56 protein-coding genes, 2 tRNA genes and 1 pseudogene (1 of these 59 cut by a window edge) are annotated in these 56,590 nt (G+C 67.6%); 32 read left to right on the top strand and 27 right to left on the bottom strand.

Translation table 11 applies throughout. The features are described 5' to 3' along the window. The 3 genes from rsmA to H7I57_RS01865 all read left to right on the top strand — a co-directional run. A protein-coding gene (gene rsmA, locus H7I57_RS01875; protein ID WP_308204301.1) for a 16S rRNA (adenine(1518)-N(6)/adenine(1519)-N(6))-dimethyltransferase RsmA crosses the window boundary here: on the top strand, positions 1-870 show its 3' portion. The gene continues 81 nt to the left of window position 1, outside the view; the window shows 870 of its 951 coding nt (coding positions 82-951); the start codon falls outside the window, past its left edge; the stop codon is at positions 868-870. Between the two features lie 78 nt (positions 871-948). Beyond that, the gene (locus H7I57_RS01870; RefSeq protein ID WP_264021562.1) at positions 949-1,917 is read left to right on the top strand and encodes a 4-(cytidine 5'-diphospho)-2-C-methyl-D-erythritol kinase; all 969 of its coding nucleotides are present in this window, start codon (positions 949-951) and stop codon (positions 1,915-1,917) included. A 333-nt stretch (positions 1,918-2,250) separates the two neighbouring features. After that, positions 2,251-3,885: a fatty acyl-AMP ligase gene (locus H7I57_RS01865; RefSeq protein WP_264021561.1), complete on the top strand. Its 1,635-nt coding sequence runs from the start codon at positions 2,251-2,253 to the stop codon at positions 3,883-3,885. Between the two features lie 79 nt (positions 3,886-3,964). On the opposite strand, the gene H7I57_RS01860 is transcribed toward H7I57_RS01865, so the two are convergent. After that, the gene (locus H7I57_RS01860) at positions 3,965-5,419 is read right to left on the bottom strand and encodes a lipase maturation factor family protein (protein WP_264021560.1); all 1,455 of its coding nucleotides are present in this window, start codon (positions 5,417-5,419) and stop codon (positions 3,965-3,967) included. 83 nt (positions 5,420-5,502) lie between these two features. On the opposite strand from H7I57_RS01860, the gene H7I57_RS01855 reads away from it, so the two are divergent. From H7I57_RS01855 to H7I57_RS01845, 3 genes are all read left to right on the top strand, one after another. Further along, positions 5,503-6,459 (top strand): efflux ABC transporter ATPase subunit, DrrA-related, encoded by a 957-nt coding sequence (locus tag H7I57_RS01855; protein ID WP_264021558.1) that lies wholly within the window; start codon positions 5,503-5,505, stop codon positions 6,457-6,459. Continuing rightward, positions 6,456-7,310, top strand: coding sequence for an ABC transporter permease (locus tag H7I57_RS01850; RefSeq protein ID WP_264021557.1), 855 nt, complete (start codon positions 6,456-6,458; stop codon positions 7,308-7,310). The genes H7I57_RS01855 and H7I57_RS01850 overlap by 4 nt, the downstream gene beginning before the upstream one ends. Before the next feature lie 65 nt (positions 7,311-7,375). Continuing rightward, entirely contained in the window at positions 7,376-8,407 is a 1,032-nt protein-coding gene (locus H7I57_RS01845) for a 4Fe-4S binding protein (protein WP_264021556.1), read from the top strand. Between the two features lie 26 nt (positions 8,408-8,433). On the opposite strand, the gene pth is transcribed toward H7I57_RS01845, so the two are convergent. From pth to H7I57_RS01805, 8 genes are all read right to left on the bottom strand, one after another. Further along, a complete protein-coding gene (gene pth / locus H7I57_RS01840) occupies positions 8,434-9,036 on the bottom strand; it encodes an aminoacyl-tRNA hydrolase (RefSeq protein ID WP_264021554.1) in 603 nt (200 codons plus the stop codon). A 23-nt stretch (positions 9,037-9,059) separates the two neighbouring features. Beyond that, a complete protein-coding gene (locus H7I57_RS01835; RefSeq protein ID WP_264021552.1) occupies positions 9,060-9,734 on the bottom strand; it encodes a 50S ribosomal protein L25/general stress protein Ctc in 675 nt (224 codons plus the stop codon). Positions 9,735-9,920: 186 nt separating this feature from the next. Next, positions 9,921-10,790 carry an oxidoreductase gene (locus H7I57_RS01830; protein WP_264021551.1) on the bottom strand — a complete coding sequence of 290 codons (870 nt, stop codon included), beginning with the start codon at positions 10,788-10,790 and terminating at the stop codon, positions 9,921-9,923. Positions 10,791-10,895: 105 nt separating this feature from the next. Next, complete coding sequence (locus tag H7I57_RS01825) at positions 10,896-11,570, bottom strand: LpqN/LpqT family lipoprotein (RefSeq protein ID WP_264021550.1); 675 nt, start codon at positions 11,568-11,570, stop codon at positions 10,896-10,898. Then, positions 11,567-11,920, bottom strand: coding sequence for an arsenate reductase (glutaredoxin) (gene arsC, locus H7I57_RS01820; RefSeq protein WP_264021549.1), 354 nt, complete (start codon positions 11,918-11,920; stop codon positions 11,567-11,569). The genes H7I57_RS01825 and arsC overlap by 4 nt, the downstream gene beginning before the upstream one ends. A gap of 1 nt (position 11,921) precedes the next feature. Beyond that, positions 11,922-12,902 (bottom strand): ribose-phosphate diphosphokinase, encoded by a 981-nt coding sequence (locus H7I57_RS01815; protein ID WP_264021548.1) that lies wholly within the window; start codon positions 12,900-12,902, stop codon positions 11,922-11,924. A gap of 103 nt (positions 12,903-13,005) precedes the next feature. After that, the gene (gene glmU, locus H7I57_RS01810; protein WP_264021547.1) at positions 13,006-14,484 is read right to left on the bottom strand and encodes a bifunctional UDP-N-acetylglucosamine diphosphorylase/glucosamine-1-phosphate N-acetyltransferase GlmU; all 1,479 of its coding nucleotides are present in this window, start codon (positions 14,482-14,484) and stop codon (positions 13,006-13,008) included. Positions 14,485-14,501: 17 nt separating this feature from the next. Beyond that, a tRNA-Gln gene (locus H7I57_RS01805) sits at positions 14,502-14,573 on the bottom strand. A 95-nt stretch (positions 14,574-14,668) separates the two neighbouring features. On the opposite strand from H7I57_RS01805, the gene H7I57_RS01800 reads away from it, so the two are divergent. From H7I57_RS01800 to H7I57_RS01790, 3 genes are all read left to right on the top strand, one after another. After that, complete coding sequence (locus H7I57_RS01800) at positions 14,669-15,262, top strand: TetR/AcrR family transcriptional regulator (RefSeq protein ID WP_264021645.1); 594 nt, start codon at positions 14,669-14,671, stop codon at positions 15,260-15,262. 84 nt (positions 15,263-15,346) lie between these two features. Then, positions 15,347-19,009: a transcription-repair coupling factor gene (gene mfd, locus H7I57_RS01795; protein ID WP_264021546.1), complete on the top strand. Its 3,663-nt coding sequence runs from the start codon at positions 15,347-15,349 to the stop codon at positions 19,007-19,009. 30 nt (positions 19,010-19,039) lie between these two features. After that, positions 19,040-20,032: a nucleoside triphosphate pyrophosphohydrolase gene (locus tag H7I57_RS01790; RefSeq protein ID WP_264021545.1), complete on the top strand. Its 993-nt coding sequence runs from the start codon at positions 19,040-19,042 to the stop codon at positions 20,030-20,032. Between the two features lie 89 nt (positions 20,033-20,121). Here the strand turns inward: H7I57_RS01790 and efeB are convergent, their stop codons facing one another. From efeB to efeU, 3 genes are read right to left on the bottom strand one after another with little or no spacing between them, the layout of a single operon-like run. Next, complete coding sequence (efeB, locus tag H7I57_RS01785; protein WP_264021544.1) at positions 20,122-21,447, bottom strand: iron uptake transporter deferrochelatase/peroxidase subunit; 1,326 nt, start codon at positions 21,445-21,447, stop codon at positions 20,122-20,124. After that, positions 21,428-22,588, bottom strand: a complete 1,161-nt coding sequence (efeO, locus tag H7I57_RS01780) for an iron uptake system protein EfeO (RefSeq protein ID WP_264021543.1) — start codon at positions 22,586-22,588, stop codon at positions 21,428-21,430. Before efeO ends, efeB begins: the two co-directional genes overlap by 20 nt. Beyond that, the gene (gene efeU / locus H7I57_RS01775; RefSeq protein ID WP_264021542.1) at positions 22,585-23,502 is read right to left on the bottom strand and encodes an iron uptake transporter permease EfeU; all 918 of its coding nucleotides are present in this window, start codon (positions 23,500-23,502) and stop codon (positions 22,585-22,587) included. Before efeU ends, efeO begins: the two co-directional genes overlap by 4 nt. 176 nt (positions 23,503-23,678) lie before the next feature. Here efeU and H7I57_RS01770 point away from each other — a divergent pair, with 176 nt between their 5' ends. The 5 genes from H7I57_RS01770 (at position 23,679) to H7I57_RS01750 (ending at position 28,007) form a co-directional block, all read left to right on the top strand. Beyond that, the gene (locus tag H7I57_RS01770) at positions 23,679-24,428 is read left to right on the top strand and encodes a lytic transglycosylase domain-containing protein (protein ID WP_264021541.1); all 750 of its coding nucleotides are present in this window, start codon (positions 23,679-23,681) and stop codon (positions 24,426-24,428) included. 96 nt (positions 24,429-24,524) lie between these two features. Further along, entirely contained in the window at positions 24,525-25,814 is a 1,290-nt protein-coding gene (gene eno, locus H7I57_RS01765; RefSeq protein WP_264021539.1) for a phosphopyruvate hydratase, read from the top strand. A 3-nt stretch (positions 25,815-25,817) separates the two neighbouring features. Further along, positions 25,818-26,564: an FtsB family cell division protein gene (locus H7I57_RS01760; protein ID WP_264021538.1), complete on the top strand. Its 747-nt coding sequence runs from the start codon at positions 25,818-25,820 to the stop codon at positions 26,562-26,564. Next, the gene (locus H7I57_RS01755; RefSeq protein WP_264021537.1) at positions 26,557-27,048 is read left to right on the top strand and encodes a DUF501 domain-containing protein; all 492 of its coding nucleotides are present in this window, start codon (positions 26,557-26,559) and stop codon (positions 27,046-27,048) included. Before H7I57_RS01760 ends, H7I57_RS01755 begins: the two co-directional genes overlap by 8 nt. Positions 27,049-27,059: 11 nt before the next feature. Further along, entirely contained in the window at positions 27,060-28,007 is a 948-nt protein-coding gene (locus tag H7I57_RS01750) for a Ppx/GppA phosphatase family protein (RefSeq protein WP_264021644.1), read from the top strand. Here the strand turns inward: H7I57_RS01750 and H7I57_RS01745 are convergent. Together H7I57_RS01745 and H7I57_RS01740 are read right to left on the bottom strand one after the other, a co-directional pair. Continuing rightward, positions 28,004-28,483, bottom strand: coding sequence for a DUF4383 domain-containing protein (locus tag H7I57_RS01745; RefSeq protein WP_264021536.1), 480 nt, complete (start codon positions 28,481-28,483; stop codon positions 28,004-28,006). The genes H7I57_RS01750 and H7I57_RS01745 overlap by 4 nt on opposite strands. A 77-nt stretch (positions 28,484-28,560) precedes the next feature. Next, the gene (locus H7I57_RS01740; RefSeq protein ID WP_264021535.1) at positions 28,561-30,432 is read right to left on the bottom strand and encodes a propionyl-CoA synthetase; all 1,872 of its coding nucleotides are present in this window, start codon (positions 30,430-30,432) and stop codon (positions 28,561-28,563) included. 37 nt (positions 30,433-30,469) lie between these two features. Between H7I57_RS01740 and H7I57_RS01735 the strand changes: the two genes are divergently transcribed. Then, entirely contained in the window at positions 30,470-31,336 is an 867-nt protein-coding gene (locus H7I57_RS01735) for an alpha/beta fold hydrolase (RefSeq protein ID WP_264021533.1), read from the top strand. Between the two features lie 12 nt (positions 31,337-31,348). Here the strand turns inward: H7I57_RS01735 and H7I57_RS01730 are convergent, their stop codons facing one another. From H7I57_RS01730 to H7I57_RS01695, 7 genes are all read right to left on the bottom strand, one after another. Beyond that, on the bottom strand, positions 31,349-32,047 hold the full coding sequence (locus H7I57_RS01730) for a response regulator (RefSeq protein WP_308204300.1): 699 nt from the start codon (positions 32,045-32,047) through the stop codon (positions 31,349-31,351). Further along, positions 32,044-34,650, bottom strand: a complete 2,607-nt coding sequence (locus H7I57_RS01725; RefSeq protein WP_264021532.1) for a sensor histidine kinase — start codon at positions 34,648-34,650, stop codon at positions 32,044-32,046. The genes H7I57_RS01730 and H7I57_RS01725 overlap by 4 nt, the downstream gene beginning before the upstream one ends. After that, the gene (locus tag H7I57_RS01720) at positions 34,613-35,500 is read right to left on the bottom strand and encodes a potassium-transporting ATPase subunit C (protein WP_264021530.1); all 888 of its coding nucleotides are present in this window, start codon (positions 35,498-35,500) and stop codon (positions 34,613-34,615) included. The genes H7I57_RS01725 and H7I57_RS01720 overlap by 38 nt, the downstream gene beginning before the upstream one ends. Positions 35,501-35,503: 3 nt before the next feature. After that, positions 35,504-37,648, bottom strand: a complete 2,145-nt coding sequence (gene kdpB / locus H7I57_RS01715; protein ID WP_264021529.1) for a potassium-transporting ATPase subunit KdpB — start codon at positions 37,646-37,648, stop codon at positions 35,504-35,506. Then, entirely contained in the window at positions 37,648-39,339 is a 1,692-nt protein-coding gene (gene kdpA / locus H7I57_RS01710; protein ID WP_264021528.1) for a potassium-transporting ATPase subunit KdpA, read from the bottom strand. The genes kdpB and kdpA overlap by 1 nt, the downstream gene beginning before the upstream one ends. Further along, the gene (locus H7I57_RS01705) at positions 39,339-39,440 is read right to left on the bottom strand and encodes a potassium-transporting ATPase subunit F (RefSeq protein ID WP_264021527.1); all 102 of its coding nucleotides are present in this window, start codon (positions 39,438-39,440) and stop codon (positions 39,339-39,341) included. The genes kdpA and H7I57_RS01705 overlap by 1 nt, the downstream gene beginning before the upstream one ends. Before the next feature lie 235 nt (positions 39,441-39,675). Continuing rightward, positions 39,676-39,927, bottom strand: a complete 252-nt coding sequence (locus H7I57_RS01695; RefSeq protein ID WP_264021525.1) for a hypothetical protein — start codon at positions 39,925-39,927, stop codon at positions 39,676-39,678. Between the two features lie 108 nt (positions 39,928-40,035). On the opposite strand from H7I57_RS01695, the gene H7I57_RS01690 reads away from it, so the two are divergent. Beyond that, complete coding sequence (locus H7I57_RS01690) at positions 40,036-40,539, top strand: DUF6328 family protein (protein ID WP_372510100.1); 504 nt, start codon at positions 40,036-40,038, stop codon at positions 40,537-40,539. Here H7I57_RS01690 and H7I57_RS01685 read toward each other — a convergent pair. Both H7I57_RS01685 and H7I57_RS01680 read right to left on the bottom strand, forming a co-directional pair. After that, positions 40,521-41,252, bottom strand: coding sequence for a pyrimidine reductase family protein (locus H7I57_RS01685; RefSeq protein WP_372510090.1), 732 nt, complete (start codon positions 41,250-41,252; stop codon positions 40,521-40,523). The two genes, H7I57_RS01690 and H7I57_RS01685, sit on opposite strands and share 19 nt — an antisense overlap. Beyond that, positions 41,249-41,755: a flavin reductase family protein gene (locus H7I57_RS01680; protein ID WP_264021523.1), complete on the bottom strand. Its 507-nt coding sequence runs from the start codon at positions 41,753-41,755 to the stop codon at positions 41,249-41,251. The genes H7I57_RS01685 and H7I57_RS01680 overlap by 4 nt, the downstream gene beginning before the upstream one ends. A gap of 259 nt (positions 41,756-42,014) precedes the next feature. Between H7I57_RS01680 and H7I57_RS01675 the strand changes: the two genes are divergently transcribed. Both H7I57_RS01675 and H7I57_RS01670 read left to right on the top strand, forming a co-directional pair. Further along, positions 42,015-42,245 (top strand): Rho termination factor N-terminal domain-containing protein, encoded by a 231-nt coding sequence (locus H7I57_RS01675; protein WP_264021522.1) that lies wholly within the window; start codon positions 42,015-42,017, stop codon positions 42,243-42,245. A 17-nt stretch (positions 42,246-42,262) separates the two neighbouring features. After that, on the top strand, positions 42,263-42,631 hold the full coding sequence (locus H7I57_RS01670) for a hypothetical protein (protein WP_264021521.1): 369 nt from the start codon (positions 42,263-42,265) through the stop codon (positions 42,629-42,631). Positions 42,632-42,633: 2 nt separating this feature from the next. Here H7I57_RS01670 and H7I57_RS01665 read toward each other — a convergent pair whose 3' ends face one another. Next, complete coding sequence (locus H7I57_RS01665) at positions 42,634-42,804, bottom strand: hypothetical protein (RefSeq protein ID WP_264021520.1); 171 nt, start codon at positions 42,802-42,804, stop codon at positions 42,634-42,636. A gap of 149 nt (positions 42,805-42,953) precedes the next feature. Between H7I57_RS01665 and H7I57_RS01660 the strand changes: the two genes are divergently transcribed. From H7I57_RS01660 to H7I57_RS01625, 9 genes and pseudogenes are all read left to right on the top strand, one after another. Next, positions 42,954-43,577 carry a flavodoxin family protein gene (locus H7I57_RS01660; RefSeq protein WP_264021518.1) on the top strand — a complete coding sequence of 208 codons (624 nt, stop codon included), beginning with the start codon at positions 42,954-42,956 and terminating at the stop codon, positions 43,575-43,577. 17 nt (positions 43,578-43,594) lie between these two features. After that, positions 43,595-43,906, top strand: a complete 312-nt coding sequence (locus H7I57_RS01655; RefSeq protein WP_264021517.1) for a DUF2157 domain-containing protein — start codon at positions 43,595-43,597, stop codon at positions 43,904-43,906. An 84-nt stretch (positions 43,907-43,990) separates the two neighbouring features. Continuing rightward, positions 43,991-44,064, top strand: a tRNA-Leu gene (locus tag H7I57_RS01650). 58 nt (positions 44,065-44,122) lie between these two features. Further along, the gene (locus H7I57_RS33405) at positions 44,123-44,803 is read left to right on the top strand and encodes a metalloregulator ArsR/SmtB family transcription factor (protein WP_264021516.1); all 681 of its coding nucleotides are present in this window, start codon (positions 44,123-44,125) and stop codon (positions 44,801-44,803) included. Between the two features lie 26 nt (positions 44,804-44,829). Then, positions 44,830-45,600 carry a methanethiol S-methyltransferase gene (gene mddA / locus H7I57_RS01640; protein ID WP_264021515.1) on the top strand — a complete coding sequence of 257 codons (771 nt, stop codon included), beginning with the start codon at positions 44,830-44,832 and terminating at the stop codon, positions 45,598-45,600. A 17-nt stretch (positions 45,601-45,617) separates the two neighbouring features. Further along, positions 45,618-46,109 carry a DUF4395 family protein gene (locus H7I57_RS01635; protein WP_264021511.1) on the top strand — a complete coding sequence of 164 codons (492 nt, stop codon included), beginning with the start codon at positions 45,618-45,620 and terminating at the stop codon, positions 46,107-46,109. A 2-nt stretch (positions 46,110-46,111) separates the two neighbouring features. Next, positions 46,112-46,299, top strand: a pseudogene (locus H7I57_RS33400) (MBL fold metallo-hydrolase); the annotation flags it as partial. Positions 46,300-46,626: 327 nt separating this feature from the next. Then, the gene (locus H7I57_RS01630) at positions 46,627-47,817 is read left to right on the top strand and encodes a lycopene cyclase family protein (RefSeq protein ID WP_264021510.1); all 1,191 of its coding nucleotides are present in this window, start codon (positions 46,627-46,629) and stop codon (positions 47,815-47,817) included. 63 nt (positions 47,818-47,880) lie between these two features. Then, a complete protein-coding gene (locus H7I57_RS01625; RefSeq protein ID WP_264021509.1) occupies positions 47,881-48,633 on the top strand; it encodes a hypothetical protein in 753 nt (250 codons plus the stop codon). A gap of 74 nt (positions 48,634-48,707) precedes the next feature. On the opposite strand, the gene H7I57_RS01620 is transcribed toward H7I57_RS01625, so the two are convergent. Then, positions 48,708-49,205, bottom strand: coding sequence for a peroxynitrite isomerase (locus H7I57_RS01620; RefSeq protein ID WP_264021508.1), 498 nt, complete (start codon positions 49,203-49,205; stop codon positions 48,708-48,710). Positions 49,206-49,395: 190 nt separating this feature from the next. Between H7I57_RS01620 and H7I57_RS01615 the strand changes: the two genes are divergently transcribed. The 4 genes from H7I57_RS01615 (at position 49,396) to H7I57_RS01600 (ending at position 54,727) form a co-directional block, all read left to right on the top strand. Next, positions 49,396-51,231, top strand: coding sequence for a hypothetical protein (locus tag H7I57_RS01615; RefSeq protein WP_264021507.1), 1,836 nt, complete (start codon positions 49,396-49,398; stop codon positions 51,229-51,231). Between the two features lie 116 nt (positions 51,232-51,347). Next, on the top strand, positions 51,348-52,019 hold the full coding sequence (locus H7I57_RS01610) for a TetR/AcrR family transcriptional regulator (RefSeq protein WP_264021506.1): 672 nt from the start codon (positions 51,348-51,350) through the stop codon (positions 52,017-52,019). Positions 52,020-52,031: 12 nt separating this feature from the next. Continuing rightward, positions 52,032-52,970 (top strand): R2-like ligand-binding oxidase, encoded by a 939-nt coding sequence (locus H7I57_RS01605; RefSeq protein WP_264021505.1) that lies wholly within the window; start codon positions 52,032-52,034, stop codon positions 52,968-52,970. A gap of 209 nt (positions 52,971-53,179) precedes the next feature. Then, positions 53,180-54,727: a PE-PPE domain-containing protein gene (locus H7I57_RS01600; RefSeq protein ID WP_264021504.1), complete on the top strand. Its 1,548-nt coding sequence runs from the start codon at positions 53,180-53,182 to the stop codon at positions 54,725-54,727. Between the two features lie 29 nt (positions 54,728-54,756). Here the strand turns inward: H7I57_RS01600 and H7I57_RS01595 are convergent, their stop codons facing one another. Beyond that, complete coding sequence (locus H7I57_RS01595) at positions 54,757-55,506, bottom strand: hypothetical protein (RefSeq protein WP_264021503.1); 750 nt, start codon at positions 55,504-55,506, stop codon at positions 54,757-54,759. Between the two features lie 347 nt (positions 55,507-55,853). Here H7I57_RS01595 and H7I57_RS01590 point away from each other — a divergent pair, with 347 nt between their 5' ends. Further along, positions 55,854-56,273 (top strand): ChaB family protein, encoded by a 420-nt coding sequence (locus H7I57_RS01590; RefSeq protein ID WP_264021639.1) that lies wholly within the window; start codon positions 55,854-55,856, stop codon positions 56,271-56,273. 5 nt (positions 56,274-56,278) lie between these two features. On the opposite strand, the gene H7I57_RS01585 is transcribed toward H7I57_RS01590, so the two are convergent. Further along, on the bottom strand, positions 56,279-56,590 hold a 312-nt coding region (locus H7I57_RS01585; protein ID WP_264021502.1), incomplete at its 5' end, for a YhjD/YihY/BrkB family envelope integrity protein.

Below are 56,590 nucleotides of genomic sequence, written 5' to 3'. Positions count from 1 at the left end.
CAGAACTTCGTCCACGACGCCAACACGGTGCGCCGCATCGTGTCGGCCTCCGGGGTGAACCGTTCCGACCACGTGCTCGAGGTCGGACCCGGCCTGGGTTCGCTGACGTTGGCGCTGCTCGACCGTGGCGCCAAGGTGACCGCCGTCGAGATCGATCCGGTGCTCGCCCGCCAGCTGCCGACGACCATTGCCGATCATTCGCACAGCGAGATCAACCGGTTGCATGTGCTCAACCGCGACATCCTGACGTTCAAGCGCTCCGATCTCGACGAGATGCCGACGGCGCTGGTCGCGAACCTGCCGTACAACGTCGCCGTCCCGGCGCTGCTGCACCTGCTCGCCGAGTTCCCGTCGATCCGCACCGTCATGGTGATGGTGCAGGCGGAGGTCGCCGAGCGCCTCGCCGCCGAACCGGGCGGCAAGGACTACGGCGTGCCCAGCGTGAAGGTGCGGTTCTTCGGAAACGTCCGCCGTTACGGCATGGTGTCGCCGACGGTGTTCTGGCCGATTCCGCGGGTCTACTCCGGCCTGGTGCGCATCGACCGTCACGAGACGTCGCCGTGGCCCACCGATCCGGAGTTCCGCGAGCAGGTGTTCGAGCTCATCGACGTGGCCTTCGCGCAGCGGCGCAAGACGTCGCGCAACGCATTCGCCGAGTGGGCGGGTTCGGGCAACGAGTCGGCCAGCCGGTTGCTTGCCGCCAGCATCGACCCGTCCCGCCGAGGCGAGACGCTGAGCATCGCCGACTTCGTGCGGCTGTTGCAGCGCTCCGAGGATTGGCACGTCACTCCCAAGGCCGCACCCGAGGCGGCCAAGCCGGCCGAGGAACCCGCGGTCGGCACGAAGCAGTCGGAGATCAGCGCGCTCTGAGTCGCTTTCAGAGTCGCTTCCTGGGTCGCTTCCGGTGGCGAGTTCACCCGTTCGGCGTCGCGGCGTTAGTGTCGTTCGATGTCCGCGCGTGACGGGAGTACGGCACCCGAGTGGGTTCCCACCGGGTCGGTCAGTGTCCGGGTTCCGGGCAAGGTCAATCTCTACCTCGAGGTGGGGGACCGCCGCGACGACGGCTACCACGAGCTGACGACGGTCTTCCACGCGGTGTCGCTGCTCGACGAGGTGACGGTCACGACCGCCGACATGTTGTCGCTGGAGCTGTCCGGTGAGGGCGCCGAATCCCTGCCGACCGACGAGCGCAACCTCGCGTGGCGCGCAGCCGAGCTGCTCGCCGAGCACGTCGGCCGCACCCCGGACGTCGCGATCTCGATCGAGAAGACGATCCCGGTCGCGGGCGGGATGGCCGGCGGCAGCGCCGACGCGGCGGCCGTCCTGGTGGCGATGAACGCGCTGTGGGAGCTCGGCGTGCCGCGGCGGGACCTGCACACGCTGGCCGCCGCGCTCGGCAGCGACGTGCCGTTCGCCCTGCACGGCGGCACGGCGCTGGGCACCGGCCGTGGCGAGGAGCTCGCCACGGTGCTGGCGCGCAACACGTTCCACTGGGTGCTGGCGTTCTCCGCGGGCGGGCTGTCCACCAAGAAGGTCTTCGCCGAGATCGACCGGCTGCGCGCCGCCGGGGACAGGCACCTGCCGCCGCGCCTGGAAACCGCCGAACCGGTGCTGGCCGCGCTGGCGTCGGGGGATCCCGCGGAACTGGCGCCGCTGCTCGGCAACGACCTGCAGGCCGCGGCGCTGAGCCTCGACGCGTCGCTGCGCCGCACGCTGCGCGCCGGGGTCGACGCGGGCGCGCTGGCGGGCATCGTGTCGGGCTCGGGCCCCACCTGCGCGTTCCTGTGTCCCTCGGCGGGTGCCGCGGTGGACGTGGGCACCGAGCTCGCGGGCGCGGGTGTATGTCGCACGGTGCGGGTGGCCAGCGGGCCGGTGCAGGGGGCCCGCGTCGTACCGACCCCATCAGCGTCTGTGTAGAAACCCAGCTTCTGTGTGGAACCAGCACGCTGCTTGTTCATCACGAATTGGTGTGACTAATGCCTCAATAGTCGCGTCCGTTTGGCAGTTACTTAAGAGTTGCTTAAGATGAGCGACGGTGAGAGCTAGCGGTCGAGCACTGGACGCGATGAGTTCCCCCACCGGCGACAACGGTGGGCGATGGACTGGATTCGCCCGCGGTTATGGGACATCACCGATTCGAGACACAACCGCTCCCCAAATGTGTGCGCGCCTCCGTGAAAAGGCCTCCCATCAGGCGGAGCATTGCCCACGGGCATACATACCGGGGCAAATGTCGGCGAGGAGGTCGTGGTGAGCAGATTCACCGAGAAGATGTACCGGAATGCCCGCACCACCGGCAGGGGCATGGTCACCGGCGAGCCGTATGAGCCGGTTCGGCACACCTGGGGCGAGGTGCACGAGCGGGCGCGGCGCATCGCCGGTGGGCTCGCCGCAGCCGGAGTCGGTCTCGGTGACGCCGTCGGCGTGCTGGCCGGGTTCCCGGTGGAGATCGCCCCCACCGCCCAGGGTCTGTGGATGCGCGGTGCCAGCCTGACCATGCTGCACCAGCCGACCCCGCGCACCGACCTGGCCATGTGGGCCGACGACACCATGATGGTCATCGGGATGATCGAGGCCAAGGCCGTCATCGTCTCCGAGCCGTTCCTGGTCGCGATCCCGGTCCTCGAGGAAAAGGGCATCAAGGTCCTGACCGTCGGCGACCTGCTGGCCTCCGACCCGATCGATCCCATCGACGTGGGTGAGGACGATCTGGCGCTGATGCAATTAACGAGCGGATCTACTGGTTCACCTAAAGCCGTGCAGATCACCCACCGCAACATCTACTCCAACGCCGAGGCCATGTTCATCGGCGCCCAGTACGACGTCGACACCGACGTCATGGTCAGCTGGCTGCCCTGCTTCCACGACATGGGCATGGTCGGCTTCCTGACCATCCCGATGTACTTCGGCGCCGAGTTGGTCAAGGTCACGCCCATGGACTTCCTGCGGGACACCCTGCTGTGGGCCAAGCTCATCGACAAGTACAAGGGCACCATGACCGCGGCGCCGAACTTCGCCTACGCGTTGTTCGCCAAGCGGCTGCGCCGCCAGGCCAAGCCCGGCGAGTTCGACCTGTCCACGCTGCGGTTCGCGCTGTCCGGCGCGGAGCCCGTCGAACCGGCCGACGTCGAGGACCTGATCGACGCGGGTAAGCCGTTCGGCCTGCGTCCCGAGGCGATCCTGCCGGCCTACGGCATGGCCGAGACCACGCTGGCGGTGTCGTTCTCGCCGTGCGGTGCCGGCCTGGTCGTCGACGAGGTCGACGCCGACCTGCTGGCGGCGCTGCGCCGGGCGGTGCCGTCCTCCAAGGGCAACACCAAGCGGCTGGCCAAGCTGGGCCCGCTGCTGACCGACCTGGAAGCCCGCATCATCGACGACCACGGCAACGTCATGCCTGCGCGTGGGGTCGGCGTCATCGAACTGCGTGGCGAATGCCTGACCCCCGGCTACCTGACCATGGGCGGCTTCATCCCGGCCCAGGACGAGGCCGGCTGGTATGACACCGGCGACCTCGGCTACCTGACCGAGGAGGGCCACGTCGTGGTCTGCGGTCGTGTCAAGGACGTCATCATCATGGCGGGCCGCAACATCTACCCGACAGACATCGAACGCGCGGCAGGCCGCGTCGAAGGGGTGCGGGCCGGCTGCGCGGTCGCGGTCCGCCTGGACGCCGGGCACTCGCGCGAGACCTTCGCCGTCGCCGTCGAGTCCAACGCCTGGGAGGATCCCGTCGAGGTGCGTCGCATCGAGCACCAGGTCGCCCACGAGGTGGTGGCGGAGGTCGACGTGCGCCCCCGCAACGTGGTCGTGCTCGGGCCGGGAAGCATCCCCAAGACGCCGTCGGGCAAGCTGCGGCGCTCGACCTCCGTCTCGCTGGTCACCTAGCCAGTTCCCCGGCGCACCTCAGCGCGAGCGGGCGGGTCTGCACCCGACATGCCGCAGACTCTCGCTACTCCACGCGCGCTCACCGTGCGGGTGGCGATTCGCCCGAGCCCAGCGCGACGGCCGGCAGGTAGTCACCGACCAGGGTTCGGTGCCACCAGCACCGTTCCTCGCGCAACTCCCGCCAGGTCGTGAACCGGTATTCGTACAGCCGCGCCCGGATGCATCGGGGTGGCCCGTGGGGAAACGGATTGTGCCCGAGTAGACGAAGCGTCGCGGCGTCGTTGCGCAGCAGCCGTACCACCAACGGACGGAACCAGTCGCGCGCGTAGGCCGGTGACAGCGCCGCGAACCACATCATCCAGTCCAGGCGCAGGTGGTAGGGCGCCCACTGCCGGGGCATCCGGCGCGGGTCACCGGGTTTTCCCTTGAAGCCGTACTCCTTCCACACCGTCGCCTCGGTGGGTTCCGACTCGTCGGTCCCCTCGATGACCACCTCGTACCGGACCCGCCCGATGGTGCCGAACGCCCCGTAGGTGTTCACCAGATGGAAGGGGTTGAACGACGCGTTCATCCGCTGCCGGCGTCCGAGCATGTTGCGCACGGGCCAGTAGCTCAGGGACACCGTCAGCACCGTGCCTGCGATCACCAGGACGGCGAACCACAGCGGCGGCCCGGGCTGGGCCGGAGGCGCGGACAGCGGCAACACCCGGGCGAACGCGGTCTGGTCGACAGCGCTGAACGCAAGGATGATCGTCAGCCAGTTGAGCCAGGCGAAGTTCCCGGACAGCACCAGCCACACTTGCGTGACGATCACGATCCCCGCTGCCACCGAGGCCACCGGTTGCGGAGCGAACAACGCGAACGGTACGACCAGCTGGGCGACGTGGTTGCCGGCGACCTCGACACGGTGCAGGGGCTTGGGCAGGTGGTGGAAAAACGAACTCAGCGGGCCCGGCATCGGCTGGGTCTCGTGGTGGTAGTCCAGACAGCTCAGATCGCGCCAGCACGGATCGCCACGCATCTTGATCAACCCGGCGCCGAACTCCACGCGGAACAACAGCCAGCGCGCCAGCCACAACGTCAGGACCGGCGGCGCCGTGTCGTCATTGCCCAGCAGCATGGCCAGGAAGCCCGCCTCCAACAACAGCGACTCCCAACCGAAGCCGTACCAGCGCTGCCCGACGTTGACGATCGACAGGTACAGCACCCACAGCGCCAGCCACGCCGACGTGGCCGCCCACAGCGGTACCAGGTCGTCGACGCCGGCGACGAGGGCGGCCGCCAGCGCCGCCCCGCTCCAGCACACGGCGGTGAAGAAGCGGTCGGAGTAGTGGAGATGGAACACGCTCGGGGCGACCCGGAACGCCACCTGGGCGACGAACCGGGGCACCGGCAGCATTCCCTGTTCACCGATCAGCGCGCGGAACTGGCGGGCCGCGCCGACGAACGCGATCAGGTATATCGCCGCCACACCGCGCTGCAGCACCTCCCGGGCCAGCCAGTACCCGGGTGCGTCGAACCAGTCCGCGTGCACGTCTCCAGTAGACGCCGTTGCGGGCCGGGATGGCGGACAAAAGCATTGGTCCGATGTCGGTGTGCGCCTATACCGTCGATGCCATGGAATCCGCGATCGAAGCGATCGACCTGGTGAAGCGTTACGGCCGCGAAACCGCCGTCGACGGTGTCAGCTTCACAGTGCCGCCGGGCACCGTGCTCGGGCTGCTCGGCCCCAACGGGGCGGGCAAGACGACCACGGTGCGGATGATGACCACGCTCACCGAGCCCACCAGCGGCACCGCCCGCGTCGCCGGCTTCGACGTGCGCACCCACCCTGACCAGGTGCGGCGGCACATGGGCCTGACCGGTCAGGTGGCCACCGTCGACGAACTCCTCACCGGGAGCGAGAACATCCGGATGATCGGGGGGCTCTACGGTATCCGGCGCAAAGACCTGCAGAAGCTCGGAAGCCAACTGCTGGAACAGTTCTCGCTCACCGACGCGGCCGAGCGCGTGGTCAAGTCCTACTCCGGTGGGATGCGCCGCCGGTTGGACCTCGCGGTGAGCCTGCTGGCGTCGCCACCGGTGTTGTTCCTCGACGAGCCGACCACCGGGCTGGATCCCCGCAGCCGCAACGAGTTGTGGGAGGTGCTGCGCGGCCTGGTGGCCCAGGGCACCACACTGCTGCTGACCACCCAGTACCTCGAGGAAGCCGATCAGCTCGCCGACAACATCGTCGTGATCGACAGGGGCCGGATCATCGCCCAGGGGTCCCCGATGGAACTCAAGCAGCAGGCGGGGCGCGCCAGTCTCGTGGTCACCGTCGCCGACGCCGCGGACCTGGAGCCCGCCCAGACCCTGCTCGCGCGGACCGGGGCCGAGGTGTTCGTCGACGTCGGTGCCCGCCGGCTCTCCGCCTCGGCCGAAGGTTTGGGCGACATGATCGATGTGGCGGGGTGGTTGCGCGACAGCGGCATCGGCGTGGACGACATCGGGTTGTCCCGCCCCAGCCTCGACGACGTGTTCCTGACGCTCACCGGGCACCGCACCGAAGACACCGAGGAGGTCGAGGTATGACCGCGCTCGACACGACGGCACAAGCGCCCGTCCAGGTCCGACCCGTCCCGACCCACCCGACCAATCTCGTCCAGCAGTCGTGGATCATGGTGAAGCGCAACATGATCCACACCAAGCGGATGCCCGAGATGCTCAGCGACGTCACCGCTCAGCCCATCATGTTCGTGCTGCTGTTCGCGTTCGTCTTCGGGGCATCGATCACCAACACCGGCGGCGCGTCCTACCGGGAGTTCCTGCTGCCGGGCATCCAGGCGCAGACCATCGTGTTCTCGGCGTTCGTGGTCGCCTCGGGAATCACCGCCGACGTCGAGAAGGGGATCATCGACAGGTTCCGGTCGCTGCCGATATCCCGCTCCTCGGTGCTGATCGGCCGGAGCATCGCCAGCGTCATCCACTCGTCGCTGGGCGTGGTCGTGATGGCACTGACCGGCCTGGCCATCGGATGGCGGATCCGCAACAGCATCGGCGAGGCGATCCTGGCGTTCGCCCTTCTGCTGTTGTTCGGCTTCGGGATGATCTGGTTCGGCATCCTCATCGGTTCGTTGATGCGCACCGTGGAAGCGGTCAACGGGGTGATGTTCACCGCGCTGTTCCCCATGACGTTTCTCGCCAACACGTTCGTGCCCACCGAACCGATGCCGCACTGGCTGCGCGTGATCGCCGAATGGAACCCGGTGTCGTCGCTGGCGCAGGCGATGCGGGAACTGTGGGGCAACGGCGGACCGGCTCCCGCGAGCGCTCAACTGCCGCTTCAGCATCCGGTGCTGTCGACGATCCTGTGGTCGCTCGCGTTGACCGCGGTGTTCGCGCCGGTCGCGCTGTACGCCTACCGGCGCCGCACCTCCGGCTAGGGCCGTCGGTGGACCCGGCACGCGCGCGCCCGCACGCGCGCTGAGTATTGTGTACTATACCTAGCATGGTCGAGAAGCTGCCCACACGTCTGGCCGAACACCCCACGGTGCGCACGGTGCGGTCCCGCCCGAAGTCCGAGCCCGTGGTGATCGACGCCGACTGGCTGCGGCAGGTGTGCCTGGATGCGGGCGCCGACGACGTCGGCTTCGCCAGCGTCGCCGACCCCGCGCTGAGTTCGGAACGACCGCACGTCGAGGCGGCCCTGCCCGGCGCCGTGAGCTACATCTCCCTCGTCGTGAGGATGAACCGCGACAACGTGCGATCGAGCGAAAGAAGTATCGCCAACCAGGAGTTCCACCGCAGCGGCGAGATCATGAACGAGGCGGCGCACCGCATCACCCGTGTGCTACAGGACGCAGGCCACCGGGTGGTCAACCCGTCCGCCACCTTCCCGATGGAGATGGATCGCTTCCCCGGTCGAATCTGGGTGGTGGCGCACAAGCCGGTCGCCGTCGCTGCGGGCCTCGGCGCGATGGGCATCCACCGCAACGTGATTCATCCGCGGTTCGGCAACTTCATCCTGCTCGGCACCGTGCTGGTTGCCTCGGAGATCAGCAGTTACGGTGAACCGCTCGACTACTCACCGTGCCTGGAATGCAAGCTGTGCGTGGCGGCGTGCCCCGTCGGTGCGATCAAGAAGAACGGTGACTTCGACTTCATCGCCTGTTCGGTGCACAACTACCGCGAGTTCATGGGCGGCTTCACCGACTGGGCGCAGACCATCGCCGACAGCGAAGATGCCGCCGACTTTCGCTCCCGCGTCAGCGATTCCGAGAACGCGTCGATGTGGCAGAGCCTGTCGTTCAAGGCCAACTACAAGGCCGCCTACTGCCTGGCGGTCTGCCCCGCGGGCGAGGACGTCATCGAGCCGTATCTCGACGACCGCAAGGGCTTCATGGACCTGGTGCTCAAACCGCTGCAGGACAAGGTGGAAACGCTCTACGTGCTGCCGAACTCCGAGGCCGAGGCGCACGCAGTCAAGCGGTACCCGCACAAGCCGGTGAAACGGGTCGACAGCGGAATTCGCGGTGTGTGACCCGGTGGGGCGAAGCCCAGTTGGGCTCAGCCCCAGGCGTGGACGACGTTCTGCGCGGGCTCGAGTCCCTGGGCGATCAGCAACTCCGCCGCGTCGGCGGCCTGCTCGCAGATCGTCGGCACTTCCTTGCGCTCGGTGGCGTTGAAGTTCTCCAGCACGAAGCCGGCGCCCGACATCCGCCCGGGCGGCTTGCCGATGCCGATCCGGATCCGCTGGAAGTCGTTGCTGCCCAACGCCGATGCGACCGAGCGGAGGCCGTTGTGTCCTGCCACCCCGCCCCCTGCCTTGAGCCGGATGCGCCCGAAGTCGATGTCCAGCTCGTCGTGGATCACCACGATGTCGGCCGGGGGCACCGAGTAGAACTTCGCCAGCGGACCCACCTGACGCCCGGACTCGTTCATGTAGACGCGGGGCTTGGCGAGCACCACCGAACGGCCGGCGAGCCGCCCGGTGGCCACCTCGGCGCCAGACTTCTTGTGCACCTTGAACTTCTCGCCGATGCGGTCGGTGAGAATGTCGACCACGATGAAGCCGAGGTTGTGTCGGGTCGTGGCGTAGTTCGGTCCGGGGTTGCCCAGGCCGACCACCAGCAGGGGCCCCCGCCCTTCGGCGGGGGACGGCTCTGCCACGACAGCGGTCCGTTCTGCCCGGACTATTCGGAAGCGGATTCGGATTCCGACTCCGACGCGGCGCCCTCGGAGACTTCCTCGGCGGCGGTCTCCTCGGCGGCAGCCGGACCTTCCTCACCGGCGCCCTCGGCTTCGAGGTCCTCGGCGGTCGGCGCGACGATCACGTTGACGACCAACAGCTCGGGGTCGGACACCAGCGTCACGCCGGAGGGCAGCTCGACGTCGGAGGCGGTGATCTGGGTACCGGCCTGGGCATCCTCCACCGAGACGGTGAACTGTTCGGGGATCGACTGCACGTCGGCCTCGATCTCGATGGTGTTGGTTTCCTGGTTCACCAGTGTGCCGGGGGCGGCGTCGCCCTCGACCACGACGTTGACGTCGACGGTCACCTTCTCGCCGCGGCGCACCACGAGCAGGTCGGCGTGCTGAATGTTGCGCCGGATCGGGTGGATCTCCAGAGCCTTGGTGAGGGCGAGCTGCTCATTGCCGTCGATGTCCAGTGTGAGCACGGCGTTGGTGCCTGCGTGACGCAGCACGGCGGCGAAGTCGCGGCCGTCGAGCTCGAGGTGCTGCGGGTCGGAGCCGTGGCCGTACAGCACCGCGGGAACCTTGCCCTCGCGGCGGGCACGGCGCGAGGCGCCCTTGCCGGTGACGGTGCGGACCTGCGCGGTCAGATTATTGGGGGCGTTCTTCGCCATTTTCGGTGCTCCTGTGCCGGTGATCGGTGTCGGGCACGGCCAGGGGTTGCACACCTAAGAGACGCTGGTTCCCGTCAGATGCTGTTCCCGTCGATAACGGTGGCCTCAGAAATCAGGCTGGAAATCAAGCCACCCTCGCCGTGACGCGTCCGCAAGGGTAGCGCACCTCATGCCGCCGGAGAAAATCTACAGCGGGAACTCGACCCCGGTGAGCTGTTCGGAAAGGGTCCACAGCGCCCTGGCTTTGTCCCGATTACGCGCCAGCGGACTGCGCTGGGCCCGGCCGGTGGGGCCGCGCATCGCGAACCGCGGGCCGATGAAGCTGTCTCCTGGCAGGTTCTGCGAGGCCGCGTAGAGGGTCTGGCAGGCGCCGAAGTCGGCGTCGGTGGCCATCAGCCGGTTGGCTGCGTTCCAGATCGGGGTGCCGAACTTGTTTCCGGTCTGCCCCTGGAGGTTGGTCGCCGAGTACCCGGGATGGGCGGCCACCGCCGTGACGGTGGACCCCGCAGCGTCCAGCCTGCGCTGCAACTCCGTGGTGAACAGCAGGTTGGCGAGCTTCGACTGGCCGTAGGCCGGCCAGGCGAGGTACGGCCGCGACTTCCAGTTGAGGTCCTTGAGGCTGATGTAGCCCAGGAGGTGCATCATCGACGACACGGTGACCACCCGGTCGGTGAGGCGGGGCAGCAGCAGGTTCGTCAGCGCGAAGTGGCCGAGGTGGTTGGTGCCGATCTGGCTCTCGAATCCGTCCGCGGTCTGCGCGTACGGAACCGCCATGATGCCTGCGTTGTTGATCAGCACGTCGACGCCGCTGACGCCGTCGGCGAACTCCCGGACCGAGGCCAGGCTCTGCAGGTCGAGCTTGCGCACCTCCACGTCGCCCGCCATCTGCGCCGCGGCCGCATTGCCCTTGTCGAGGTTGCGCACCGCCAGGATCGTCCTGGCGCCGACGCGGGCCAACTCGCGGGCGGTCACCAGGCCCAGCCCCGAGTTGGCGCCGGTGACGATGACGGTGCGTCCGGCGAAAGAGGGCAGGTCGGCGGCGGTCCAGTCGCTCATGTCCACCACCCTAGTGGGGCCGGACAACACCGCCACCCCGCCGAAACGGCATTCCAGCAGCCAAAGGTCGAGTGCGGACCTGACGGAATGCCGTTTCGGCGGTGATTACTTCGGCACCTCGACGGTGAAGCCGCTGATGATCGTCTCCATGTCCGTCGACTCCTCGGCCGCCTTGTCGGCGTAGCCGGTGACGGTGAACTGGATCAGGTAACGCTGACCACCGGCACCGGGCTTCTGCGGGGCGCCGGTGGCGATGACGATGCGGTTGTAGGTGTGCATCCGGGAGCCGTTGAGGTCGTAGCTGCCCTCGATCATCGACGACGGGAAGCCGCCGAAATCGGTGGCCGACGAGTTGAGCTCGGTGAAGTTCTCCGACATCTCGGCGTCGACGTTGCCGTGGGTGACGGCTTCGCGGGCGTCGAAGTCGCCGTCGAGTTCGAACACCATCAGCATCGCGGTCGGATAGGTGTCGCCCTTGACGATCATCCGGGCGCCCGGGGCGAGGTTGGTGCCCTGGTACGGCGTCCATCCCGGCGGGGTGGGCATCGAGACGGTGAGGTCGGTCAGCTTGTCGAAGACGACGGGCTCGCCGATGACGCCGGCCTTCTCCAGGAATGCGGCGATGGGCACCCGATCCGCATCGGTTGTGGCGGCCGGGGCCGTGGTCGTCGCGCTCGGCGTCGACCACACGGACTGGTAGTCGGGCGCCGCCGTCGCGCAGCCCGCGCAGCCGAGCGCCGCCAGCGCGGCAGCGACCGCCAGCCGTGCTCGAAACGTCACAGAATCTCTCGCACGCTCTCGAGCGGTCGCGCCAGGCGGGTGCCCTTGGGCGTCACCACGAACGGCCGCTCGATCAGGATCGGATTCGCGGCCATCGCGTCGAGCAGTTCGTCGTCGGATGCCGAGGCCAGATCGAGTTCGACGTACAGCGGTTCGCGCTTGCGCACCGCCGCGCGCACCTCGATGCCGGCGTCGTCGATCAGCTCGATCAGCTCGGCGCGTGACGGCGGCGTCTTGAGGTACTGCACGATCTCGGGCTCGATGCCGTTGTCGCGCAACAACTCCAGCGTCTTGCGCGACGTGGAGCACTTCGGGTTGTGATAGATGACGGAGTCGCCACGCTCGGGCATGTCAGGCCGATCCGTCGAAAAGTCCTGTCACCGAACCGTTGTCGAAAACCGCCCGGATGGTGTTCGCCAGCAGTGGGGCGATGGACAGCACGGTGAGCGCAGGGAACATCTTCTCCTCACCGATCGGCAGCGTATTGGTGACGATGACCTCACGGGCGCCGGATTCGGCCAGTCGCTCGCGGGCCGGGTCCGACAGCACACCGTGGGTGGCGGCGATGACGACGTCGGCCGCACCGTCCTGCTTGAGCAGGCGTACCGCCCCGGCGATGGTGCCACCGGTGTCGATCATGTCGTCGGTGAGGATGCAGGTCTTGCCGGCCACGTCGCCGACGACACGGTTGGACTTCACCTGGTTGGGCACCATCGGGTCACGGGTCTTGTGGATGAAGGCCAGCGGGACGCCACCGAGGGAGTCGGCCCACTTCTCGGCGACACGCACCCGGCCGGAATCGGGGGAGACCACCACCATGTCGTGGTTGGAGTAGTTCTCGGCGATGTAGCCGGTCAACAGCTTCTGCGCCCGCATGTGGTCGACGGGCCCGTCGAAGAACCCCTGGATCTGATCGGTGTGCAGGTCGACGGTGACGATCCGGTCGACCCCGGCGGTCTTGAGCAGGTCGGCGACCAGGCGCGCGGAGATGGGCTCACGGCCGCGGTGCTTCTTGTCCTGGCGGGCGTAGGGGTAGAACGGCAGGATCGCGGTGATGCGCTTGGCGCTGCCGCGCTTGAGCGCGTCGATCATCAGCAGCTGTTCCATGAGCCATTGGTTCAGCGGCCACGGGTGGCTCTGCAGCACGAACGCGTCGCACCCGCGCACCGACTCGTCGAAGCGAACGAAGATCTCGCCGTTGGCGAAGTCCCGCGCGGTCTGCGCGGTGACCGGAACGTCGAGCTCCTTGGCGACCTGCTCGGCCAGCTCGGGGTGCGCCCGACCAGAGAAGAGCATCAGGTTCTTGCGGTTGTCGGTCCAGTCGTGACTCACAGGCTGCCCTTGGCGTCGGGGTATCGATACGGGGCCATCGTACGTAGCGCTCACACCCGTACGCTGCCGGGTTACCAGAATGCCAACAAACGGCGACCGGCTGCTACTGGTCGGTAGGTTCCCCGTCCTGCGTGTCGGCGGCGTCGGTAGGAGTCCGGTTCGCCGCGGCTGCCGCGGCCGCCGCAGCGCTGCCGGGCCGCTTCCGCCCCACCCAGCCTTCGATGTTGCGTTGCGGTCCCGCGGACACCGCCAGCGCACCCGGGGGGACGTCCTCGCGGACCACCGTTCCCGCGCCGGTGTATGCGCCGTCCCCGATGGTCACCGGCGCCACGAACATGGTGTCCGACCCGGTGCGGACGTGAGAGCCAATGGTGGTGCGGCGCTTGGTTTCTCCGTCGTAGTTGACGAAGACGCTGGACGCGCCGATGTTGCTGTTCTCGCCGATGTCGGCGTCCCCGACGTAGGTCAGGTGGGGCACTTTGGTGCCGTCGCCGATCGAGGCGTTCTTCGTCTCGACGAATGCGCCGAGTTTGCCCGCGACGCCCAGCACCGTGCCCGGCCGCAGGTAGGTGAAGGGGCCGACGACGGCGTCGTCACCGATCACCGACGACGTGCCGTGGGTGCGGACCACCTCGGCGCCGTCGCCGACGGTGACGTCGGTCAGGGTGGTGTCCGGCCCGATCTGGCAGCGGCCGCCGATACGCGCGGCGCCCAGCAGCTGGGTGCCGGGGTGCACGACGGTGTCGCGGCCGATGGAGACGTCGACGTCGATCCACGTCGACGCGGGGTCGATGATCGTCACGCCCGCGCGCTGATGCCCGGCGACGATGCGGCGGTTGAGTTCGGCGCCCAGCTCGGCCAGTTGGACGCGGTCGTTGACGCCGGTGACCAGCGCGGTGTCGTCGACATGCTGGGCCCGCACGATGCGCCCGTCGGAACGCACGATCGAGATGACGTCGGTCAGGTAGAGCTCGTGTTGCGCATTGTCCGAGCGCAGCCGGCCCAGCGCCGAGCGCAGCGCCCCGATGTCGAAGGCATACACACCGGCGTTGACCTCGGTGATCGCCCGCTGTGAGGGGCTGGCGTCGGTCTGCTCCACGATGCCCATCACCGCCCCGTCCTGGGTGCGCAGGATCCGCCCGTAGCCGGTCGGGTCCGCCAACGTCGTGGTCAGCACCCTCGCGACGGCCGACTCGGCGCTGTGCGCGGCGATCAGGTCGGCCAGCGTGTCGGCGTCCAGCAGCGGCACGTCGCCCGAGGTCACGACCACAATGCCGTCGAAATCGGGTGGCAGGGCCGACAGCCCGCACTCCGCCGCGTGCCCGGTGCCCTGCTGCTGCTCCTGGACGGCGATCTCCACCGACTGACCCAGCTTGTGGCCGATCTCCAGGGCCGCGGGTGCGACGCGCTCGCGGTCGCGCCCCACGACCACCACCAGGTGCCGCGGCGCGACCTTCGCCACCGCGTGCAGGCAGTGCGCCAGCATGCTGCGACCGCCGAGGGTGTGCAGCACTTTCGGGGTGTCGGACTTCATCCGGGTGCCGGCACCCGCCGCCAGGACCAGGACCGCGGCTTCACGCATAGATGTCCTCGCTAATGCTCCGTCGCCAGGACTCGAACCTGAACTATCTGAACCAAAATCAGAGGTGCTGCCGATTACACCACGACGGACTGATCACCCAGAGACTCTAGTCCAAGCCGACGTGAGGCTTACCCTGACAACCGTGGCTGGGCCTGAGAAGGAAATGCGTGCACCGCGCGCCAGAATGACCGGCAGCGAACGTCGCCAGCAGTTGGTCGAGATCGCCAAGTCGCTGTTCGCCGAGCGTGGCTTCGACGGCACCTCGATCGAGGAGATCGCACTGCGGGCCAACGTGTCCAAACCCGTGGTCTACGAACACTTCGGCGGCAAGGAGGGGCTTTACGCCGTCGTGGTCGACCGCGAGATGTCGGCCCTGCTGGACGGGATCACGGCTTCGCTGACCAAGAACCGTTCCCGGGTGCGGATCGAACGGGTCGCGCTGGCGTTGCTGACCTACGTCGAGGAGCGCACCGACGGCTTCCGCATCCTGATCCGCGATTCGCCGGCGAGCATCACCTCGGGCACCTACTCGACGCTGCTCAACGACGCGGTCAGCCAGGTGGCCTCGATCCTGGCGGGTGACTTCTCCCGCCGCGGGCTCGATCCCGACCTGGCCCCGCTGTACGCGCAGGCGCTCGTCGGCTCGGTGTCGATGGCCGCGCAGTGGTGGCTCGACGTGCGCGAGCCCAAGAAAGAGGTGGTGGCCGCGCATCTGGTCAACCTGTGCTGGAACGGGCTCACCCACCTCGAGTCCGACCCGGTGCTGCACCAGGAGTAGCGCTGCGCACCGGTTTTGTGCGGTGTTCAGGTGTCGTCGCCCAGTGCCGCAACCACTCCGGCGGATGCCTACGATGGACGGATCATGACCGCATCGGGGACGATCGACGTCCACACCCCGATCGCGGGCCTTGTCGACCTGGCGCTTCGTGACCCCTCCCTGCAGGAGATGGTCCGTCGTGCCGCCGAGCGGCCCGCCGATCTCGCCCTTGTCGGCCCGGCCAGCGCCCGGGTCTACGTCGCGTCCGCACTCGCCACGCCGGCCGAAGCGGGTCCGCTGCTGGTCGTCAGCGCCACCGGTCGCGAGGCCGACGATCTGACCGAGGAGCTGCGCGGCGTGTTCGGGGACGCCGTGGCGATGTTCCCGTCGTGGGAGACGCTGCCGCACGAGCGACTCTCACCCGGCGTCGACACCGTCGGTGCGCGGCTGATGCTGCTGCGCCGCCTCGCCCACCCCGACGACAGCCGGCTCGGCCCCCCGCTGCGGATCGTCGTCACCACCGCGCGGTCGCTGCTGCAACCGATGGCCCAGCGCCCCGGTGACACCGCGGACATGGAACCGGTCTCGCTGACCGTCGGCGCCGAGATCGAGTTCGACTCCCTCGTCGCGCGGCTCGTCGACCTGGCGTACACGCGCGTCGACATGGTCGGCAAGCGCGGCGAGTTCGCGGTGCGCGGCGGCATCCTCGACATCTTCCCGCCGACCGCCGAGCATCCCGTGCGCATCGAGTTCTGGGGTGACGAGGTCTCGGAGATGCGGATGTTCGCCGTCGCCGACCAGCGGTCCATCCCCGAGATCGACATCGACTCGATGATCGCGGTGCCGTGCCGGGAGCTGCTGCTCACCGCCGAGGTCCGTGACCGCGCGGCTGTGTTGTCCGCCGAGCATCCGGTGCTCGAGAACAGCGTGCCGGGAAGCGTGCCCGACATGCTGGCCAAGCTGGCGGAGGGCATCCCGGTCGACGGCATGGAGGCGCTGCTTCCCCTGCTGCGCCCCGCCGACCTGGCTCAGCTGTCGGATCACCTGCCCGCGGGCACGCCGGTGCTGATCTGCGATCCGGAGAAGGTGCGGACCCGCGCGTCCGACCTGATCAAGACGGGGCGGGAGTTCCTCGAGGCGTCGTGGTCGACGGCGGCCGTGGGCGGGGACGTGCCCATCGACATCGAGGCGCTGGGCGTGTCGGGGTTCATCGGGTTCGACGACGCGCGGGCCGCCGCCCGCGCCGGCGGGCACCCGTGGTGGACCCTGAGCCAGCTCGACGCCGGGGCAGGCGAGGCGTTCCGGCTCGACATCCGGCCTGCGCCCTCGGCGCGCAGCCAGCAGCACACCGTGGAGGAGATCTTCGCGATGCTGCGCGCCCACGTGGCCACCGGTGGGCACGCGGTGGTCGTCACCCCCGGCGCCGGAACCGCGATGCGCGTCGTCGAGCAACTGGCCGAAGCCGACACTCCCGCAACGATGTTGGAGCCCGGCTCCGCGCCGAAGGAGGGCGTGGTCGGGGTGATCAAGGGTCCGCTGCACGACGGTGTGGTGATCCCCGGCGCCAACCTCGTGGTGATCACCGAGACCGACCTCACCGGCAACCGCACCACCGCCACCGAGGGCAAGCGGTTGGCGGCCAAGCGGCGCAACGTCGTCGACCCGCTCGCGCTGACCGCGGGCGACCTCGTGGTGCACGACCAGCACGGCATCGGCAAGTTCGTCGAGATGACCGAGCGCGTCATCGGCGGCGCCCGCCGCGAGTATCTGGTGCTGGAGTACGCGTCGGCGAAGCGCGGGGGTGGCACCGACAAGTTGTACGTGCCGATGGACTCGCTCGATCAACTGTCCCGCTACGTCGGCGGGGAGGCCCCGACCCTGTCCCGGCTCGGCGGAAGCGACTGGGCGAACACGAAGACCAAGGCGCGCAGGGCGGTCCGTGAGATCGCCGCCGAGTTGGTGACGCTGTACGCCAAACGGCAGGCCTCACCCGGGCACGCGTTCAGCCCCGACAGCCCGTGGCAGACGGAGATGGAGGACGCGTTCGGGTTCACCGAGACCGTCGACCAGATGACCGCCATCACCGAGGTCAAGTCCGACATGGAGAAGGCGGTCCCGATGGACCGGGTGATCTGCGGCGACGTCGGCTACGGCAAGACCGAGATCGCGGTGCGGGCGGCGTTCAAGGCCGTGCAGGACGGCAAGCAGGTCGCGGTGCTGGTGCCGACGACGCTGCTGGCCGACCAGCATCTGCAGACGTTCACGGCGCGCATGGCCGGTTTCCCCGTCACGGTGAAGGGCCTGTCGCGGTTCACCGACCCGGCGCAGTCCCGCGCGACGCTCGAGGGGATGAAGGACGGCTCCGTCGACATCGTCATCGGCACCCACCGGCTTCTGCAGACCGGGGTGACGTGGAAGGACCTCGGCCTGGTCGTCGTCGACGAGGAGCAGCGGTTCGGCGTCGAGCACAAGGAGCACATCAAGTCGATGCGCACCCACGTCGACGTATTGACGATGAGCGCGACGCCGATCCCGCGCACGTTGGAGATGAGCCTCGCGGGCATCCGCGAGATGTCGACGATCCTGACGCCGCCCGAGGAGCGCTACCCGGTGCTGACCTACGTCGGTCCGCACGACGACAAACAGGTCGCCGCGGCGCTGCGCCGCGAGATGCTGCGCGACGGGCAGGCGTTCTACATCCACAACCGGGTGCGCACCATCGACCAGGCCGCGGCGAAGGTGCAGGCGCTGGTACCCGAGGCGCGTGTCATCGTCGCCCACGGGCAGATGCCCGAAGAGCAACTCGAACGCACCGTCGAGGGCTTCTGGAATCGCGAATACGACGTCCTGGTCTGCACGACGATCGTCGAGACCGGACTGGACATCTCCAACGCCAACACGTTGATCGTGGAGCGCGCCGACACGTTCGGCCTCTCGCAGCTGCACCAGCTTCGTGGCCGGGTCGGGCGTTCGCGTGAAAGGGGTTACGCCTACTTCCTGTACCCGCCCGAGGTTCCGCTGACCGAGACGGCCTACGACCGGCTCGCGACGATCGCCCAGAACAACGAGCTGGGTGCGGGTATGGCCGTCGCGATGAAGGACCTCGAGATCCGCGGTGCCGGAAATGTGTTGGGCGCCGAGCAGTCCGGTCACGTCGCGGGCGTCGGCTTCGACCTCTACGTGCGGCTGGTCGGCGAGGCCGTGGAGGCCTATCGAGCGGCAGCTGACGGGAAAACCGTTGCCGCCGCCCCGGAGCCGAAGGACGTCCGGATCGACCTGCCGGTCGACGCGCATCTGCCGCCGGACTACATCGGCAGTGACCGGCTACGGCTGGAGGCCTACCGTCGGCTTGCCGCGGCGTCCGACGACGGCGCGGTCGACTCCGTCATCGAGGAACTCGTCGACCGGTACGGCCCGCTGCCGGAACCGGCGCAGCGGTTGGTCGCGGTCGCGCGGCTGCGGTTGTTGGCGCGCGCGCACGGTGTCACCGAGATCGGGGCGGTGTCGGCGTCGACGGTCAAGATGTCCCCGCTGACGTTGCCGGACTCCGCGCAGCTGCGGCTCAAGCGGCTCTATGCCGGCGCGAACTACCGTGCCACCACGTCCACCGTGCAGGTGCCGATCCCGCGGGCGGGCAGTGGGGTGGGCGCGCCGCGGATCCGCGATCTCGAACTGGTGGTGTTCGTGGCAGGGTTACTGCTGGCCATCGACGGGAAACCGCAGGAAGAAGTTGATATAACCAAGTTCGGAGGTACTCCTAGCCAATGAACGATATGAGTTAGACATGAGCTGGAGCCGATGACGGTCGTCCTGGTCGACCCACGCCGCCCGTCGCTGATCCCTGTCGAGGCGATCGAACTGCTGGCCGGTGACATCCAGTACACCGAGGAATTGCCGATCAAGGTGCCGTGGTCGCTGCCGTCGGCGCGCCCGGCCTACGAAGGTGAGGCCGCCGCGGTGCTGCTGTCGTCGGATGCCGATCATCCCTCGGTGGCGGCGCGGATCGCGGCGGGGGAGCGGGTCATCGCGGTGCCCGCACCGCAACCCGGTGAGCGTCTGGTGGACGCGGTCGCGCTGATGGACAAATTGCGCACCGCAGGCCCGTGGGAGAGCCAGCAGACCCACGACTCGCTGCGGCGGTACCTGCTGGAGGAGACCTACGAACTGTTCGACGCGGTGCACGGGGGCGACCTCTCCGAGCTGCGCGACGAACTCGGAGATGTGCTGCTGCAGGTGCTCTTTCACGCGCGCATCGCCGAGGATGCGCCCGAGAACGCGTTCGGAATCGATGATGTGGCCGACGCGCTGGTGCGCAAGCTCGGCAACCGGGTGCCCGCGGTGCTGGCCGGTGAGTCGATCACGTTGGAGGACCAGCTCGCTCAGTGGGAGCAGCGCAAGGCCTTGGAAAAACGGGTGAAAGCCTCCGCCTCGGTGATGGATGACATTCCCACCGGGCAGCCGTCGTTGGCGTTGGCGCAGAAGGTGCTCGCCCGAGCCGCCACCGCCGGAGTCCCCGACGACCTGATCCCCGAAGCGGTCACGACGATCACGGTGTCCGCCGAGGTTGATGCCGAGAATGCCTTGCGCTCAGCGGTTCTGGAGTTCATGGACGACGTGCGGGCCGCCGAGCGGTCGGTGGCCGCGGCCAGGCGTGGTGCCGAGGTGGCCGAGGAACTCGACGACGCGCCGCTGGAGTCGATCAGCGAGGACGAATGGCGCGCCCACTGGCCGGGCGCGGTCGCGCCCATCACCGAGGACGTCGAGCCCGAGGACGTCGAGCGCCGCGCCTAGTTTCGCGCCGAGATCCACGTTTTGCAGAGCTCTACTCGCACTTCGTCTGCAAAAGGTGGATTTGGGCGCGCTGGCGACGCCCAGACCCGTCAGTCGAAGATCGTCGAACCCCAGAACGTCGACCTGTCTCCCTCGGGAACTCCCGGTGGGCACGCGAACACCGCTGAACTCGTCGGTAGCACATACTCGTTCATCGCGTCGTTGCGGGAGATCTCGTTCTGCATCGGGACGAACTGCGTGACCGGGTTGCGCACGAACGCGATGAAGAACAGCCCCGCGTCGAGGTGCCCGAATCCGTCCGAGCCGTCGGTGAAGTTGTAGCCGCGACGCAGGATCTCGATGCCGCCCAGGTGTTCGGGGGAGACCAGCCGCACGTGGGCCAGCGGATCGATCAGCGGTTCGTCCTTGTCGTTGACGAGATCGAAGTTCAGCTCCTCGAACTCGTCGGTCAGCCCCATGGGCGCGCCGCTGCCCTTCTGCCTGCCGATGACCCGTTCCTGCTCGAGCAGCGTGGTGCGGTCCCACTGCTCGATGCGCATCCGGATGCGGCGTGCCACCAGGTACGTCCCGCCGGTGAGCCACACGGGGCCGTCGCCGTCGGCGACCCACACGAAGTCGTTGAGCTTGGTGTTCTCGTCGGAGCGCAGGTTGGCCGTTCCGTCCTTGAACCCGAACAGGTTTCGCGGGGTGGTCTGCTCGCGCGTGGTCGAGGACGTGCGACCGAAACCCAGCTGGGAGTAGCGCACCGCGGCGGTGCCGAAGCCGATGCGCGCGAGGTTGCGGATCGCGTGGACCGCGACCTGCGGATCGTTGGCGCACGCCTGCACGACGATGTCGCCGCCGCTCTTGGCGGGATCGATCGACTCATTGGGGAACTTGGGCAGATCGACGAGTTCGGCGGGCTTCTTGTCGGCGATGCCGAAGCGGTCGACCCCGTCCTTGACGAAGAACGACGGTCCGAACCCGATGGTCAGCGTCAGCTGTGACGGGGGCAGTCCGAGCGCCTCACCGGTGTCCGACGGTGGGGAGTAGGGGTTCTGGCCGGTGGACCCGTTGGGGAACGCCTCCTTGCCCTGCGTCATCCGTTCGGCCATCTCGGTCCAGTCGGCCAGCATCTTGATGACGTCGTCACGGCTGTCGGTGGTGACGTCGAACGTCGCGAAGTGCATCCGGTCCTGGGCCTCGGTGACGATGCCCGCCTGATGCGCACCGCGGAACGGCACGGCGGTGTGGAGATGGTCGGTCGTGCTGGCGGCGGAGGCCCGACCGGCCAGCGCTCCCGCGCCGGCCGCGCCGACCACCGCCGCCGTGGCCCCCGCCGCGCCGAACAGCTTGCGCCGGCTCAGGCCGGATCGCTGCTCGGGCTGCGACGAGGGTTGCGGCGAACCCGCTGCGTTACTGGGGGGCGATGACACCTTGCACCTGGCTGACTTCCTTGCTGAGCGCGTCGATGGCGCGCGAGAGTTCCTGTCGTTCCGGCTCGGTGACCTTGTCGTAGAGGACGAATCCGTCGCCCTCGCGGTAGCGCTCCAGCAGGGCCTCGACCTCTTCGAAGCGCTGATCGACGCGCTGGCCCAGATCCGGGTTGCGCTCGTCGAGGATCGGCCGCACCGAGGCCACCGCGGTCTGCGATCCCTGCAGGTTGGCGTTGAAGTCCCACAGGTCGGTGTGGCTGAAGATGTCCTCTTCGCCGGAGATCTTGCTGGTGGAGATCTCGTCGAGCAGTCCCTGGGCGCCGCCGGCGATCTGCGTGGAGTCGACGGTGAAGTCGGGCGCCTTCACACCGTCGTTGAGCTCCTTGACATCGGCCACCAGTTGGTCGGCGAGCGCGTTGGCATCGGGCTGCAACCCGGTGACCCACAGCTGCTTCTCCAGTGCGTGGAAGCCGGTCCACTTCTGGCCGGGCTCCAGGTCGGCTTCACGGAGGTCGATGCGCGGGTCGAGGTCGTTGGGGAATGACTCTGCGACCGGCTCGATGCGCTCGAAGTACACCCGCGACGTCGGGTACTGCGCCTTGGCCGCCTCGACGTCGCCGGCCTTGACGGCGGCGACGAACGACTCGACCGCAGGCACCAGGGCGTCGCTCTGGGACACCACGTACCGCTTGTAGTTGTCGGCGGCTTCCTTGAACTTGCCCTCGGTGTCGATCTGCAGCTCTTCGCCGGTGACGGTGAATTCGCCGCGGAGGCCGTCGCCGATCATGCCCGGCTTGCACGCCGTCGTGTAGGTGCCCGGCTGGGTGAGCTGCACGATGAGCTTGCGCTGTAGTCCGGGGGAGATGTTCTCGACCTCACCCATCACCCTCTCACCCGCGCTGTAGACGTAGAACTCGGTGACCTTGGTGCCGTTGTTGGTGATCACGAAGGTGTTCGCGCCGGTCGTGCCCTCGGTGCCGGACAGCGTGCACTCGGTGTCGGAGGCCTCGACCGTGATCTCGGCGGGAGCACCCGCACCGTCTTCGGCGGAGGTGGACTCGTTCTCCTTGGCCTGGCAGCTGGTCAGTGCCAGGGCTGCCAGTGCCGCTGCGAGTGCCGCGGCGGAGGGGTGAACCTTCACGTGGTGGACCTTTCGGGTGATGGATTGGGTGTTGTCGTGGTTGGTGTCGAGTGCGGGGACGAAGTGGTCGGACGCAGGAACAGCGTGAGCACGATGACCAGGTAGGCCGACCAGCCGAGGAGCTGGAGCACGGTCGGGGTGGGCGTGACGTTGAAGATGCCCTGGATGACCTCGCCGTACCAGGACGACCAGCTGAACCAGGTGCTGACGTCGAAAGCCTTGTCGGCCAGGCCCGGCAGCCATCCGACCGTCTGCAGCGCGCCGACGCCGTAGGACAGGATGCCGGCGGCGACGACGATGAGGAACACGCCCGTGTAGGAGAAGAACTTCCCGAGGTTGATGCTCAGCGCACCGCGGTACATGCCGTAGGCGATGGCACCGGCGACGAGAACCCCGGTGATGAGCCCGATCAGCGGCCAGGAGGTCTGGGCCTCGGCGTAGCCGACCATGAACAGTGCGGTCTCGACGCCCTCACGGCCGACGGCCAGGAACGCCAGCAGGGTGACCGCCGCGGGGCCGGTCTCCAGCGCCCGCGACATGCCGCTGCGCAGCTCGCCCGACATCGACGCGGCCGCCTTCTTCATCCACAGCACCATGGTCGTGACGATGGCGACCGCGATGAGCGAGGCCACCCCGGCGATGGCCTCCGCGGCGAGCCCGGTGATCGTGTTCTCACCCACCTGGATGGCGAGGAAGACGATCACCGTCATCGCGACGGCCGTGCCCACACCCAGCCACACCCACTTCAGTGCGTCCCGGCGTTCGGATTTGACCAGGAAGGCGACCAGGATCGACACGACGATCGCGGCCTCGAGGCCTTCGCGCAGGCCGATCAGACCGCTTCCGAACAGCTGGGACGAGATGTCGGGCGCGGCAGCGTGCAGCGTGACCGTGAAGTCGGTGGCCGCGAACATCGATGAGTCCTCGCTAGCTGAATCCGGGCACATAGCATTGGCTGTCCAAAGTGAGGTGTGGCTCACCTCATTCGGTGCACAGTGAATGTACACCCCGCTCCTGCGGCCCGGGATGAGTCTTTAGTCCCGAGCCGCGTGGGAACATGGGCTAGAACCAGAGTGGGTTGGGGAGTTTGGTGACGCGGGTGCGTTGGCTGCAGGCCATAGCGGTGATCGGCGCGACAGCGCTGCTCTTGGCTGCCAGCTGTTCATGGCAGCTGGGGACGCCGATCCCGGAGGGCGTGCCGCCGCCTGCCGGCGCTGCGGTGCCGCAGATCGACACGTATGCCCGCGGCCGGCCCGCTGACCAGCTGCGCGAGTGGGCCGCCGAACGTGCGCCCGCCCTCGGAATCCCGGCGACGGCGCTGGAGGCCTACGCCTATGCCGCCCGGGTCGCCGAGGTGGAGAATCCCGACTGTCACCTGGCCTGGACGACGCTGGCGGGCATCGGCCAGGTGGAAAGCCACCACGGCACCTACCGCGGCGCGACCATCGCCCCCAACGGGGACATCTCGCCCCCGATCCGGGGTGTCCTGCTGGACGGAACCAACGGCAACCTCGAGATCATGGACCACGACTCGGTCAGCCACGACCCGGCCGTCGAAAACAAGGGCGACGAGCCGTTCGCGCGCGCCATGGGGCCGATGCAGTTCATCCCGGAGACGTGGCGGCTCTACGGCGTCGACGCGAACAACGACCGCGCAGTCGACGTGGACAACATCGACGACGCGGCGCTTTCGGCGGCGGGATATCTGTGCTGGCGCGGAAAAGACCTGGCCACGCCGCGGGGCTGGATGGAGGCGCTGCGTGCGTACAACCACTCCGAGCAGTACGCCCGGACGGTGCGGGACTGGGCGACGGCCTACGCCGACGGACATGCGCTCTGAGCACACCCGGGGCGGGCCCACGCTCTAGGCTCAAGGCCGAGTCCGTTTTCGAGCCCGCCTGAGGGCCCTTCTGTTCCACAGACCAAGGAGGCAACAGTGCCCATCATCGAGCAGGTCGGAGCCCGCGAGATTCTCGACTCCCGGGGAAACCCGACGGTCGAGGTGGAGGTGGGCCTGCTGGACGGCACCGTTGCCCGTGCCGCCGTCCCGTCGGGCGCGTCGACAGGCGAGCACGAGGCCGTCGAGCTTCGTGACGGCGGGTCCCGCTACCTCGGCAAGGGTGTGCAGAAGGCCGTCGAGGCGGTGCTCGACGAGATCGCCCCGGCAGTGATCGGGTTGGGCGCCGACGAGCAGCGGCTGGTCGATCAGGCGCTGCTGGACCTCGACGGCACCCCCGACAAGTCGAGGTTGGGCGCCAACGCCATCCTCGGTGTCTCGTTGGCGGTGGCCAAGGCCGCGGCGCAGTCGGCCGAGCTGCCGCTGTTCCGTTACCTCGGCGGGCCCAACGCGCACATCCTGCCGGTGCCGATGATGAACATCATCAACGGCGGCGCGCACGCCGACACCGGGGTCGACGTCCAGGAGTTCATGATCGCCCCGATCGGCGCCCCTAATTTCAAGGAGGCGCTGCGCTGGGGTGCGGAGGTGTATCACGCGCTCAAGTCGGTGCTGAAGAAGCAGGGCCTGGCCACCGGCCTGGGCGACGAGGGCGGATTCGCACCCGATCTGCAGAGCAGCAAGGCCGCGCTGGACCTGATCGGCTCGGCGATCGAGTCGGCCGGGTTCTCCGTGGGCAGTGACGTCGCGCTCGCGCTCGACGTCGCGGCGACCGAGTTCCACACCGAGGGCACCGGCTACGCCTTCGAGAAGCAGACGCTCACCGCCGAGCAGATGACTGCTTACTACGAGGAGCTGATCGGTGCCTACCCGCTGGTGTCCATCGAGGACCCGCTGTCGGAGGACGACTGGGACGGCTGGGTCGCGCTGACCACCGCCATCGGCGACAAGGTGCAGATCGTCGGCGACGACCTGTTCGTCACCAACCCGGAACGCCTCGAGGACGGCATCGAGAAGGGCGCGGCCAACGCGCTGCTGGTGAAGGTGAACCAGATCGGCACCCTGACCGAGACACTCGACGCGGTGTCCCTGGCCCACAACAGCGGCTATCGCACGATGATGAGCCACCGCTCTGGTGAGACCGAGGACACCACCATCGCCGATCTCGCGGTCGCCGTCGGCAGTGGCCAGATCAAGACCGGAGCCCCGGCCCGCAGCGAGCGCGTCGCCAAGTACAACCAGCTGCTCCGCATCGAGGAGGAACTCGGCGACGCCGCCCGCTACGCGGGGGACCTGGCCTTCCCGCGATTCACGCTGGAGACCAAATAGCCCGTGCCCGAAGCGAAACGACCCGATCCCAGGCGGCGCTCGCCGGCGTCCCGGCCAGGCAAGGCCGGTAAGGCAGGCAAGTCCGCCGATGCCGGGCGGGCCAAGCCGCGGGCGATCGCGCCGACGCGACGCAGCGAGGGGCGTCCGGGTAAGGAGGTCGCCAGGGTCACCGACGACTCGGGCGCCCCCGCCGGCTCCGGTGCCGTCGACGGTCCTGCCGACGACATCGCCGGCGGTTCGATTCGGGATTCCATCGCGGCGGCGGCGGAACGGGCCTCCGAGCAGCGCTTCGGGTCGGCCGCACGGCGGGCGGCGATCCTGGCTGCCGTGGTCTGTGTGCTGACCCTGACGATCGCCGGGCCGGTTCGGACGTACTTCGCGCAGCGTACCGAGATGAAGCAGCTCCAGGCCGCCGAAACCCAACTGCGCGAACAGATCGCCGAGCTCGAGCAACAGAAGGACAAGCTGGCCGACCCGGTGTACATCGCGGCGCAGGCCCGTGAACGGCTGGGCTTCGTGATGCCGGGGGAGATCCCGTACCAGGTGCAGCTTCCTCCCGGGGCGGCGGTGCCAGGCGCGCCGTCTGAGGAGCAGGCCGCGGTGAACAGCGGCGACCCGTGGTACACGTCGCTGTGGCACACCATCGCCGATGCGCCGCATGGCATTTCGCCGACCGCACCGCCGAGCCCGCCGGGCGCACCCGGCGCCCCGGAACCCGTCGCGCCCAGCGCGCCCCCGCCCGGTGGTTGAGCCCCCCGATCTCGAGGCCGTCGCGCGGCAGTTGGGCCGGGAGCCCCGCGGCGTGCTCGAGATCGCCTACCGATGCCCCAACGGCGAACCCGCGGTGGTGAAGACGGCGCCGAAACTGCCTGACGGAACACCGTTTCCGACCCTGTACTATCTGACCCACCCGGTGCTGACGGCGGCGGCGAGCCGGCTGGAATCCTCGGGGATGATGCGGGACATGACCGATCGCCTCGCGCAGGATCCAGATTTGGCCGCGGCCTACCGTCGCGCACATGAGTCGTACCTGGCGGAGCGCGATGCGATCGAACCGCTCGGCACGACGTTCTCCGGCGGCGGGATGCCCGATCGGGTCAAGTGTCTGCACGTGGTGATTGCCCATTCATTGGCGAAGGGACCGGGTGTGAACCCATTCGGTGACGAAGCATTGGCGGTATTGGCGTCAGAACCCGGCATGGCCGGGATCCTGGACAGGAAGCGGTGGACGTGATCGACGAACGCATCAAAAGGGTTGCGGCCGTCGACTGCGGCACCAACTCGATCCGGTTGCTCATCGCCGACGTCGCCGATGGCAGGGTGACCGATGTGCACCGCGAGATGCGCATCGTGCGCCTGGGCCAGGGGGTGGACGCGACCGGGGAGTTCGCCCCGGATGCGCTGGCGCGCACCCACGGTGCGCTGTCGGACTACGCCGAGTTGATGCGCAGCCATGACGTCGCCGCTGTCCGGATGGTCGCGACGTCGGCGGCCCGCGATGTGTCCAACCGGGACGCGTTCTTCGCGATGACCTCCGAGGTGCTCGGCACCGTGGTGCCCGGGGCGGTCGCGGAGGTGATCACCGGCGCCGACGAGGCGGCGCTGTCCTTCCACGGGGCGGTCGGTGAGTTGGACTCCGCCGCAGCGCCTTTCGTGGTCGTCGACCTCGGTGGCGGGTCCACCGAGGTGGTACTCGGTGCCGAGGATTCCGATGAGGTGGTGGCAGGCTACTCCGCCGACATCGGTTGTGTGCGCCTCACCGAGCGCTGCCTGCACTCCGATCCGCCGACCGACGACGAGATCGCCGCCGCGCGGGCCGTCGTCCGCGAGGCCCTCGCGGAGGCCTTGCGACTGGTGCCGGTCGAGCGGGCCCACACCTGGGTGGGAGTGGCGGGCACGATGACGACGCTGGCCGCCCTCGCGCACAACATGACCACCTACGACTCCGACGCCATCCATCTGTCCCGGGTCGGCTTCGGCGATCTGGCGCAGGTGTGCGCGGATCTGCTGGCGATGACCCGTCAGCAGCGGGCCGCGCTCGGGCCCATGCACGAGGGCCGTGTCGATGTCATCGGCGGCGGGGCGATCATCGTGCAGGAGTTGGCGGCGGTGCTGGGGGAGCGGGCCGGCATCGACGAACTGGTGGTCAGCGAGCACGACATCCTCGACGGCATCGCGTTGTCGATCGCCTAGGTCGCTTCCCCCGCGGTGCTCGGGCGTTGTCGCACCCGGGAGCGGCGTTTGGTCGGGTCGTGCTGGCCACCGAGGGTGACCGCCAGAAGCAGCATCACCCCGCCCAGTCCTATGTGCAGCAAGTTGTCGGCGGTGTTGAGGGGAATGACGTGCGCGTCGCTGCCGCGTTCGACGAACGCCCCGTAGAGCCACAGCGCCACATAGATCACGCCGGCACCCAACAGGTAGGCGCGCGCACCCGCGTAGGACCGGGCCAGCGGGAAGCCCACGAGGCCGATCACCACGTGGACGAGATTGAGCAGGGCCGATACCGCGAACGTCCCGAAGAGCATGGCTCCGGAACGTTGTCCGGCCCAGGTGAGCTGGTCGAGATGGGTGGTGACGCCGGGGAGGAACCCCAGCACGCCGATCGCCGCCAACGCCGTTGCCATGATCATCGCTGCGCCCTGAACCGCCATGTATTTCGGCGCGGACATGTTGCCCTCCTTCGACGCCGAGTTATTGACGTGCGTGTTGAGGAGATACCCAGGCGCGGCCGGAAGTGAACATCAGGTCAGGGACGAAGGATCGGTGCGAGCGCGTCGAGCACGGCTGGGTCCTCGATGGTCGACGGCACAGGCTCGTCGCGGCCCGCCGCGAGCGCGCGCATCGTCTTGCGCAGGATCTTGCCCGACCTGGTCTTCGGCAGCGCCGGCACGATGTCGACGAGCTTGAGCGACGCGACCGCGCCGATCTCGTCGCGCACCAACTGCACGAGCTCGTCGGCGAGTCCCTCGGTCGGTGCGCCGGCCTTCACGACGACGAGGCCGCGCGGTGCCTGGCCCTTGATCTCGTCGGCGATCCCGATCACCGCGCACTCGGCCACCGACGGGTGGGTGGCGAGCACTTCTTCGATCGCGCCCGTCGACAGCCGGTGTCCGGCGACGTTGATGACGTCGTCGATGCGGCCCATGACGAACAGGTAGCCGTCCTCGTCGAAGCGGCCACCGTCGCCGGTCAGGTAGAAGCCCGGGTGCTCGGACAGGTAGGACGCCTGAAACCGGTCCTCGGCATGCCACAGCGTGGGCAATGTGCCCGGCGGCAGGGGCAGCCGAATGCAGATCGCACCCTCCTGCCCGATGTCGCATCCGTACCCGTCGTCGTGCAGGATGTGCACGTCGTATCCCGGCATCGGGACGGTGGGCGAGCCTGGCTTGAGTGGAAGTTGTTCGGTGCCCATGGGATTGGCGGCGATCGGCCACCCGGTCTCGGTCTGCCACCAGTGGTCGATGACGGGGATGCCGAGCTTCTCGGAAGCCCAGTGGTAGGTGTCGGGGTCGAGTCGTTCGCCGGCCAGGAACAGGTATTTCAGTCCCGACAGGTCGTACTCGGCCAGGTACTTGCCTTCCGGGTCCTCTTTGCGGATGGCCCGGATCGCCGTCGGCGCGGTGAACAGCGCCTTCACGCCGTGCTCGGCGGCCACGCGCCAGAATGCGCCCGGGTCAGGGGTGCCGACGGGCTTTCCCTCGTAGAGCACCGTGGTGGCGCCCAGAAGCAGCGGCGCGTACACGATGTAGGAGTGGCCGACCACCCAGCCCACGTCGGAGGCCGCCCAGAACACGTCGCCGGGTGCGATGTCGTAGATGTGGCGCATGCTCCACATCAACGCGACCGCGTGCCCTCCGTTGTCGCGGACGATGCCCTTCGGTTTCCCGGTGGTGCCCGAGGTGTAGAGCACGTAGAGCGGGTCGGTCGCGGCGACGGGCACGGCGTCGGCGGGCGTCGCGCTCGCCAGCACGTCCTCCCAGTCGAGGTCACGTCCCTCGATGAGGTCGCAGCGGAGCCGATCCCGTTGCACCACAACACAATGCCGGGGCGGATGGGACGACATCGCGATGGCGCCGTCGAGCATCGGCTTGTACTCGATCACCCGTGACGGCTCGATCCCGCAGGACGCGGACACGATCACCGCCGGGCGGACGTCGTCGATGCGCACCGCAAGTTCATGGGGCGCGAACCCGCCGAACACCACCGAATGAACCGCGCCCAGCCGGGCGCACGCCAGCATGGCGATGACGGCTTCGGGGATCATCGGCATGTAGATGACGACGCGGTCCCCCTTGCCGACGCCGAGGTCGCGCAGCGCACCCGCGAACCGCGCGGTGTGGTCGAGCAGTTCGGCGTAGGTGTAGGTGCGCTTGGTGTCGGTCACCGCGGAGTCGTAGATGAGCGCGGGCTGCTCGGCGCGCCCGCTCTCCACATGGCGGTCCAGCGCGTTGGCGCAGGTGTTGAGTTCGGCGTCGGGGAACCAGCGATAGAACGGCGGGTTGCCGTCGTCGAGGATGCGCTGCGGAGGCTTCGTCCAGGTGACGTCCTTGGCGGCGTCGGCCCAGAAGGTGGCTGGATCGTTGATGCTGGCGTCGAAGAGGTCGCGATACCCGGACATGAAAGAACCGTAAACCCTGCCGATTACTCTCAGGGGCATGACGAACGAACCCCCGCCGATTGACGAGGTGCGCAGGAGCTTTGTGACCGCCCGCGGGGTGCGATTCCACGTGACCGAGGCCGGTCCGGTGGACGGGCGGCCGGTGCTGGCGCTGCACGGCTGGCCGCAGCATCACTGGGTGTATCGGGATCTGCTGGCCGACCCGCCCCCCGGGTTGCGCATCATCGCCCCCGACCTGCCCGGCTACGGCTGGTCCGGCCCGCCGCCGCACCGGTGGGCGAAGGAGGACGTCGTCAGCGATCTGGTGGCGCTGATGGACGCCATGGGTCTGGACCGGGTGCTGCTCGTCGGTCACGACTGGGGCGGCTTCATCGGCCACCTGCTGACCCTGCGGGTGCCCGAGCGGATCGACGGCTACCTCGCACTGAACATCGCCCACCCGTGGGTGCCGCCGAAGGTGATGGCCCGGCACGCGTGGCGGTTCCTGATGTATCAGCCGCTGATCGCCATCGCGGGGGTGCCGGTGCAGACCCGCACCTCGTTCCTCGACCGTGCGTACCGGTCGGCCTCGGAGCTGGACCCGCAGACCGCCCGCGTGTACACCGACCGGTTCCGCGATCCGGTGGTCGCCCGCACCGCGCGCGACACCTACCGAACGTTCCTGTTCCGCGAGATCCCGAAGCTGTCGCGCGCCGGGGAGCGGCGGCGTGCGACGGTGCCGATCCGGGTCCTGTTCGGCAGGAACGACACCGCGATCGCCCCCGAACTGGCGGCGGCCGAGACCGCGAAAGCCGATGACTACACGGTCGAGTTCGTGGACTCCGGCCACTTCATCATCGATGAGCGTCCAGACCTGGTGCGCGCCAAGCTGATAGCACTTGCCGAAGAGACCGCACCTAAGTAGCGCCGTAAGGCGTCACGGCTGGAAGCGGTAGCCCATCCCGGCCTCGGTGAGCAGGTGCACCGGATGTGACGGGTCTGCTTCGAGCTTGCGACGCAGCTGCGCGAGATACACGCGCAGGTAGTGGGTCTCCTTGGCATAGGCCGGGCCCCACACCTCTTTGAGCAGTTCTTCGCGGCCGACGAGCTTGCCGCGGTTGCGTACCAGCATCTCGAGCATGCCCCATTCGGTCGGCGTGAGGTGCACCTCCGCGCCGTTGCGGGTGACCTTCTTCGCGGACAGGTCGACGGTGAACGATGATGTTTCGACGACGGGCTCGTCGGTGTCCGCGGCGACTGCGGCCCGGCGTACCGCGGCGCGCAGCCGGGCCAGGAACTCGTCCATGCCAAAGGGTTTGGTGACGTAGTCGTCGGCGCCGGCGTCGAGCGCCTCGACCTTGTCGGCGGAGTCGCTGCGCGCGGACAGCACGATGACGGGGGCCGAGAGCCAGCCCCGCAGCCCGGCGAGGACCTCGATGCCGGACATGTCGGGCAGGCCGAGGTCGAGCACCACCACGTCGGGACGGTGCGTCGCGGCCGAACGTAACGCGTCGGCGCCGGTGGCGGCCGTGTCCACCTGGTAGCCGCGGACCGAGAGGTTGATCCTCAAGGCCCGCAGGATCTGTGGTTCGTCGTCGATGACGAGCACGCGGGTCTTCGGCGATGTCGGGGTCACTGTCCACCGGTGTCCGGTGGTGCGGCGAGGTCGATCTCGATCGTCAGCCCGCCGCCGGGGGTGTCGGTGGACGCGATGGTGCCGCCCATCGCTTCGACGAAGCCGCGGGCGACCGACAGGCCGAGGCCGATGCCGGTGCTGGTGTCGCGGTCGCCGAGACGCTGGAAAGGCGCGAACAGTTGATCGCCGGCGCCGCGCGCGATTCCGGGTCCCTCGTCGGCGACGGTGATCAGTACCCGGTCGCCCAGTCGCCCCGCATTGACCCGTACGGGGCTGTGCTGCGAATAGCGCAAGGCGTTGTCGATGACGTTGGCCAGCACCCGCTCGAGCAGTCCACTGTCGGCCATCACCACCGCGTCGTTGACCTCGATCTTCACCCGCTCGATGGTGTCACGGCCGGCACCCTTGGTGCCGGAACCCAGTCCGAGGAGAGCCCGGGGCACCGCCTCTTCCAGGTAGACGCGGCGCAGCTGCGGACGTACCACGCCGGCGGCCAGCCGCGACGAATCCAGCAGATTGCCGACCAGGGCGGTCAGCTGATCGATCGACTCCTCGACCGTTGCCAGCAGTTCTGCGGTGTCCTCGGGCGAGAAGCCGATGTCGCCACTGCGCAGGCTGGATACGGCGGCCTTGGCGGCCGCGAGCGGTGTGCGGAGATCATGGCTGACCGCCGAGAGCAGGGACCGGCGGAGTTCGTCGGCCCGGGCGATCGCCTCGGCCTTGCCGGCTTCCTCGGTCAGCTCCTTCTGCCTGACCAATCCGGCGGCCTGGTTGGCCACTGCGCCGAGGACGCGGCGGTCGCGGGCGGCGAGCTTGCGTCCGGACATCAGCAGCCAGAAGTCCTCGGGTTCGCCCTCGGAGCCGACCTCGATCGCGGTGTCGGCGGCGTCGGCGGTCACACAGGGTTCGGCCCCTGAGCACCCGACGATCCCGCCACCGTGAGCGACGCCGCGTACCAGGCTGACGGACCGCTGTGAGTACGCCTCGCGGATCTTCTCCAGCAAGGTGTTCAGGTCGGCTCCGCGCAACACCGATCCTGCGAACAGGGCCAGCAGCTCGGCCTCTCGCGCCGCTTCCCGCGCCTCCCTGGCCCGGTTCGCGGCCCCGTCGACGAGGGCGGCGACCGCGACGGCGACCACCAGCAGCACCACGATGGTGATCGCGCTGTCGGGTTCGGAGATGGTGAACGTGTACCGCGGTTCGGTGAGGAAGTAGTTGAGCAGCACACCGGACAGCACCGCCGACAGTGCCGCGGGTGCGACGCCTCCGAGCAGAGCGACCACCAGGACGCCGATGAAGAACAGGGCGCTCTCGCCGCCGATGCCGAGGAAGCTGTCGAGCAGCAGCACGGTGACCGCGCCGATGGCTGTGGGGACGAGGACGGCCGCCAGCCAGGAGACGGCGTGACGTTGCCGCGGAGAAACCCTGGCCCACAGGGAATCCCCACCGGCCTGCTCGTGGGTCACCATGTGGACGTCGATCCTGCCCGAGCACTGCACGACGGTCGCGCCGATGCCCTCGTCGAAGATCCGGGCCCACCGGGACCGCCGTGACGTGCCGAGAACCAACTGGGTGGCGTTCATCTCCCGCGCGAAATCCAGGAGGGCGGTGGGCACGTCGTCACCGACGACGGTGTGCAGCGTCGCGCCCAGCGATGCGGCCAGCTGGCGCACCTTATCCATTCCCGCGCCCGATCTGGGGACTGCGGAGATCCCGGCCAGGCCGTCGCCGCGCACCACGTGGACGACCATCAACTCCGCGCTGGATTTCGACGCGATCCGGGATGCCCTGCGCACCAGGGTTTCCGACTCGGGTCCGCCGGTGACGGCGACGACGACGCGTTCGCGTGCCTCCCAGGTGTCGGTGATCTTGTTGTCGGCGCGGTATTTCTCCAATGCGGCGTCGACCTGGTCGGCCAGCCACAGCAGCGCCAGCTCACGCAGCGCGGTCAGGTTGCCGCGCCGGAAGTAGTTGGACAGTGCCGCGTCGACACGCTCGGGAGCGTAGACGTTGCCGTGAGCGAGCCTGCGACGCAACGCCTCCGGGGTGATGTCGACCAACTCGACCTGGTCGGCCGCCCGCACGACCTCGTCAGGCACCTTCTCCTGCTGCTCGATGCCGGTGATCTGGGTGACGACGTCGTTGAGGCTTTCCAGGTGCTGGACGTTGACGGTGGTGATGACGGTGATGCCTGCGGCGAGCAGTTCCTCGATGTCCTGCCAGCGTTTGGGGTTTCGGCTGCCCGGTGTGTTGGTGTGCGCGAGTTCGTCGACCAGCACCACCTGCGGGTGGCGCCGCAGCACCGCCTCGACGTCCAGTTCGGCGAAGGTGCGGCCGCGGTACTCGATGAGTTTGGGGGGCACGACCTCGATGCCGTCGAACAGCTCGGCCGTCTTCTTCCGGCCGTGTGTCTCGACCACCGCGGCGACCACATCGGTGCCGCGTTCCAGCCGGCGGTGCGCCTCACCGAGCATCGCGTACGTCTTGCCGACGCCCGGTGCCGCGCCGAGGTAGATGCGCAGCTCACCGCGCTTGCCACCGTGGTCGGAGGGGCTCACCTTGCCATCATCCCCCGTCGAGGGCCAGGTTGACCTCGACGACATTGACCCGGGGTTCGCCCAGGAATCCCAGCGTGCGCCCTTCGGTGTGCGCGGCGACGGCGGCGCGCACCTGCTCGTCGCTGATGCCGCGGGCCCGGGCCACCCGGTCGATCTGCATCCCGGCGTAGGCGACCGAGATGTGCGGGTCCAGACCGCTGCCTGCGGCGGTGACGGCGTCGGCGGGCACCGGGGGTTCGGACGGCGCCGCCCCGCGGATCGGCACGATCTGCCCGACGCCGTAGTCCTGGTCAGTCCTGGCGCACTCGACGCGCACCCCGTCGTAGCTGTCCAGGAACGGTTTGGTCGTCGTGGCGCACGGTTCGTTGAGGCTGACCACCCGGGTGGGCCGGACAACGTTGCCGCCGGCGTCGCGTGGGCCGATCACCGACAGCACGGCGCCGACGCCGCTGTCGGTGCAGAACGGCCGCGCCCCACTGACGCCGTCGAGGTCACCCGCGGCGGCGCTTCGTGCGCACACCTGGGTCAGCAGGCTCGGCTTGGCTTCGCCCGGATTGTCGGCACCGCCGACGGGCGCGTCGACGATGCTCTCCGGGCCGAGGTTGCTTGCGCTGGTGGCCATCGGGTCATGTCCGTCACCGGCCGCCGAGGGTCTGCTCTGGAAGTACTGCGGCAGTGGGCTGCCGTCGGCGTCGGTGAACGACTGGCCGATCAGGCTGCTGCCCACCGGTTTCCCGTCGGCTTCGATGAGGGAGCCGGCGGCGTTGTCGGAGAGGCCGGGAAGTTGGGCCACCAGCCAGATGAGCAGCGGGTAGGCGAATCCGAGGAGCACGGTGAAGACCAGCAGGGCGCGCAGAGCGGCCCAGTGTCGGCGGGCCATATTGGAGAGGTTCATCGCTCACATTCCCGGGATGAGTTGGACGATCAGGTCGATCAGCTTGATGCCGATGAACGGGGCGACGAGGCCGCCGAGCCCGTAGATCGCGAGGTTGCGGCTCAACAGCTTTGACGCTCCGGCCGGGGTGTAGCGCACGCCGCGCAGGGCCAGTGGGATCAGGGCGATGATCACCGCCGCGTTGAACACGACCGCGGACAGGATGGCTGACTGCGGGCTGTGCAGCCGCATGACGTTGAGCAGGTCGAGGCCGGGGAACAGGCCGACGAACAGGGCGGGGATGATCGCGAAGTACTTGGCGATGTCGTTGGCGATGGAGAACGTCGTCAGCGCGCCGCGGGTGATGAGCAACTGCTTGCCGATCTCGACGATCTCGATCAGCTTGGTGGGGTCGGAGTCCAGGTCGACCATGTTGCCGGCCTCCTTGGCCGCCGTGGTCCCCGAGTTCATCGCGACACCGACGTCGGCCTGGGCCAGGGCGGGTGCGTCGTTGGTGCCATCGCCGGTCATCGCGACCAGCTTGCCGCCGGCCTGTTCCTTCTTGATCAGCGCCATCTTGTCTTCCGGGGTGGCCTCGGCGAGGAAGTCGTCGACCCCGGCCTCCTCGGCGATCGCCTTGGCGGTCAACGGGTTGTCGCCGGTGATCATCACGGTGCGGATGCCCATGCGGCGCATCTCGTCGAAGCGTTCCCGCATGCCCTGCTTGACGACGTCCTTGAGGTGAATGACGCCGAGCACCAGGGCTTTCCCGTCACGGACCTCGCCGACGGCCAGCGGTGTGCCGCCGGCGGCGGAGATCCCGTCGACGATGTCGCCGAGCTCGGTGGGCACCTGCCCGCCCTCGGAGCGGATCCACTCGGCGATCGACCCGGCCGCCCCTTTGCGCAGTCGGTGACCGTCGAGGTCCACTCCGGACATCCTTGTGGTGGCCGAGAACTCGACCCAGTGGGCGTGGGCGAGTTCGCCGGGTGTGCGGGCGCGCAACCCGTAGCGCTGTTTGGCGAACACGACGATCGAGCGGCCTTCCGGGGTCTCGTCGGCGAGGCTGGACAGTTGCGCGGCGTCGGCGAGCGCCTCGGGTGTCACGCCGGTCAGCGGGACGAAGTCGGCGGCCTGCCGGTTGCCGAGGGTGATGGTGCCGGTCTTGTCGAGCAGCAGGGTGTTGACGTCGCCGGCGGCTTCGACGGCGCGCCCGGACATGGCCAGCACGTTGCGTTGCACCAGCCGGTCCATGCCCGCGATGCCGATGGCGCTCAGCAGCGCGCCGATGGTGGTCGGGATGAGGCAGACCAGCAGCGCGACCATGACGATGCCGGTGACGCCATCGCCGTTGAGCGCCAGGCTGTCCGGGACGCCGGGGTTGTCGGCCTTCGAGTAGATCGCCAATGGCTGCAGCGTGGCGACGGCGAAGACGAAGATGATGGTCAGCGACGCCAGCAGGATGTTCAGCGCGATCTCGTTGGGCGTCTTCTGCCGGTTGGCGCCCTCGACCAGGGCGATCATCCGGTCGATGAAGCTGTCGCCGGGTTTCTGGGTGATCCGCACGACGATCCGGTCGGAGAGCACGGTGGTGCCGCCGGTGACTGCGGACCGGTCGCCGCCGGACTCGCGGATCACCGGTGCGGACTCACCGGTGATGGCCGACTCATCCACTGAGGCAATGCCTTCGACGACGTCACCGTCGCCGGGGATGGTCTGTCCGGCCTCGACGACGACGATGTCGCCCTGCTGCAGCAGCGGTGCGGCGACCTGCTCCTCGCGAGCGGGCGCCCCCGGCTGCCAGCCGACGAGCCGGCGCGCCGTGGTGTCCGACTTGGTCTTGCGCAGTGTTGCGGCCTGGGCCTTTCCACGTCCCTCGGCCACTGCTTCGGCAAGGTTGGCGAACACCACCGTCAACCACAGCCAGGCCACGACCAGCCAGGCGAACCAGGACGGGTCGAGCAGCGCCAGCACTGTGCTCCACGCCGCACCCACCTCCACGATGAACATCACCGGGTTGCGCCACAGCGTGCGTGGGTCCAGTTTGCGCACCGCGCCGGGCAGCGAGGCCCACAGCATCTTGGGATCCAGTAGTCCGCCCCCGAGCCTGCGGGCCGGTTCGGCGTTCGCGGCTGGGCGTTCAGTGGTTTCGTCGGTGGTGATCGACATCAGTGGATTCCCTCGGCAAGGGGCCCGAGCGCGAGCATGGGCAGGAACGTCAGCGCGACCAGGACCACCGTCACGCCGGCGACCATGGCGACGAACTGCGGTCGGTGGGTGGGCAGGGTTCCGATGGAATCCGGGGTCTTGCCCTGTCTGGCCAGCGCGCCGGCCAGCGCGAGCGCGAAGATGATCGGCAGGAACCGGCCGAAGAGCATCGCCAGGCCCAGCGCCGTGTTGAACCAGGTGGTGTCGACGCTGATTCCGGCGAACGCCGACCCGTTGTTGTTGCCCGCCGAGGTGAACGCATACAACATCTCAGACAGGCCGTGCGGCCCGGTGTTGAGCATCGCGGCGCGTCCCCTACTGGCGTGTGGGCCCAGGCCGGGCATCGCCATCGCCACTGCCGTGCCGGTCAGCACGATCAGCGGGGTGATCAGGAAATACGTCGCCGCGAGCTTGATTTCACGCGGCGTGATCTTCTTGCCGAGATACTCCGGAGTGCGGCCCACCATGAGGCCGGCCACGAACACCGTGATGATCGCCAGGATCAACATGCCGTACAGGCCCGAACCGACACCGCCGGGAGCCACCTCCCCGAGCTGCATGTTGAACAGCGCCATCATGCCGCCGAGGCTGGTGTAGGAGTCGTGGAACGAGTCGACGGCTCCGGTGGAGGTCAGCGTGGTGGCCGAGGCGAACACCGCGGAGTTGGCGACGCCGAAGCGCTGCTCGACACCTTCCATCGAGGCGCCGACAGCCGTCGGGACCGTCCCGTGATGCTGCAGCTGAAAGAACATCATCAGGCTGACGCTGACGGTGGCGATCAACGCCATCACCGCCACGATCGCGTAACCCTGCCTACGGCTTTCGACCATCCGGCCGAACGTCCGCGGCAGCGAGAAGCTGATCACCAACAGCAGAAAGATCTCGACCCAGTTGGTCCACGTCGTCGGGTTCTCGAACGGATGCGCCGAGTTGACGTTGAAGAACCCGCCGCCGTTGGTGCCGAGTTCCTTGATGACCTCCTGGCTGGCGACCGGGCCACCGGGGATGGTCTGCTGGGCGCCGGCGATCGTGGTGACCACCTGGTCGTGCAGGCCGAAGTTCTGGATGACACCACCCGAGACGAGGATGACGGCGCCGATCACCGACAGCGGCAACAGGATTCGCAGGCCACCACGCACCAGGTCGACCCAGAAGTTGCCAAGATCGCCGGTGCTGCGCCGGGCCAGCCCGCGGACGAACGCGACCGCGACCGCCATGCCGACTGCGGCGGAGACGAAGTTCTGCACCGTCAGCCCGGCCATCTGGACGAGGTGACCTTGGGTCGACTCCCCGGAGTAGGCCTGCCAGTTGGTGTTCGTCACGAAGCTGACCGCGGTGTTCCAGGCCAGCGCGGGTGTCATCTCGGTGGCGGGATCGCTCAGGTGTAGCGGCAGTTCGCCTTGCACCAGCTGCAGGGTGAACAGGAACACGATGCCGACCGCCGAAAACGCCAGCACGCTGCGGGCGTATGCGCCCCAGGTCTGTTCGGCCTCCGGATCGGCGCCGATGAGCCGGTAGATCAGGCGTTCGGCGCGGGAGTCCTCGGCGCTCGTGTACACCCGGTACATGTAGTCGCCGAGCGGCACATGCACCGCTGCCAGCGCGACGACGAGGGAGGCGAGGAACAGAATCCCCGCCGTGGTGGTGCCCATCAGAACCGCTCCGGGAACAGCAGCGCGGCGACCAGGAACCCGGCGATCAGGACCGCCAGCGCCAGGCCGACGAGGTTCTGGATCACAGGTTCTCGACCCACTTCTGAAGCACGCCGAGCGCGGCGAAGACCGCCACCGTCAGCGCGAGGTACACGACCACAGACGTCACCGCTATCAGCACTCCCTAGCTTGTTCGCACCCGTCCGACGTCGTCGGCTATGCGGCGAACGTATGCCGGGTTCGGGGGTGTTCAGCTGGGCGTTGACGGTTTCTTGACGACCGGGAGGGGTGTTTTTACGGCGTCCTTGCGAAGGAGGCCGGAGAGCTGCGGAGGACTCAGTGGGGGGCGACGACGCCGGCGGCGCGGGCGCTGTCCAGCATCCGATCCCAGGCGCGTTCCCCGGTGACGATCAGGACCAGGGCGCCGGCGACCGCGACCGACGAGGCGGCCCAGGAGGCCCACACCGACTGGCTGCCGGCCAGGCTCAGCAGCATGGCTCCGGCGGTGAGCGCCAGGACGGCCGCCAGTGCCGCCCGCAGCGAATCGCGGGAGGTCTCGAGACCAACCCGATGCCGTGTGACGGTCATGACTCCACGGTGCGACCGCTGTCTGAGAGACTGCTCATCGATAGCTGTGGAATCCCTATGATTTTGAACTCCGTCCGCGCCGGGCACCGCAGGTGGGAGGATCGCCTCGTGGGTGTGGAGGGGCCCGGCGACGGCCCACGGTTGCGAAATGAGACCGATACCGAACGGCTGGACCGCAACTGGGCCAGCCTGCTTCAGGAACTGCGCGTCGTGCAGACCGGCGTGCAGCTATTGACCGGTTTCCTGCTGACGTTGCCGTTCCAGCCGCGCTTCGACATGCTCGACGCTCCCATGAAGATCGTGTACCTGGTGACGGTGAGTTCGGCGGTGGTGTCGACCGCTCTGCTGGTCGCCCCGGTCGCGATGCACCGGCTGCTGTTCCGGCGCCACCTGCTGGACAAGGTGGTGACCGCCGCCCACCGATTCGCGTACGCCGGGGTGCTGCTGCTCGGGGTCGCGGTGACGGGGATGACGGTCATCATCTTCGAGGTCGTCGCGGGACGGACCGCCGCCCTCATCGCCGGCGGCTGTGCGCTGGTGCTGTTCGCGGCATTCTGGCTGGTGCTGCCGTTGACCATGCGCGACGGGGGGCGTCACCCGCCTCCGCCGTGAGCGCGACGCCGGTATCTGAGGAACAGGTAGTCGTCGTAGGAGACCAGCACATGGTGCAGCCGCAACCCTGCCGGCGCCGGTAGGCCACTGGGCATGCCCCGGCCGAGGGGCTGAGACCCGGCCAGCTGCGGCGCCAACGTCACGCACAGCTCGTCGACCAGGTCGGCGGCCACCAATTCGTCGAGCAGCGTCGGCCCGCCCTCACACAGCACGCGGCGAAGCCCGAGGCTGTGCAGCCGCGCCAGTGCCTCGGCGATGTCCACGGCGTCCTCCCCGCAGGTGAGCACCTGGCATGGGGTCTCGCGGAACGCCGTGTTCTCGCGCGCGCTGCGGGCACTGGTGATCAGGATCGGGGGCGTCGCTCCGAACATGGTCTCGGGCAGCTGCCCGGACGCCGAGACGACCGCGATCGGCGGCGGTTCCTCGGAAAGCCCCAGGGCGACGCGCTGGGCGCGGTGGTCGGGGCGCAGCCGGACGGGTCCGTACCGTTCGGCGCGCGCCGTTCCGGCCCCGACCAGCACGACGTCGGCGTAGGCCCGCAGCGCCACCAGCAGCCGCTGATCGGCGGGACACGACAGTGGTCCGGCGCGACCCTGGAACCCGGCGGCGCCGTCGGCGCTGAAGATCATGTTGGCGCGCAGTCCCTCGGGCGCCGGCCGATAGCCGTGATCTTCGACCGCGGCGCCCGCGTCGAGGCGGCCCAACTCCGTCACGGATCGTGCCCGGGTTCGATGTCACGGACGTCGGAGAACGTGAGGAGCTGGCCGAGCTCGTCGGGGGCGCTGCCGGCCACCGGCTCGAGGAGGTGACCGACGTGGTCGCCCACATCGAACCGATGGGTGATCTTGCCGACGAACCAGGCCTGCGCGCCGTCCAGGATCGGCATGCCCTCGGGGCCGGTGTGCCAGGCGCACTCGGCGAACTTGTCGGTGGTGTCCCCGGTCTCACCGCCGAACAGCCGGGCCAGAGGCAGTTCGCGCCGGGGGAGGACGTGGACGGCCAGATGGGTGGCGTCCCCGGCGACCGTGAAGGTGTGATTGCGGCGGGACAGCCCGACCAGGAACCGGGGCGGGTGGATGCTGGTCTGTGAACTGAATCCGACAAGACATCCCGACCGTTGTCCGCCTGCGGCGGTGGTGACCACCATCATCGGGTAGTCGAGCATGGACACCAGGCTTTCGAACGCGGCGCTTCCCTCTGTCAGGTCCTCAGCCATGGCGCAACGGCCCGTGTTTCGGGGCGAGCAATGAGCTCGGCATTTTCGGTGAACCTTCCCGGGGAGTTCGGTCGTCGGGCACTTCCGTACGCCATTGTCGCTTCCGTACGGCATTGTCGCGGCCGTGCTGGCGATACCCGCGGTCGGGTCGGCGGAAACTGCGAACGGTCGGAAACGGGAAAGCCCACGGTGAGAGCGGGTTTGGTAAGAGACGAGTGGGGCACCCTACAGAACGTGAGTCAAATGTAGGAGGTTAGCGATGCCGAATGCGTCGATCAGGAGCGAGAAGATGTACGCGGGGCGCGCCGGGACGTCGGCCGTGTCCAACTCCACTCGTAATGGCGGCAGGGCGACCGCGCGACGCGTTGACACCGGTTCGTACTACGACTGGAGTGTCAGCCAACTCAAGAAGCGCGCCAAGGAACTCGGCATGTCGGGATACTCCACCTTGACGAAGGAAGACCTCATCTTCAGACTGCGCTACTGCTGATTTCGGGGGTATTTGCTGTGTCGGTAACCGCTTTTCAGGATCTGGCTCTGGCCGACCGTGACCGCGACTGGGACGGTGGGGCGGCCGAAAAACGGGTCCGCTCTTGGTCAGACGCCAACGAGGCACCCAACGAGAAGTACCGCGACGCCCACGTGTGGTACGACAATGACAAAAAGGACAACTTCACCGCGTACAAGTTGCTGATCGCCGACGTGGTCGACGGCGAACTGCGTGCTGTTCCGCGAGGGGTGATGGCGGCAGCGGCGGTGATGCAGGGCTCGCGCGGTGGGGTCGACCTACCCGAGAACGACATCGACCGCGTGAAAAGCCACCTCGCCAAGTACTACAAGAAGATGGGTGACACCCCTCCGTGGGAGGGTGACTGAGCTCAGCTGTCCTGGCTGCGCGCCTCGGCGCCGGATTCCTCTGCGTCGATGTCGTCGTCGGATCCGGTGCGGCCGACGTAGTCACCGTCCTCGCCCGAACTGGCTCGAGAGCTCGCGACCTTGGGATCGGGCTCGACGTCGGGTTCGCTCTTGTCTGAATTCGGCTCACTCACGGGAGTACCTCCAATTTCTGTTGGCCACGACGGCATGCCCTACTGCGGCACGCCTGAAACGCGTGCGCGCCGGTTGATCGATGACCTGAGACGGACGTCTCCCGGTCGCTGCTGTTTGAGGTCGCCGAGGTTTCGGGTATCAACCCGCCATGGCAGAAACGTCGATATCTCTCCGTGCCCTGGCGCTGATCGGCAGCCTCAAGCCCTCGCCCGCTCCGTCGAGCAGTGCACTAATCGCTGAGCATGTGTTCGAGACGCTGCGTGCCCAGGGCATGGTCTGTGACTCGGTGCGTTGCGTCGATTTCGACATCGCTCCCGGGGTCGAAGCCGATATGGGCGGTGGCGACCAGTGGCCGCAGATCCGCGACAAGGTTCTCGACGCCGACATCCTGCTCGTCAGCACCCCGGTCTGGCTGGGTCATCCGTCCTCGATCACTCAGCGGATTCTCGAGCGGCTGGACGCCGAGTTGTCCAACAAGGACTCCCAGGGACGTCCGGCGATGGCCGGCAAAGTGGCGATCGTCAGTGTGGTCGGCAATGAGGACGGTGCGCACAAGACCGTCGCCGATGTGTTCCAGGGGCTCAACGACATCGGATTCAGCATCCCCGCGCAGGGCTGCACGTACTGGAACGGTGCCGCGATGGAATCCACCGACTACACCGATCTCGACGAGGTGCCCGAGGCGGTGGCGTCGGCGACGGCAGCCGCGGCCCGCAACGCCGCGCATCTGGCACGGCTGCTTCAGCAATCGCTCTATCAACCCTACGAATGACGTCAGGGAGGAAACCCATGCCCGACACATCCCGAGATCCCGTCGACCACGCCCGCACCACCCGGCAGCACGCCGGCGAAACCATGAAGGCGGGCAAGCATGCGGTCGGTCTGATCGCCATCGGCATCGGACTGGTGGCTCTGTCCGCAGGCTTGTTCGCTTTCGCCAATGGCGATACGACCCTCGGCATCATCGGAGTGGTGCTGGCGGTGCTACTCGGCGGCGCGGGACTGGCTTGGCTGGCATTCCGGCATCGCAAGACCCAGGAGCAGCAGGTGGATTGGCACCGGGAACATCCGCACGCCCATTACGAGCCGCCGACAAGCTGAGGTCCGACGCGGGAGCATTACTGACCTCGTCCAAGCTTCGCCGTGGGCGCGCTCGGGGGCCATCGTAGGATCAGCGACGGCGTGGCCCCCATAGCCCAATTGGCAGAGGCAGCGGACTTAAAATCCGCCAAGTCTGGGTTCGAGTCCCAGTGGGGGCACCGATTCCGCCGTACATTGAGGCTTGTGAACAGCCTATTCAAGGATTACCTTGAATAGGTGATTATTGAGGCAGGCGCCAAGCGTGCCTTCAAAGACAGGCTCTACGGCGAGTTCGCCCGCATCGGCAAGGCGCTGGCCAGTCCTCACCGCCTAGAAATCCTCGAAGTCCTTGCGCAGGGTGAGCGCACAGTCGAATCGCTGGCCTCCGAGACCGGCCTGTCGATCGCCAACGCGTCCCGCCATCTGCAACAACTGCGGCAGGCCCAACTTGTGCTGTCCCGCCGGGAGGGCCTGTTCGTGCACTACCGGCTGGCCGGACGCGAGGTCGTGAGCCTTGCTGTGGCACTGCGTCATACCGCTGAACAGCATCTCGCTGAGGTGGACCGGGTCGTGCACGATTTCTTCGGTGAGCGCGACGACTTCGAACCGGTGACACCTGACGAGCTGGCGCGTCGCATGACCAATAACGAGGTCGTGGTGCTCGATGTGCGACCCGAGCAGGAGTACGCGGCAGGACATATCGCCGGGGCGCACTCTGTCCCCGTTTCGGACATCTCGGCCCGGGTGGCGGAGTTTTCCGACGACAAGGAATACGTGGCGTACTGCCGCGGGCCCTACTGCGTGTACGCCGACGACGCTGTCGCGGTGCTGCGCGCACACGGGCTCAGGGCGCAGCGCCTCACCGAGGGCTACCCGGAGTGGTGGCTCTCGGGGCGGCCCGTACGCACGATCAGGTAACGGGTCACAACACCAGGAGGTCCACGATGACACGCTTACTCACCATCGGCTACGGGGCCGTGTGCTACGTCATCTTCCTGGCGGCGTTTCTCTATGCGATCGGTTTCGTCGGCAACATCGTTGTCCCGCGCAGCATCGATGACGGCGTCACTGCGCCGCTCGGGGAAGCCCTTGTGGTCAACGTGTTGTTGCTCGGCCTGTTCGCCGTGCAGCACAGCGTGATGGCCCGCCCGGCATTCAAACGTCGGTGGACGCGGTTCGTGCCCAAGACGATTGAGCGCAGCACCTACGTTCTGCTCTCATCGTTGGTGCTCTTCCTGATGTTCTGGCAGTGGCGGACGATGCCGGCGATCGTCTGGGACGTCACCTGGATGCCGGGGCGAGTCGCACTGTGGATCCTGTTCGGCCTGGGCTGGGCGACCGTTCTGCTCTCGACGTTCATGATCAGCCATTTCGACCTGTTCGGACTTCGGCAGGTGTACCTGGCCTGGCGCGGAATCCCATACACCAACACTGAATTTCGCGCGACCCTGCTCTATCGAGTCGTGCGGCATCCGCTCATGTTGGGGTTCATCGTCGCGTTCTGGGCGGCCCCCACAATGACGGCCGGACACCTACTGTTCGCCCTTGCCACCACCGGTTACATCCTGATCGCGCTGCAATTGGAGGAACGCGACCTCACTGCAACGCTTGGCGATCGTTATCGCGACTACCGCGTCCACGTGCCGATGCTCATCCCGGGCCTTCATCGCGGTCGCCGGCGGACGTTACCGGGCACAACTGCACGACCGGCCTAGCGCCAAGGAGTATGACAATGTCTGTGAATCCTACAGTCCGACATCGCCTTGAGGCTCAGGGCTTTTGCGGACTCACCGATGAAACCCTCACACAACTTGCGCCCTGGATGCGGTGGACATACACGCTTGGCACCCTGGTCACACTGGTCGGTGTGGTGGTGACGTCTCCCGTGGTGCTGTGGTCGCTTGCGGCGATCACATCCGTGGGGATCTTCCTCCCGTTCCACCCGTTTGATCTTCTCTACAACTACGGAATGCGCTATCTGACCCGCACAGTGCCGCTGCCCAACTCTGGCCCGCAGCGGCACTTTGTTTTTGTCGTCGCGACAGTCTGGCTCATCGCGACCGGCTGGGCTTTCTACGTCGGCGCAGACATCGTGGGGATCACGCTCGGTGTCCTGCTGATTGTCGTCGGCGGACTGGCCAGCACCACGAACCTCTGCATTCCATCGTTCATTTACAACACCGTCGTCGATAGAAGGAACGCGCCCGCGAAACGGAGGGCATAATGTTGGCCGGGGTTGATCTGGTACCGATGGTCGATGAAGGACTGGGCAATTCGGCGAACCTCGTCGACCTGGGTGACGGACCGGCGCTGGTCGTCGACGTCAGTCGCGACTTACGCGCGGTTCATGAGGCGGCTGACAAGCGGGGTTTCGCTGCTGATCCGACCTGCACGCCGGTTTCCTCTCCGGTGCATCTTGTTCGACACCAGCGGCATGCCCGTCGACCGCATCGGGGTCCTCATAGCGGTCTACCCCACCCTTCTGGCCGCGGTCGGGGGGTCTCTCGGGATTCGCCGTGGTGGCGTGAATGTACGAAAACCATCCCACTGCCGATCGATCCCGCAGCAATCATTGAGTGCAGCAGGTTGCGTCGCACGGCGGTATCGCAATCAGAGCCGTTGAGCGAGGGTGGCTCGCCCCGCCGCCGGTGAGTTCATCCAGGGCCCCGCGGCGGATGTCCGCATTTCGCCGTTGAGTTCAGTGGCGGGGGCTCGGAGACGATGGGGCACGATGGGATGAAATGGACGTTTTAGTGGTCGGGGGCGGACCCGCGGGTACGGCGCTGGCAGGTGCCTGTAGCCGAGTTGGCCTGGAGACCACGTTGCTCGACCCCGCTCCGGAGCGACCGTGGAGGGCGACCTACGGGCTGTGGAGCCGGGAGCTGCCGACCGACCTACCGGCATCCGTCGTCGCCGCCCGAGCCGCGGGCCGGGCGATCGCGCTGACCGAACACCGATTGGGCTGGGAGTACGCCGTCCTCGACGTGCCCGCGCTTCAAGCGCATCTCGCCGACCAGCTCACCGGGGTGCACATCCACACCGGGCGCGCGGTCGGGTCGCCAGAGCGCGGCGTGGTTGCCTTGGCCGACGGGTCACACCTTCGAGCCGCCGTCGTCGTCGACGCCGGAGGCCGATGGCGTCCCCTGGACCCCGCCCCGTCGCGGGGGACACCCGCTGAGCAGACGGCATACGGACTGATCGTCGACGAACAAACGGCCGAGCCGCTGGTGGCGGCCGGGGATGCGTTGTTCATGGACTGGCGCACCGATCACGGTGAAAGCGGTTGGCCCACTTTCCTTTATGCGATTCCGCTGGGTGGTGGCCAAGTGCTGGTGGAAGAAACCTCGCTGGCACGCCGGCCGGGGCTGCCGATCTCAACACTGCGCCAGCGGCTCCACGCCCGACTAGCCCGCCACGACATCGCACCGCCGACAGACGCACCGAACGAGAAGGTCTCCTTCCGAGTGGACCATCCCCGACACGCCGGGTCCGGGGTGCTCGGCTTCGGTGCGGCCGCACCGCTCATTCACCCGGCGACCGGGTTCAGCGTGGCCGCATCCCTCCGGCTCGCCCCGCAGGTGGCCGGCGCGATCGCCGCGCACCTGCCCGATGGTCCCGGTGAGGCGCTGGCTGCAGCCCAACGAACCGTCTGGCCGCGGGCAGCGCAGGTGGTTCACCGCGTCCGGCGGATCGGCCTGGAAGCACTCCTGCGGATGCCCCCGCCCGAGGTTCCCGGCTTCTTCGAGCAGTTCTTCGTCTTGCCCGACGCGCACCGTTGGGCCTACCTCACCGCCCGCGACGATCTTCGCGGCACCGTCGCCGCCATGAGTTGTCTTTTCCGGGAGTCGGACTTCCGATTGCGTCGCCGCCTCGTCATACCGGCCGTGCGCCGGCCGCTGCCCACCAACGATGCGGTGCCGTCGAAGGGCTGAGCAGAGGGCCACACGTCGGCGCGCCAGCGTCGGCATCCGAGGCAACTGGGCGATGATACGGATGTGACTGCTGATGCGAATGTGAACAACATCGATCCGCCGGCCGAAGCGTCGAACGAGCCGTCCGTCGCGCATCCCGCAGCTGAACCGGCGAGTGCAGACCGCCCGACCGGACCCAAGTGGTCGATACCGAAGTCCCCGGTGACCCGCAAGCATGCCGATGAGGCGGGCCACATCGCGCTCGCGGCAGTCGGGGCCATCGCCAGATCCGTGGCAGGCGCTGCCCGGTACGGGGCCCGGGTCATCGCAACGTTGTGGCGTCGGCTCGAAGCGGTGCCCGCGGCCGTGAAGCTGTTCTCCGGCGCCGTCCTGCTGATGCTCCTCGGCATCGTGGGTGCCATCGCGCTCGACAATGCTCTGGGTTTGATGTGCACAGTCGTGGTGGTGCCGGTCTGCGCCGGCATCCTTGGCGCGCTCGGACACCGCTGGTACCGCGGGCTCGACGCCGAATCGGCGCGACGGACGGATTCTCGCGCGGTCGAGCCGACCGATGTGGACCTGCAGCGGTCGGTGCAGTACGTCGACAGGAAGCTCTCGCTGGCACTCACCTCGTTCGGTACCGAGCATCATCAGCAGGCGGTGATAGCCCTCCTCCAGGCGAAGACGGCGGCCGAGCTCACGCTGGGGACCGAACAGGACCTGACGAGCTACGGCGACATCGCCCTTCGCGCGGACGACTACGGCCTGCGACCGCGAATCCGGGCAGGATCAGGGTCGGCATCGGCGCCGCGAGAGGGCAACTCGCTGGCGTCGTGATGCAGGTCAGTAGGGCGCTCGGGTTTTGCACACGCTGACGTCTCGCAGCGTTGTGCGACCCTCGCGTTCGATGATCAGGCCGTCACCCTGCGCAGCACGGCCGACAGATGGTGTTGCAGCGGCTGCCCCACCGCAGCCATCGCCAGGGTGTAGGTCAGCACGTCACCGCTGAGACGGATCGAACGGCCAACGGCCGTCACCTCTTTCGCCGACTCGGCGCGGCCGATCGCGGTCGAGGTGAGGTCCATTTGCAGCGTGTCGCCGTCGACGGTCAGCGGCCCCTCCTGGATCTCGGTGATGCCGGTCGGGTGGGCGAGGATCCACTCGATGCGGTTCGGGGCGGGCACGCGCAGGTAGCCGGTCTCCATGTGCAGGGCCCGCCCGTCGTCTGCGGCATGCGTGCGCTGGACGTAGGCCAGGAACGGCTTGCCGGTGTGGCCGAACGCGACCTCCTCGGTGTAGCCGAACGATTCGATCGTCGGGTATTCCCCCGAACCCTCTCCGGCCCAAATTCCAAGTAGCGGCGCCAGCACGGCGACGCCGGGGTGCAGTTCGGGAGCGGGGACGACCACCACATCAGGGTACGGCGGGATGGCTACGCCCTGGTTATGCGCCATGGCAGCGTGGACGCGTCGACCGTCAGCGAGGCCGTGGGCCGCCCGATTGTGACTTCTCTCACAGACATCGTATGTTGTCAAAGTCAGATGGCGGTCGGGTGCAGGAGGAGACGTCGCGATGGACGGTGTCGAGGAACCACGTCGAATGGTCAGGCCGCTTCGCTACGGCATCGCCGCGATGGCGCTCTGGGTGGGACTTGTGGTCACGCCGGCGCCGGTCGTGGCATGGGCCGACTCCACCGGCTCCACTTCGACCTCCAGAGCGACCGCCGGTTCCGACAATCCTGTCAGTGGCGAGGCCGAGAAGGACGACGCGCCGTCGGACCCCGGCGAAGGCGCGAACGGTCAGGACGAGCCCGAGACGGCGGGACCCCAGGGGGATGACGCGGATCCCGACGCCGAGATCTCTGACGCCGAGACCGCCGCCGACGCCGACGCATCCGACGCCGACGACTCCTCCGACACCGCAGGCCCACAAGGCGAGGTTGCCGACCCAGTCGAGCCCGAGTCCGCGACCACGCCCGAGGATCTCCACGAGCAGGCTCCACCTGCTGGTTCCCCCTCCAGCGAATCCGTCATTCCGGATGATGATGTCGCGGAAGTAGATTCGACCACGGGGCAGGGTGGCGTCGCGGCGGAGGCGGAGCCCGACCGCGATGAGCACCCGGTCGGCCGCCCAGAAGCGGCACCCTCCCCGGCAGCCCGGCTTCTGACCATCGAGGTCCCCAGCGCGCAGCTAGTGCTCGCCGAACCATCGGTAGCGACGCAGGCGGACACCTCGACGTCGGCGCTCGTCGCGGTCACAAGTGAGACCGCGGTCGAGGAGGCGACTCCCACTGCGCCGCAACCGTTGTCGCCGCTCGCCGAGCTGCTGCAACTGCCTGGCCGCATGATCAACGTGCTGCTGCAGGTGTTCGACCTGACCGAGTCGGCGAGCAGCCCCCAGAGTCCCATCAACTTCGAGCCGATCAACAACTTGTTGTTCGCGGCGTTCCGGGAACTGGAGCGGCTGTTCGGGCTGGACCGAACGCCGCCCGTGCTGCCGGCGGTGCCGACCCTGACCTATGACGGTCCGACGACGGCACCGACGCCGACGGTGGCCCAGTTCCTCAACGCGTCCGCGGCCGGATATGTGCTCGGATCAACCCCCGGTGGGTTGGTGCCGTTCACCGTCAACGGATTCCAGGTGGTCTCCACCAACATATTCTCGGGCATGGTGGGCAGGGCCTGGGTGACCCCGGAGGGGCAGGTCATCATCGCCTACCAGGGCACGACAGGCGGGTCGCATCTGCTGTTCAACCCGCTCATCACGATCAGTCAGGTTCTTGCCGACCTGCAGGTCATCTTCACGCGCACGACACCGTGGGCGTTCTACGATGCGCTCCGATTCGCTCAGCGGGTGCAGGCCGCGGCGGCTCTGCAGGGCTACGGTTCCGAAGACATCTTCGTCACGGGTCATTCGCTCGGGGGCTGGGAGGCCCAATACGTTGCGCAGCAGATCGGCCTCGCCGGTATCGGGTTCGAGGCTCCAGGCATCAACACCATCGTCCCGGGCAACGGCTCCGACTCGATGTTCGTCAACATCGGCACCTACGGGAGCACGGCGCCGTACATGTCCACCGACCTGCCCGGCCTGCAACCGTTCATGCCGGCCTACGTGCCCGGGGGCGGCTCCAAACCGCACTACGGCCCGATCGTGATGATCGGCGAGCCGGCTGCGATGACGCCGCTGTACAACGCATCGGCGCTGTGGGGCAGGAGCCTGATCGGCAGCATCATCTTCCTGGTGGACTTCCTCGGGAACTTCTTCCAGTACCACCTGCCCGGGGTGCAGGCCTATCACCTGGACGTCGCGCCCGACCCCGGCATGGTGACGTGGCTGGGCACCTCTCGGGGACCGGTCCACACCGGCTACGGGGCCCTGACGATTCCCCAGCTGATGAAGGCGGCGTCGGACGACGGGATTCTCTTCAAGCCCTGACGGTCCCACCGCGCGAGGTTCGCGTGCCGCCCTCGACCTGTTTCGGTCCGACGACCGTTGACTATGGCGTGGATCACAGTAATATGACCAGTGGTCATATACGACGTGGAGGCTTGATGCCGACGGTGACATGGGCCCGTCTCGATGGGGAACGCCGCGCAGCGGTGGTCGCCGCTGCGGAGACGGAGTTCGCCGCACACGGCTTCTCCCGCGGCAGCCTGAACGTCATCGCCCGACGCGCCGGAGTCGCCAAAGGCAGCCTGTTCCAGTACTTCGCCGACAAGCGTGACCTCTACGCCTTCATCTCCGATGTCTCCAGCCAGCGCGTGCGGGCCCACATGGAGGACCGGATCCGCGAACTCGACGCCGGCAGGCCGTTCTTCGAGTTCCTCACCGACCTGCTCGACGTATGGGTCGCCTACTTCGCGGAACATCCGCGTGAGCGCTCGTTGCACGCCGCAGCGAGTTTCGAGGTCGACGCCGACGCGCGGGTGAGCGTGCGGGCGGTGACCCACCGCCATTACCTCGAGGTGTTGCGACCACTGGTGCACGACGCCCGCGCCCGCGGCGACCTGGCCCCGGACGCCGACATCGACACCCTGCTCTCACTGCTGTTGATGATCCTGCCGCACCTGGCGCTGGCGCCGTACGTGAGGGGCTTGGACCCGGTTCTGGGACTCGACGAGATGTCACCGGAGCAGCCGGCACTGGCGGTGCGCCGCTATGTCGCCGCGCTGGCGGCGGCATTCCAGGCTGCTGTACATCCTCATCATCCGGCCACCACCTAGGAGGAAAAACCCATGGCCAGAACACATTCGGAATCATTGGTCGCGGGTGGGCTCAACTGGGACAGCATGCCCCTGAAGCTCTTCGCCGGCGGCAACGCCAAGTTCTGGAACCCGGCCGACATCGATTTCTCCCGCGACCGCGCCGACTGGGAATCCCTGTCGGAGTTGGAACGGGAGTGGGCCACCCGGTTGTGCGCCCAGTTCATCGCCGGCGAGGAAGCGGTCACCCAGGACATCCAGCCGTTCATGGCCGCGATGCGGGCCGAGGGGAGACTCGGAGACGAAATGTATCTGACCCAGTTCGCCTTCGAGGAGGCCAAGCACACTCAGGTGTTCCGGCTGTGGCTCGACGCCGTCGGTATGACCGGCGACCTTCAGTGCTATCTCGACGACCTCCCGTCGTATCGGCAGATGTTCTACGACGAGCTGCCCCGATCGCTGGACGCATTGGCCACTGACCCGTCGGCTGAGGCGCAGGTGCGGGCTTCGGTGACCTACAACCACGTCATCGAAGGCATGATGGCGTTGACGGGATACTATGCGTGGCACCGGATTTGCGTGGACCGTGGCATCCTGCCGGGGATGCAGGAGCTGGTGCGCCGCATCGGTGACGACGAGCGACGCCACATGGCGTGGGGCACCTTCACCTGTCGGCGCCACGTCGCCGCCGACGATTCGAACTGGGCGGTGTTCGAATCCCGGATGAACGAACTGATTCCGCTCGCCCTGCAGAACACCGTCGATGCGTTCGCCCTCTATGACGAGATCCCGTTCGATTTCACCATGGACGAGTTCCAGCAGTACGCCGCTGACAAGGGCATGCGCCGGTTCGGAACGATCAGCAGCGCACGGGGCCGCCCCCTGGCCGAGATCGACATCGATTACTCGCCACTGCAGTTGGAGGACACCTTCGCCGCCGAGGACAGCCAGGCCCTGGCCGCATCGGCCTGACACGCCGCCGCGCCGTTCTTGTGCTTTGCTGACCGCGCGGGTTCGCTCGCTTGGTCCAGCGTGTCCCTGCTGGCGGCTTGACTACTGACGTCACTCCGGGTCGGGACCAAAGTCTCTTCGTCTTGGCTGACTCTGCAGCCACACTCAGGTCGAAAGTCGAGAAGCCTACTGGGGAGTGGACCATGCGACGTAGCAGCGTCTCGGCGACCGTGGCGATCCTCGCGATCGTCGTCACCATGCTGCTCACGGTCGCATCGGTCTTCACCTCCGCACTGGCCCTCGCCGGGACCGCGCTCATCATGGGCGGCTCCTCGCATCCGCTGAGCGTGCCGCAGGACACGACAGAGTTCATCACCGACTACGTCGATTCCGCCGACAACGTTTACATCGCCCCCAGCGGGTTGTGTGGCGCGACATGTTCTCTCATCGCGGTCTACACCCCCGAGCAGTTCAAGTTCATCACCGGCATTTTCGACCTGACCTTCGATGAGTCTGTCGCCGTGGGGCAAGCGAATCTCAACGATTGCATCCGCGGCGACGCCTGTACGGTGACGGTCTCCCCATATACCGAAACCGGACCCCTGACGGTGAGTGATGGCTCGTATGTGGTCTACGCGTATTCGGAAAGCTCCACGATCGCGAGCAAACAGAAGCTCCAACTGATTGCTCATCCCGCGGCCTCGACCGTGAGCTTCATGATGCTGGCCAATCCCAATCGGCCTAACGGCGGCATCCTCGAACGCTTCGTGGGCGCATATATCCCCTTCTTCGGGGTGACTTTCAACGGTGCGACACCGACGTACTCGTCGCAGCAGGCCCCCCTGACGACCGTCGATATCGCGCGTCAATACGACGGCTGGACTGACTTCCCCACCAATCCTTTCAACCTGCTGGCTGACATCAATGCGCTCATGGGGACGACATTCCTGCATTACGACTACTTCGGCGCCGGCACTCCCCAACTTCAGGGGCAGTTCCAGGACACCACCTACTACCTGATTCCGGCGCCCGTCGTCCCGCTACTCATCCCGTTGACTTACATGCCGTGGGTTGGGCGTCCGCTGGCCATCGCCCTGGATCCGGCAATGCGCGTGTTGATCGAAACCGGATACGACCGGACGATCAACCCCGGGTTGCCGACACCGGCCAAGTACTTCTACATTCCCAACCTGATCCGCGCCGCGTTCGATTTCGCCGTAGCGATTCCGACCGGATGGGACGACGCGATCAGCTACATCACCGGCGATCCCGCCGATCGGCCTTTCCATACCCAGGTCCCGAACAGCCCCTTTGGTGTTGGGGGACCCCCGGTGTACACGGGAGCCGTCGACCCGTACGGCGACCCGACGCCGTACGTGGCTCCCCCGGTCGCCGCACCCGTTGCTTCGATTACATCGGACACCGAAACAACATCACCGAACGTGGCGGGCCCCGATGCAGCGAGCCCAGCACCCGTATCGGCAGCAGCGCCGCTTGACGACGCCTCGCTGAGTCCGACGACGCCACATGAGGCTGAGCCGGACAGCGCGGACAGTTTGGATGCGAATACCCCCGCGTTCGCTACGTCGACGACTGCAGACGCAACGACGCTGACCAGCCTGGCGCTAGACGATGCGCTCCAGGCCGAACGGCCCGACGGGGACTCGATGAGTCGACCCAACGATCACCCGGAACCGAAGCGGCCGGCAGAATCCGAAACGACGGATTCCGTGGTGGATTCATCCGCCAGCACGAGTGCTTCCGACGATGACGCCTGACCTCCACTTCATCGCCCCGCCAGGCTCGGCTAAAACGCGATCCCGCAGTCATATTCGACAAGCGGTTGGTCCTGCTCGTCCAATATTGAATGGGTCGCCCGGTCGATGACGAGCGTGCGGCGGTAGAAGCCGCCCCACTTGGTGAATACCAGCATGGTGACCGTGGCGGTCTCGGAATCAATGACGACCGCAGAGTGTGGGGTCACAATCGCTCGCGCGTCCTGTTGTTGTCGGGCAGTCATCGGTCGGCCCGGAAAGTCGTCATCGTCGAGCGACTGGATGATCTCGTCCACGTCCTCGATTCCGCAGACCACCTGCCAATCGTTGTAATTGGCATGCCAGTCCAGATAGAACTGGTTGGCCGTCATCGCGAAGGCGGCGTACTCGAAATAGCCTTCCGAACTGTCCTGCGGCTCAACGAATTCGAGGTAGTCAGGATGGTCGGCAACGGCCTCGAAGGAGCTTTCGTCGACAAAGGGCGGCTGCTCCACCGGCCGGGCGTACAGGACCGGGTAACCGCCCATGCCATCTTGGTGATAAACCCAGTCCAGCATGTAGCCATCCCGCATCTTGAGGTGGGTGAACGCTTCAAAGTACCGGTTTGGATCGAACTCACCGCCACGCTTCACCGGATTGCTTTCCGAGAAGTAAGGCGGCAATGCCAACGAGCTGCGCATGTCGGTGATGCTTGAAAACGCCTGCTGGCAGCCCAAGTCGGACGGTTGCGCATGCACCGGGAAGTCGGCGCCACAGGCGGAAATGAGCGCGGCCACGGTCATCATGCCAAGAAGACGGTGCTTCCTCACTCCGCTGCCGCCGCGCCGGCGAAGAGCGGCAGACTCCCAGGGTCTCATGGAAATCGACTCTCCTGCGACGCTCTCGGATCGTGGCTATTCCCCATCTGTTCATCTTTTCCACTGAAGCCTCCCGGGGTTAGGGTCCGAAGGCCTCGGAAAGGCCTGACGCACCGGGCGCGGCGCCGGTCCTGGGCCGTGCAGAGTTTCGCTGCGGGGACATCGGGTACCACACTCGTAGCCGCCACGGCTATCGCACATGTCCGTCTCGGCGGCCGCTGCTTGACGAAACACGGCAGTCTGACGAGCGACTGATGCGAGGAGCGATCACGATGCCGATGACCAAGAAGAGCGGCAAGCCGAAGAAGAGCGAGCTGCCCCGCCCGCTGCGGAAGTCCGGGAAGAAGGCTCAGCGCACGTTCGCGAAAGCCCACGACGCCGCGGAGAAGGAGTACGGCGACCCCGAGCGTGCCCACCGGGTCGCCTACAGCGCGCTGAAGCGCAAGTTCGAGAAGGTCGGCGACCGGTGGGAGAAGAAACCCAAAAAGGGGCCGTCCGACGAACGTGCACGCAGCGGTGGTCCGAACCCCAATGGCGAGAGCGCTGAAGGGGTCAACGCGAACGCGACCAAAAAGCACCTGACGCGGGTCGCGCGCAAGCTCGACATCCCGCAACGCTCGAAGATGAACAAAGGCGAACTGGTCGACGCGATCAAGAAGGCCAACCGCCGCGAGGCCGCGCGCAACCGCTGAGTGGGTTACCCGGGGGGCCCGGCCGGCGCTGGCCTTCTTCTGCGCCGGCGCAGCCGCCACGGATGGTCCTCATGCGGCCACATCCTCTCGATCTCGGCGTTCAACTCGGCGCCCAGCAGCACCGCGAACGCGGTGATGTAGAGCCACAGCACCACCGCGATCGGCACCGCAAGCTGGCTGAACACGGCGTCGTCTTGGACGCTCAGCGCCAGGTAGGCCCTTAACCTTGATTCACCGATCGACCCTCGGCGTGGGGGCGAATTCGGTTGTGCGCTTTGGAGTCGGGGTGGGCCGTTGTGCGGGATCAGATGATGGCC

It is taken from the genome of Mycolicibacterium pyrenivorans (assembly GCF_025821625.1).
Lineage (GTDB): Bacteria > Actinomycetota > Actinomycetes > Mycobacteriales > Mycobacteriaceae > Mycobacterium > Mycobacterium pyrenivorans.
Note: the sequence above shows the minus strand (reverse complement) of the source record. Positions and strands in the feature narration are given on the sequence as shown.

Bases quoted from the DNA above. Each gene is read 5' to 3' on its own strand.
- H7I57_RS01790 (WP_264021545.1), top strand. From the start codon at position 19,040: ATGACGGTCGTCCTGGTCGACCCACGCCGCCCGTCGCTGATCCCTGTC.
- H7I57_RS01830 (WP_264021551.1), bottom strand. From the start codon at position 10,790: ATGAGCGACTGGACCGCCGCCGACCTGCCCTCTTTCGCCGGACGCACC.
- mddA (WP_264021515.1), top strand. From the start codon at position 44,830: ATGACACGCTTACTCACCATCGGCTACGGGGCCGTGTGCTACGTCATC.
- glmU (WP_264021547.1), bottom strand. From the start codon at position 14,484: ATGCGTGAAGCCGCGGTCCTGGTCCTGGCGGCGGGTGCCGGCACCCGG.
- H7I57_RS01630 (WP_264021510.1), top strand. From the start codon at position 46,627: ATGGACGTTTTAGTGGTCGGGGGCGGACCCGCGGGTACGGCGCTGGCA.
- H7I57_RS01850 (WP_264021557.1), top strand. From the start codon at position 6,456: ATGACCGCGCTCGACACGACGGCACAAGCGCCCGTCCAGGTCCGACCC.
- H7I57_RS01680 (WP_264021523.1), bottom strand. From the start codon at position 41,755: ATGGCTGAGGACCTGACAGAGGGAAGCGCCGCGTTCGAAAGCCTGGTG.
- H7I57_RS01660 (WP_264021518.1), top strand. From the start codon at position 42,954: ATGGCAGAAACGTCGATATCTCTCCGTGCCCTGGCGCTGATCGGCAGC.
- H7I57_RS01675 (WP_264021522.1), top strand. From the start codon at position 42,015: ATGCCGAATGCGTCGATCAGGAGCGAGAAGATGTACGCGGGGCGCGCC.
- kdpB (WP_264021529.1), bottom strand. From the start codon at position 37,648: ATGTCGATCACCACCGACGAAACCACTGAACGCCCAGCCGCGAACGCC.
- efeU (WP_264021542.1), bottom strand. From the start codon at position 23,502: ATGTTCGCGGCCACCGACTTCACGGTCACGCTGCACGCTGCCGCGCCC.
- H7I57_RS01720 (WP_264021530.1), bottom strand. From the start codon at position 35,500: ATGAACCTCTCCAATATGGCCCGCCGACACTGGGCCGCTCTGCGCGCC.
- H7I57_RS01725 (WP_264021532.1), bottom strand. From the start codon at position 34,650: ATGTCGTCGAGGTCAACCTGGCCCTCGACGGGGGATGATGGCAAGGTG.
- H7I57_RS01655 (WP_264021517.1), top strand. From the start codon at position 43,595: ATGCCCGACACATCCCGAGATCCCGTCGACCACGCCCGCACCACCCGG.
- H7I57_RS01590 (WP_264021639.1), top strand. From the start codon at position 55,854: ATGCCGATGACCAAGAAGAGCGGCAAGCCGAAGAAGAGCGAGCTGCCC.
- H7I57_RS01855 (WP_264021558.1), top strand. From the start codon at position 5,503: ATGGAATCCGCGATCGAAGCGATCGACCTGGTGAAGCGTTACGGCCGC.
- kdpA (WP_264021528.1), bottom strand. From the start codon at position 39,339: ATGGGCACCACCACGGCGGGGATTCTGTTCCTCGCCTCCCTCGTCGTC.
- H7I57_RS01870 (WP_264021562.1), top strand. From the start codon at position 949: ATGTCCGCGCGTGACGGGAGTACGGCACCCGAGTGGGTTCCCACCGGG.
- H7I57_RS01605 (WP_264021505.1), top strand. From the start codon at position 52,032: ATGGCCAGAACACATTCGGAATCATTGGTCGCGGGTGGGCTCAACTGG.
- H7I57_RS01610 (WP_264021506.1), top strand. From the start codon at position 51,348: ATGCCGACGGTGACATGGGCCCGTCTCGATGGGGAACGCCGCGCAGCG.
- H7I57_RS01735 (WP_264021533.1), top strand. From the start codon at position 30,470: ATGACGAACGAACCCCCGCCGATTGACGAGGTGCGCAGGAGCTTTGTG.
- H7I57_RS01800 (WP_264021645.1), top strand. From the start codon at position 14,669: ATGACCGGCAGCGAACGTCGCCAGCAGTTGGTCGAGATCGCCAAGTCG.
- mfd (WP_264021546.1), top strand. From the start codon at position 15,347: ATGACCGCATCGGGGACGATCGACGTCCACACCCCGATCGCGGGCCTT.
- H7I57_RS01745 (WP_264021536.1), bottom strand. From the start codon at position 28,483: ATGTCCGCGCCGAAATACATGGCGGTTCAGGGCGCAGCGATGATCATG.
- H7I57_RS01740 (WP_264021535.1), bottom strand. From the start codon at position 30,432: ATGTCCGGGTATCGCGACCTCTTCGACGCCAGCATCAACGATCCAGCC.
- H7I57_RS01695 (WP_264021525.1), bottom strand. From the start codon at position 39,927: ATGACCGTCACACGGCATCGGGTTGGTCTCGAGACCTCCCGCGATTCG.
- arsC (WP_264021549.1), bottom strand. From the start codon at position 11,920: ATGCCCGAGCGTGGCGACTCCGTCATCTATCACAACCCGAAGTGCTCC.
- H7I57_RS01845 (WP_264021556.1), top strand. From the start codon at position 7,376: ATGGTCGAGAAGCTGCCCACACGTCTGGCCGAACACCCCACGGTGCGC.
- H7I57_RS01615 (WP_264021507.1), top strand. From the start codon at position 49,396: ATGGTCAGGCCGCTTCGCTACGGCATCGCCGCGATGGCGCTCTGGGTG.
- H7I57_RS01835 (WP_264021552.1), bottom strand. From the start codon at position 9,734: ATGGCGAAGAACGCCCCCAATAATCTGACCGCGCAGGTCCGCACCGTC.
- H7I57_RS01635 (WP_264021511.1), top strand. From the start codon at position 45,618: ATGTCTGTGAATCCTACAGTCCGACATCGCCTTGAGGCTCAGGGCTTT.
- H7I57_RS01595 (WP_264021503.1), bottom strand. From the start codon at position 55,506: ATGACCGTGGCCGCGCTCATTTCCGCCTGTGGCGCCGACTTCCCGGTG.